Annotated in this window: 50 protein-coding genes and 1 pseudogene (1 of these 51 running past the window's edge); 22 read left to right on the top strand and 29 right to left on the bottom strand. The window is 52.9% G+C overall.

Annotated elements, in window-relative coordinates; translation table 11 throughout:
- On the top strand, positions 1-381 hold the 3' portion of the coding sequence (locus tag BLS94_RS08200; protein WP_218124768.1) for a cupredoxin domain-containing protein. It extends 54 nt beyond the left edge of the window; only the last 381 of its 435 coding nucleotides appear in the window; the start codon falls outside the window, past its left edge; the stop codon is at positions 379-381.
- A 154-nt stretch (positions 382-535) separates the two neighbouring features.
- Here the strand turns inward: BLS94_RS08200 and BLS94_RS08195 are convergent, their stop codons facing one another.
- The 8 genes from BLS94_RS08195 to BLS94_RS08160 form a co-directional block, all read right to left on the bottom strand.
- Complete coding sequence (locus tag BLS94_RS08195; RefSeq protein WP_072766559.1) at positions 536-1,615, bottom strand: sulfate/molybdate ABC transporter ATP-binding protein; 1,080 nt, start codon at positions 1,613-1,615, stop codon at positions 536-538.
- A complete protein-coding gene (gene cysW / locus BLS94_RS08190) occupies positions 1,596-2,480 on the bottom strand; it encodes a sulfate ABC transporter permease subunit CysW (RefSeq protein ID WP_072766558.1) in 885 nt (294 codons plus the stop codon). The genes BLS94_RS08195 and cysW overlap by 20 nt, the downstream gene beginning before the upstream one ends.
- Before the next feature lie 10 nt (positions 2,481-2,490).
- On the bottom strand, positions 2,491-3,318 hold the full coding sequence (gene cysT, locus BLS94_RS08185) for a sulfate ABC transporter permease subunit CysT (protein ID WP_072766557.1): 828 nt from the start codon (positions 3,316-3,318) through the stop codon (positions 2,491-2,493).
- 27 nt (positions 3,319-3,345) lie between these two features.
- The gene (locus tag BLS94_RS08180) at positions 3,346-4,200 is read right to left on the bottom strand and encodes an EAL domain-containing protein (RefSeq protein ID WP_090959500.1); all 855 of its coding nucleotides are present in this window, start codon (positions 4,198-4,200) and stop codon (positions 3,346-3,348) included.
- Between the two features lie 20 nt (positions 4,201-4,220).
- Positions 4,221-4,607, bottom strand: coding sequence for a DUF2325 domain-containing protein (locus BLS94_RS08175; protein WP_090959497.1), 387 nt, complete (start codon positions 4,605-4,607; stop codon positions 4,221-4,223).
- Between the two features lie 42 nt (positions 4,608-4,649).
- A complete protein-coding gene (locus BLS94_RS08170; RefSeq protein ID WP_090959494.1) occupies positions 4,650-5,651 on the bottom strand; it encodes a sulfate ABC transporter substrate-binding protein in 1,002 nt (333 codons plus the stop codon).
- 49 nt (positions 5,652-5,700) lie between these two features.
- Complete coding sequence (locus BLS94_RS08165) at positions 5,701-7,305, bottom strand: alginate export family protein (RefSeq protein ID WP_090959491.1); 1,605 nt, start codon at positions 7,303-7,305, stop codon at positions 5,701-5,703.
- Positions 7,306-7,522: 217 nt separating this feature from the next.
- Positions 7,523-7,720: a YezD family protein gene (locus BLS94_RS08160; protein ID WP_090959488.1), complete on the bottom strand. Its 198-nt coding sequence runs from the start codon at positions 7,718-7,720 to the stop codon at positions 7,523-7,525.
- Positions 7,721-8,090: 370 nt separating this feature from the next.
- Here BLS94_RS08160 and ttcA point away from each other — a divergent pair, with 370 nt between their 5' ends.
- The 8 genes from ttcA to BLS94_RS08120 all read left to right on the top strand — a co-directional run bounded on the left by ttcA (position 8,091) and on the right by BLS94_RS08120 (position 18,654).
- Positions 8,091-8,975, top strand: coding sequence for a tRNA 2-thiocytidine(32) synthetase TtcA (ttcA, locus tag BLS94_RS08155; protein ID WP_218124769.1), 885 nt, complete (start codon positions 8,091-8,093; stop codon positions 8,973-8,975).
- Positions 8,976-9,014: 39 nt separating this feature from the next.
- Entirely contained in the window at positions 9,015-10,385 is a 1,371-nt protein-coding gene (locus BLS94_RS08150; RefSeq protein ID WP_072766552.1) for a Do family serine endopeptidase, read from the top strand.
- Positions 10,386-10,629: 244 nt separating this feature from the next.
- The gene (gene leuS / locus BLS94_RS08145; RefSeq protein ID WP_090959481.1) at positions 10,630-13,227 is read left to right on the top strand and encodes a leucine--tRNA ligase; all 2,598 of its coding nucleotides are present in this window, start codon (positions 10,630-10,632) and stop codon (positions 13,225-13,227) included.
- A gap of 87 nt (positions 13,228-13,314) precedes the next feature.
- Positions 13,315-13,803 (top strand): LPS-assembly lipoprotein LptE, encoded by a 489-nt coding sequence (gene lptE / locus BLS94_RS08140; protein WP_072766550.1) that lies wholly within the window; start codon positions 13,315-13,317, stop codon positions 13,801-13,803.
- 41 nt (positions 13,804-13,844) lie between these two features.
- The gene (holA, locus tag BLS94_RS08135; protein WP_090959477.1) at positions 13,845-14,855 is read left to right on the top strand and encodes a DNA polymerase III subunit delta; all 1,011 of its coding nucleotides are present in this window, start codon (positions 13,845-13,847) and stop codon (positions 14,853-14,855) included.
- 75 nt (positions 14,856-14,930) lie between these two features.
- The gene (locus tag BLS94_RS08130) at positions 14,931-16,196 is read left to right on the top strand and encodes a glutamate-5-semialdehyde dehydrogenase (RefSeq protein ID WP_090959475.1); all 1,266 of its coding nucleotides are present in this window, start codon (positions 14,931-14,933) and stop codon (positions 16,194-16,196) included.
- A 57-nt stretch (positions 16,197-16,253) separates the two neighbouring features.
- Entirely contained in the window at positions 16,254-18,071 is a 1,818-nt protein-coding gene (lpdA, locus tag BLS94_RS08125) for a dihydrolipoyl dehydrogenase (RefSeq protein ID WP_090959472.1), read from the top strand.
- A gap of 163 nt (positions 18,072-18,234) precedes the next feature.
- The gene (locus BLS94_RS08120) at positions 18,235-18,654 is read left to right on the top strand and encodes a DCC1-like thiol-disulfide oxidoreductase family protein (protein WP_090959469.1); all 420 of its coding nucleotides are present in this window, start codon (positions 18,235-18,237) and stop codon (positions 18,652-18,654) included.
- A gap of 55 nt (positions 18,655-18,709) precedes the next feature.
- On the opposite strand, the gene rsmA is transcribed toward BLS94_RS08120, so the two are convergent.
- The 4 genes from rsmA to BLS94_RS08100 form a co-directional block, all read right to left on the bottom strand.
- Positions 18,710-19,477, bottom strand: coding sequence for a 16S rRNA (adenine(1518)-N(6)/adenine(1519)-N(6))-dimethyltransferase RsmA (gene rsmA / locus BLS94_RS08115; protein ID WP_371130251.1), 768 nt, complete (start codon positions 19,475-19,477; stop codon positions 18,710-18,712).
- Positions 19,478-19,533: 56 nt separating this feature from the next.
- Positions 19,534-20,514 carry a 4-hydroxythreonine-4-phosphate dehydrogenase PdxA gene (pdxA, locus tag BLS94_RS08110; RefSeq protein ID WP_090959461.1) on the bottom strand — a complete coding sequence of 327 codons (981 nt, stop codon included), beginning with the start codon at positions 20,512-20,514 and terminating at the stop codon, positions 19,534-19,536.
- A 19-nt stretch (positions 20,515-20,533) separates the two neighbouring features.
- The gene (locus tag BLS94_RS08105) at positions 20,534-21,874 is read right to left on the bottom strand and encodes a peptidylprolyl isomerase (protein WP_090959458.1); all 1,341 of its coding nucleotides are present in this window, start codon (positions 21,872-21,874) and stop codon (positions 20,534-20,536) included.
- 75 nt (positions 21,875-21,949) lie between these two features.
- A complete protein-coding gene (locus tag BLS94_RS08100) occupies positions 21,950-24,490 on the bottom strand; it encodes an LPS-assembly protein LptD (protein ID WP_256325341.1) in 2,541 nt (846 codons plus the stop codon).
- A gap of 194 nt (positions 24,491-24,684) precedes the next feature.
- Here BLS94_RS08100 and BLS94_RS14885 point away from each other — a divergent pair, with 194 nt between their 5' ends.
- On the top strand, positions 24,685-24,927 hold the full coding sequence (locus BLS94_RS14885; RefSeq protein WP_176767829.1) for a hypothetical protein: 243 nt from the start codon (positions 24,685-24,687) through the stop codon (positions 24,925-24,927).
- Between the two features lie 218 nt (positions 24,928-25,145).
- Here the strand turns inward: BLS94_RS14885 and BLS94_RS14880 are convergent, their stop codons facing one another.
- Complete coding sequence (locus tag BLS94_RS14880; RefSeq protein WP_176767828.1) at positions 25,146-25,331, bottom strand: hypothetical protein; 186 nt, start codon at positions 25,329-25,331, stop codon at positions 25,146-25,148.
- Between BLS94_RS14880 and mpl the strand changes: the two genes are divergently transcribed.
- Positions 25,257-26,618, top strand: a complete 1,362-nt coding sequence (gene mpl, locus BLS94_RS08095; RefSeq protein WP_090959453.1) for a UDP-N-acetylmuramate:L-alanyl-gamma-D-glutamyl-meso-diaminopimelate ligase — start codon at positions 25,257-25,259, stop codon at positions 26,616-26,618. The genes BLS94_RS14880 and mpl overlap by 75 nt on opposite strands.
- Before the next feature lie 30 nt (positions 26,619-26,648).
- Here the strand turns inward: mpl and BLS94_RS08090 are convergent, their stop codons facing one another.
- A complete protein-coding gene (locus BLS94_RS08090; protein ID WP_090959450.1) occupies positions 26,649-27,170 on the bottom strand; it encodes a DUF3617 domain-containing protein in 522 nt (173 codons plus the stop codon).
- Between the two features lie 386 nt (positions 27,171-27,556).
- On the opposite strand from BLS94_RS08090, the gene BLS94_RS08085 reads away from it, so the two are divergent.
- Entirely contained in the window at positions 27,557-28,225 is a 669-nt protein-coding gene (locus tag BLS94_RS08085) for an ankyrin repeat domain-containing protein (RefSeq protein ID WP_176767831.1), read from the top strand.
- Positions 28,226-28,316: 91 nt separating this feature from the next.
- Here BLS94_RS08085 and BLS94_RS08080 read toward each other — a convergent pair whose 3' ends face one another.
- Together BLS94_RS08080 and BLS94_RS08075 are read right to left on the bottom strand one after the other, a co-directional pair.
- Positions 28,317-29,594 carry a cytochrome P450 gene (locus BLS94_RS08080; RefSeq protein WP_090959444.1) on the bottom strand — a complete coding sequence of 426 codons (1,278 nt, stop codon included), beginning with the start codon at positions 29,592-29,594 and terminating at the stop codon, positions 28,317-28,319.
- 58 nt (positions 29,595-29,652) lie between these two features.
- The gene (locus tag BLS94_RS08075) at positions 29,653-31,845 is read right to left on the bottom strand and encodes a di-heme-cytochrome C peroxidase (RefSeq protein ID WP_305367566.1); all 2,193 of its coding nucleotides are present in this window, start codon (positions 31,843-31,845) and stop codon (positions 29,653-29,655) included.
- 645 nt (positions 31,846-32,490) lie between these two features.
- Between BLS94_RS08075 and BLS94_RS08070 the strand changes: the two genes are divergently transcribed.
- The 5 genes from BLS94_RS08070 (at position 32,491) to mgtE (ending at position 38,774) form a co-directional block, all read left to right on the top strand.
- Positions 32,491-34,344, top strand: a complete 1,854-nt coding sequence (locus tag BLS94_RS08070; protein WP_090959441.1) for a ribonuclease catalytic domain-containing protein — start codon at positions 32,491-32,493, stop codon at positions 34,342-34,344.
- 197 nt (positions 34,345-34,541) lie between these two features.
- A complete protein-coding gene (locus tag BLS94_RS08065; RefSeq protein ID WP_090959438.1) occupies positions 34,542-35,423 on the top strand; it encodes an energy transducer TonB in 882 nt (293 codons plus the stop codon).
- A 64-nt stretch (positions 35,424-35,487) separates the two neighbouring features.
- Complete coding sequence (aroE, locus tag BLS94_RS08060; protein ID WP_090959435.1) at positions 35,488-36,324, top strand: shikimate dehydrogenase; 837 nt, start codon at positions 35,488-35,490, stop codon at positions 36,322-36,324.
- Between the two features lie 24 nt (positions 36,325-36,348).
- Complete coding sequence (mtgA, locus tag BLS94_RS08055) at positions 36,349-37,041, top strand: monofunctional biosynthetic peptidoglycan transglycosylase (RefSeq protein ID WP_072766533.1); 693 nt, start codon at positions 36,349-36,351, stop codon at positions 37,039-37,041.
- A gap of 287 nt (positions 37,042-37,328) precedes the next feature.
- Positions 37,329-38,774, top strand: coding sequence for a magnesium transporter (gene mgtE, locus BLS94_RS08045; RefSeq protein WP_090959428.1), 1,446 nt, complete (start codon positions 37,329-37,331; stop codon positions 38,772-38,774).
- 43 nt (positions 38,775-38,817) lie between these two features.
- On the opposite strand, the gene lysA is transcribed toward mgtE, so the two are convergent.
- Positions 38,818-40,074 carry a diaminopimelate decarboxylase gene (lysA, locus tag BLS94_RS08040; protein ID WP_090959425.1) on the bottom strand — a complete coding sequence of 419 codons (1,257 nt, stop codon included), beginning with the start codon at positions 40,072-40,074 and terminating at the stop codon, positions 38,818-38,820.
- The gene (locus tag BLS94_RS14570; protein ID WP_143021669.1) at positions 40,071-40,241 is read right to left on the bottom strand and encodes an LPS translocon maturation chaperone LptM; all 171 of its coding nucleotides are present in this window, start codon (positions 40,239-40,241) and stop codon (positions 40,071-40,073) included. The genes lysA and BLS94_RS14570 overlap by 4 nt, the downstream gene beginning before the upstream one ends.
- 285 nt (positions 40,242-40,526) lie before the next feature.
- On the opposite strand from BLS94_RS14570, the gene BLS94_RS08035 reads away from it, so the two are divergent.
- A complete protein-coding gene (locus tag BLS94_RS08035) occupies positions 40,527-41,201 on the top strand; it encodes an epoxyqueuosine reductase QueH (protein WP_090959422.1) in 675 nt (224 codons plus the stop codon).
- 282 nt (positions 41,202-41,483) lie between these two features.
- Positions 41,484-42,158: an O-methyltransferase gene (locus BLS94_RS08030; protein WP_090959534.1), complete on the top strand. Its 675-nt coding sequence runs from the start codon at positions 41,484-41,486 to the stop codon at positions 42,156-42,158.
- 112 nt (positions 42,159-42,270) lie between these two features.
- Here the strand turns inward: BLS94_RS08030 and BLS94_RS15440 are convergent, their stop codons facing one another.
- Entirely contained in the window at positions 42,271-42,612 is a 342-nt protein-coding gene (locus BLS94_RS15440; RefSeq protein WP_090959420.1) for a PEGA domain-containing protein, read from the bottom strand.
- Positions 42,613-43,646: 1,034 nt separating this feature from the next.
- Here BLS94_RS15440 and BLS94_RS15435 point away from each other — a divergent pair.
- Positions 43,647-43,766: pseudogene (locus BLS94_RS15435) on the top strand (ATP-binding protein); the annotation flags it as partial.
- 304 nt (positions 43,767-44,070) lie between these two features.
- Here BLS94_RS15435 and BLS94_RS08015 read toward each other — a convergent pair.
- From BLS94_RS08015 to BLS94_RS07975, 9 genes are all read right to left on the bottom strand, one after another.
- Positions 44,071-44,637, bottom strand: coding sequence for a primase 1D-like protein (locus BLS94_RS08015; RefSeq protein ID WP_218124767.1), 567 nt, complete (start codon positions 44,635-44,637; stop codon positions 44,071-44,073).
- Positions 44,634-45,938: a dGTP triphosphohydrolase gene (dgt, locus tag BLS94_RS08010; RefSeq protein WP_090959414.1), complete on the bottom strand. Its 1,305-nt coding sequence runs from the start codon at positions 45,936-45,938 to the stop codon at positions 44,634-44,636. The genes BLS94_RS08015 and dgt overlap by 4 nt, the downstream gene beginning before the upstream one ends.
- Before the next feature lie 83 nt (positions 45,939-46,021).
- A complete protein-coding gene (locus BLS94_RS08005; protein WP_256325340.1) occupies positions 46,022-46,801 on the bottom strand; it encodes a M48 family metallopeptidase in 780 nt (259 codons plus the stop codon).
- A 93-nt stretch (positions 46,802-46,894) separates the two neighbouring features.
- Positions 46,895-47,644 carry a lysophospholipid acyltransferase family protein gene (locus BLS94_RS08000; protein WP_176767830.1) on the bottom strand — a complete coding sequence of 250 codons (750 nt, stop codon included), beginning with the start codon at positions 47,642-47,644 and terminating at the stop codon, positions 46,895-46,897.
- Entirely contained in the window at positions 47,641-48,174 is a 534-nt protein-coding gene (gmhB, locus tag BLS94_RS07995) for a D-glycero-beta-D-manno-heptose 1,7-bisphosphate 7-phosphatase (RefSeq protein WP_072766524.1), read from the bottom strand. Before gmhB ends, BLS94_RS08000 begins: the two co-directional genes overlap by 4 nt.
- A 1-nt stretch (position 48,175) precedes the next feature.
- Positions 48,176-50,311: a glycine--tRNA ligase subunit beta gene (gene glyS, locus BLS94_RS07990; RefSeq protein ID WP_090959411.1), complete on the bottom strand. Its 2,136-nt coding sequence runs from the start codon at positions 50,309-50,311 to the stop codon at positions 48,176-48,178.
- A complete protein-coding gene (glyQ, locus tag BLS94_RS07985) occupies positions 50,308-51,213 on the bottom strand; it encodes a glycine--tRNA ligase subunit alpha (protein ID WP_090959408.1) in 906 nt (301 codons plus the stop codon). The genes glyS and glyQ overlap by 4 nt, the downstream gene beginning before the upstream one ends.
- 175 nt (positions 51,214-51,388) lie before the next feature.
- Complete coding sequence (gene lnt, locus BLS94_RS07980) at positions 51,389-52,876, bottom strand: apolipoprotein N-acyltransferase (protein ID WP_090959525.1); 1,488 nt, start codon at positions 52,874-52,876, stop codon at positions 51,389-51,391.
- Between the two features lie 140 nt (positions 52,877-53,016).
- Positions 53,017-54,174 carry a sensor histidine kinase gene (locus BLS94_RS07975; RefSeq protein ID WP_090959405.1) on the bottom strand — a complete coding sequence of 386 codons (1,158 nt, stop codon included), beginning with the start codon at positions 54,172-54,174 and terminating at the stop codon, positions 53,017-53,019.
- 446 nt (positions 54,175-54,620) lie between these two features.
- On the opposite strand from BLS94_RS07975, the gene BLS94_RS07970 reads away from it, so the two are divergent.
- Together BLS94_RS07970 and BLS94_RS07965 are read left to right on the top strand one after the other, a co-directional pair.
- Entirely contained in the window at positions 54,621-55,937 is a 1,317-nt protein-coding gene (locus tag BLS94_RS07970) for a peptidoglycan DD-metalloendopeptidase family protein (RefSeq protein WP_090959522.1), read from the top strand.
- Positions 55,938-55,986: 49 nt separating this feature from the next.
- A complete protein-coding gene (locus tag BLS94_RS07965) occupies positions 55,987-57,087 on the top strand; it encodes an anhydro-N-acetylmuramic acid kinase (RefSeq protein ID WP_090959402.1) in 1,101 nt (366 codons plus the stop codon).
- Positions 57,088-57,124: 37 nt separating this feature from the next.
- Here BLS94_RS07965 and erpA read toward each other — a convergent pair whose 3' ends face one another.
- The gene (gene erpA / locus BLS94_RS07960; RefSeq protein ID WP_072766519.1) at positions 57,125-57,493 is read right to left on the bottom strand and encodes an iron-sulfur cluster insertion protein ErpA; all 369 of its coding nucleotides are present in this window, start codon (positions 57,491-57,493) and stop codon (positions 57,125-57,127) included.
- Positions 57,494-57,671: the final 178 nt, after the last annotated feature.

Raw genomic sequence — 57,671 nt, 5'->3', positions numbered from 1 at the left:
GTCTTCTGCTTCGCAACGGGACGTGCCGTCGCGCAACCGGGCAATGAACCTTATCGGGCAGTAGTTGGCGTCGATGGGGTGCAACACGTGAATATCCTGGCGGGTGACTATTTTTTCAGGCCCAAGCACATCATCGTCAAAGTTAATATGCCTGTAATGTTCGTGGTTCGCGTGGAACCGGGGATCATTCCTCATGGCTTTGTACTCAGGGCGCCCAGAGCGAATATCTCGATCGATGAAAATCTGAGCCGGGAGTCCAAAATATTCACTTTCACCCCAAGCGCACCTGGCACGTATGCTTTCTATTGCCCCGAAAAGCTGCTCTTTCTCAAAAGCCACAGGGAACACGGGATGGAGGGCGTTCTAGAAGTTGTTGAGTAGCTGGCACTGATTGCGACTTGGCGTTCTTGTTTTGCTTTTTTTGGCCCGGAAGGGTCTAAATGTGGCGATATTCCTTCTCAAAAACTCAGATAGTGTTTCGAACGAACTCTCGTTTTCCTTTTCTGCTACTAAAACATCGATGCTGGCAAACCTCTCAGTGTATCCGAGCCGGGAATAGATCGAAGCGTGAAGGTTTGATGAAAACCTGATCACCCGGGATTAATTGTAATTCGCGAAAGCGCTCCTTGCTGATTTCGACCTGAATCAGTTCCTTGCTATTGTTGCCGTCGCCGTCGCGGATCAGCTCAAGACGCACTACGGGGCCGACCGAGAGAATATGAGATACGCGCGCCTCAAGCGCGCCGCTACCGTTAACCACCCGGTCCACGTGGATATCATGAGGACGCACGTAAGCTATCGCCGCCAGTTCCTCTGCTTCTATGTGCTCGGGCGCGTCGACCTCGATCCCGTCTATCCAGGCTCGCCCCTTATGTAACCGGCCGTGGAACAGATTCACCTTGCCTAGAAATTCGTACACAAACGGACTTGCCGGCTGCTCATACACCTCATCCGGCGTGCCGATCTGCTCGATGCGGCCCTCATTCATAACCACTACCCGGTCAGCCACTTCCAGCGCTTCCTCCTGATCATGGGTAACGAACACGCTGGTGATATGCATTTCGTCGTGTAGCCTTCGCAACCAGGCGCGGAGTTCCTTACGTACCTTGGCGTCGAGCGCCCCAAAAGGCTCATCCAATAACAATACTTTAGGTTCGACGGCCAAAGCCCGCGCAAGGGCGACGCGCTGGCGCTGGCCCCCAGAAAGCTGGTGCGGGTGGCGGTCGGCCAGCCAGTCGAGTTGTACCAGCTTCAGCAAATTATGCACGCGGTCGCTGATCTCTGTATTGGTCGGGCGGACGTTTTTCGCACGGACGCGCAAGCCGAATGCGACATTCTCGAAGATGGTCATATTCCGGAACAGCGCATAGTGCTGAAATACGAAACCTACCCGGCGCTCACGCACATGCTGTCCGGTTGCGTCTTCGCCCTGGAACAGCACATGGCCGGCATCGGCAGCCTCCAGCCCCGCAATTACACGCAGTAATGTTGTCTTTCCGGAGCCCGACGGCCCGAGCAATGCAAGCAATTCACCCGTGCGGACCTCAAGGCTGACGTCTCGTAATGCAGCGAAATTTCCAAATTGCTTAGAAAGATTACGTACTTCGATGCTCATTGGCATTCTCCGTTTGCTGCTTGTTTCTGGATTCAACGAACGCCTTCAGCGCAAGCGTCACCAATGCAAGCAACGCCAGCAGCGACGCGACCGCAAAGGCAGCAGCAAAGTTATATTCGTTGTAGAGGATCTCGACATGAAGCGGCAGGGTATTGGTACTGCCGCGAATGTGGCCCGATACCACGGATACCGCGCCGAATTCGCCCATTGCCCGGGCATTGCAGAGGATGACGCCATACAACAAACCCCATTTGATGTTCGGGAGCGTCACACGGAAGAATATCTGCCAGCCGTTGGCGCCCAGTACCACCGCCGCTTCCTCCTCTTCGGTGCCCTGTGCCTGCATCAATGGGATAAGCTCACGGGCGATAAAGGGGACAGTTACGAAGATAGTGGCGAGGACGATGCCGGGTATCGCAAAAATTATCTTGATGTCGTTTTCCGCCAGCCAGGGTCCCAACCAGCCTTGCAGGCCGAAGATAAGCACATAGATCAGTCCCGCTACCACTGGCGAAACCGAGAAAGGCAAATCGATAAGCGTTATCAGCAGGCTCTTGCCGCGGAACTCGAACTTGGCAATAGCCCAAGCGGCCGCTACGCCGAATATCAAGTTGAGTGGTACGGCGATCGCCGCCGCGGTCAGGGTAAGCTCGATCGCCGCTACTGCATCAGGTTCGGTGATGGCGGCCACGTAGACATCCACGCCTTTTTTCAGGGCTTCGTAGAAGACCAGGATCAGGGGTATGAAGAGGAACAGCGCCAGGAAGGCGAGCGCCAGCCCAATCAAAACCCACCGTACCCAGCCAGGCTCGTCCGTGGCCACCCGACGCTTGCCGGTGGGAATTGGAAGGGCGGTTGCACTCATCGGCGCATCCTCATATGGCGGCGCTCCGGCGTCTGCTCCACCACTGCAGCAGATTGATGATCAGCAGCATCACAAACGAAATTACGAGCATTACCACTGCCAATGCCGTGGCGCCCGCATAATCGTATTGCTCAAGCTTGGTAACGATCAGGAGAGGCGTGATCTCCGATATCATCGGCATATTGCCGGCAATAAAAATTACCGAACCGTATTCACCGATGGCGCGGGCGAAGGCGAGCGCAAAGCCGGTTGTCAGGGCAGGAAAAATCGTGGGAAAAATGACTTTAACGAAAGTTTGCAGCCGGGATGCACCCAGTGTAGCGGCTGCTTCCTCCAATTCCCATTCGATGTCTTCGAGTACCGGCTGTACCGTTCTTACGACGAAAGGCAAACCGATGAAGGTCAGTGCGATAAAAATACCAATTGGCGTAAAAGCAATCTTGATTCCAAGCGGTTCGAAATATTGGCCGATCCAGCCATTTCCGGAATAGAGTGCAGTCAGTACAATGCCCGCCACCGCTGTCGGCAACGCAAACGGAAGGTCTACCAATGCATCCACCAGTTTCTTGCCCCGAAAGCGATAACGTACCAGTATCCACGCCACCAGAAAACCGAATACGGCATTGACCAGCGCCGCTGCAAATGAAGCGCCGAACGTCAATCGGTACGATGCCATTACCCGTGGAGTCGTGACCATGGCCCAGAATTCCGGCCATGTGAGCGCAGACGTACGGATGAATGCAGCCGACAGTGGGATAAGCACGATCAGGCTCAGATAAACCAGGGTAAATCCAAGTGCCAGGTTGAACCCCGGCAGAACGCTATGTCGTTTGAACATACTCAACCTTGCACTCCGGTTTTCCGGTTAGCTGAAATTTATACCCGCATCCGTCGATCGGCCTTCTGCAGGTTGATGCACATTCCCGGCAGCGTCTGGCTCATCCACTTCGAGCATCCGGGCTGGTTCCCCAAGAAAGCGACTTTGCAATAAATCAGCACCCGTGCGAACCGCGGAAATCACCTGCTGCCTGGTTTCGATACCAGTTACCAGGATGGCAGCCCCCAAGCGATGGGCTGTGTCCAGCAGCGTATCTGTTCCATCATGTTGCAGCAGCGTGGAAGCATTCAGCCTTACGATGTCCGGATATAGGCTTCCCAGCTCCGTCATGCTCTCGTCATTTGCGCCGCTGTGATTCGCTGCGACGCGATACCCACGCGAACGATAGTTTCCGATGACGTGCTTGAGCAACCTCAAGTCGCGATTCACCTCGCTCGGAATCTCGATCACCACGCGCGAGGTTCTGATTCCGATGAGATTCAGTATGTTCTCAAACGCTAGTCCGTGATCGTCCTTGACGCTCTCCAGAAGGCGAGGCTGTACGCTGACAAAAAGACTGCCCTGCCCTGAGGCAACCCTGAAATAATTGATCGCATGCAGCGTACGGCAGAGGCGATCCAGGCTGACCAGTAAAGTGTCCTCGGAAGCCAGTGCGAAAACTCCCCAGGGCGACAACACAGCATCGCGGTCCGGCTTGGAACGGATGTAAGCAGAATGCCCCACCACACGGCGTCTAATTGCATCGAATACTGGCTGAAAGACGCTGGATAGCTCATTGTTGAAAAAATAGCCAGCTACCCCGCCATCTTCCGCGCGCTGTAAAAGATGATCGGTAACTGCCTGGATTTGCTCAAATTCATAATGTTTATTTGTCGCTTCCATATTCACGTGCCTCTCCTTCTTCAGGCATGAATCCGGTTCATCCCGGTAAAGTTGCCTGGATGCCAGCGTGTCAATCCGTTCATGAATCTGGACCCGAGTGCGTCGCAGCTGCGACAGGAATTCTCCGCCAAGTCGAGTCTCCTCAGCTTTTCGCGCAGGTCATGCGTCGAGCTGCGGCAGAACACCAGCGGTATGTCTTTTCTATACGCTTGCTGCTTCAAAGCGTTCGACACACCATGGCTGATATAATCATGCAGTATCACCACCAGCCTCGCGCTAACAGGAATCGCGCGTTTGGTAACTCTTGATTGTCGGCCATCCCAGTGTTCGACGCGCCTCAAGCCGTGCGCGAGGAGTTCCCGCTTTAACATTTCAATGTAATCTCCGCCGATGATTAATGCTGTCATGTCAGCCCTTGAAATATGATTTACTCCAGCTAGCCAAAGTTTTCATTGCTGATAAATCTGGTCGAACGTGCCCCCATCGGCAAAATGCAGCTTATGCGCGTTTTTCCAGCCGCCAAACGTGTCATCAATTTTGAACAGCTTGATAGCGGGGAATCGATCTGCATATTTCGCCGCAACCTTCGAATCGGTGGGCCGGTAGAAGTTTCTTGCGGCGATTTCCTGGCCCTGTTCCGAGTAGAGATACTTTAGATAAGCTTCCGCCACATCGCGCGTGCCCTTCCTGTCGATGACCTTGTCTATCACGGTGACGGGCGGCTCAGCCAGGATGCTGATCGACGGCGCGACAATCTCGAATTTACCGACACCGAGCTCCTTGATGGCCAGGAAGGCCTCGTTTTCCCAGGAGATGAAGACATCACCAATGCCCCGCTCCACGAAAGTCGTGGTGGAACCTCGTGCGCCGGAATCCAGCACGGGAACATTCCTGTAAATCCTGGCCACAAACTCCTTTGCCTTGGCGTCATTACCATAGCTCCGCTTTCCATACTCCCAGGCCGCCAGATAATTCCAGCGCGCGCCTCCCGAAGTTTTGGGGTTGGGGGTAATTACGGATATGCCTGGTCTGGCAAGGTCGTTCCAGTCCTTGATATTCTTGGGATTGCCTTTACGTACCAGCAGCACGATGGTCGATGTATAGGGTGTGCTGTTATGTGGCAAACGCTTCTGCCAATCTCCTGGAATCAGCTTTGCCTTCTCTGAAATTTCGTTGATATCATTGGCCAGAGCCAGTGTCACCACATCAGCATCAAGGCCATCGATGACGGACCGTGCCTGCTTGCCGGAGCCACCGTGGGACTGCTTGATGGCGACCTTTTCCCCGGTCTTTGTCTCCCAGTGCTTCACGAATGCCGCGTTGAACTCCTGATAAAGTTCACGCGTTGGATCATAGGAAACATTCAATAGCGTTCTGTCCGCTGACGCGCTTCCGCCAGCCAGGAGGCCTCCAATCAGCAGACCCGTTGTCAGCCATGGTTTGAGTTTCATAATTTCCTTTAATGAGTTAGTGGGGATAGTCAAAAATCTGGTTAAGAAGCTAAAAAGCACTGACTACAACTTCAACATAAAAAAAGTCGGAACTGCCGGGGCTTTTGCCAAGTGCCGCCATCTGCCTGTTACGCGTGAATTCACCGCTTGTAAAATGGGAGTAACCGACTGTGGTATTGATGTGTTCCGTAATCTTGTAGCGGGCACGAATATCAACGGAATGCCCGATAAAGTCGCCGCTCCTTCCAGTAGCATCACGATTAAAACCTGGATTTGGGATGGCGCTGTTATTACCATCAAGAAGATTGTTAAAGCGATCTGTACTGCTGGCAAGCCAAAACCAGCTGTAACCGCCGTCTATACGCAAGTCCGCTGTCGGCTGAAACTCGAGCTTGATCTTGGGCGCCTTGATGTTCTCGAAAACGATGTAATCGTCCGCCGACCAGGGCCGCGCAAAACCAAAGAACCGCTCAAAACGATTGTTTACATCGTCATTGGGATGCCGGTCACCACTTGCATATCCATAAAATGCGCTGATACGCGGTTTCCAGCTCTGCTTGAAGGTATACCCGACTTCAGTGGTATACCCATAGGCCTCATGGCGCTGCGTTCCGTTTTCCCCGAATTGATAAATCAGGTTAAAATCATAGTCCAGGCCGGTATCGCCTATCTTGCCGTAACCCCGCAGGGCCGGCGCATGGATATGTCGATCAATCTGGCCTATCTTGCTGCCGTCCTGTACAAGGCCCATGTAATATGGCTGGAGCGTGATAATGTCCGACCACCGGCGCCAATGTCCGATTGCGCCGTAGAACCACTGATTCTCCATGCGTTGGTCAAACTCGGTCGGTAGCCGTTTGACAGGTTGATAAGCCCATAAATCGATCTCCCAATCGTTGATTTCCTGGCCCAGATTGATGCGGAAGCCTTCAAAAGTATTCGTGGTATTGCGCCATTCATTCCGGCCTATCAGGCGCCGATCCAGCGCTTCATAGGCCATTCGGCCTGCACGAAACCTGATCGGTCGCTGCTGCTTCCGGTCATCCGCTCCCAGGGCGCCTTCGAAATACAGTTCGCCATACGCCTGGATCAGCTCGTAGTCATTGAAATCACGATCATCGTGCGGAAAATTGCCGTTGTAGCGCCGCGAGTCCTGAAACTCGACAGCGCCCCGCAGCGGGTCCAGAATTTCCTTTATTCCAAAATAGGCGCGCGAGCGTAGCAAAAAAGGCTGGTCGAGCCTGAGGTCTGTTCGGCGTATGTCATTACTGCGAAACTCGTAACGTGTTCTATGGTCCAGGCCAACATCCAGCCAGTAGATATCCTTGAATGCCTCGATCCCCGTTTTGCTGAGCGTACGCACGTATCGCGGCGGATCGGATTCCGGTTGGGTGGAATAGCTACTGGAAGGTTTGAAGTAGCTTGTCGATTTCTTTTCCGCTTTCGGCACGGATGGTTTTTCCGCATCCGCCTTATTAATATCGGTAACTTGCGACTTTAAAATTTTGCCGCCTTCATCTTCTCGGCCAATTTTGCCGTCTTCTTTACTCATTCCTGGCGCCTCAAATTTCCCAGCATTCACATCCGTTTGAATCACGCCGATCGGCAATATTGAAATTGCAGATGCAAGCATGATTCGCCTATGAAGTTTCATTCCTCTCTCCTGAATCGGCCTTCCGGTATCCCGGTCAGGGACAGCTTTGGTTTTATCGTTTATCGCCTCCAATCGCTTGGTCGGCAGTTTTTTTTCTTGCAGCGCCTTGGTTTTTATCGGTAGATGACTCGGGTCGTGGAATTACACTACCGCGGCTACACCGGCCTTTTTTCGGATTAACGTATATTGGTGCGCCCTTGATGCGCCCTAACGCGCTTTAGCTTACGCGAGTTTTTTCGCGACACTCAATCTGCACCACTTTGCCGCCATGAATGGTTACCTCTACCGAGCCATACTCAATATTGGTGATCGCGAACAGGACCCGCTGCTTGATATCCACGGGAATCTGTTTGCCGGCCTTTTCAGGTCCCGCCTGTTTTTCTTCCAAACCCGTAATTTTCCCTATCGCTACCATTCGTTTTCCAGAGTGAAGAGTGGACAGAGCGAAAGTTACCAGTCGCGACTTATAATTGAAACTAATAACATTTCACTTGGTTATCTGTTTTTTTCATATTGAAAAAATGGTATGAAGAATCTTCCGAAATCGACTGTTCTAGTGAGGAAGCAGCAATCCGCTTTTCAGGCTTCTGTCAGTGAAGGACTCGGTCTACCAAACATTCTTGATCCATGAGGTTGCCACCGTCCGCAGGGCCACCCTGTCCAAACTGAGCTTAATCTGGGAAAATGCCTGAGGATTAGTTAATAATGCTTAGTCTTCGAGCGCTACGGCGCTACTGCGGGTTTTTCCAATCAGTGTGGTGGGGATGAGGTTGTCGATGGGAATGATGTCCAGAAAAGAACAACACAACGTCAATAAACTGCATAAGCGGTTGAGGCGCCTTGTCGGCACGGCCATTGCGGATTTCAACATGATCGAGAATGGGGACCGCGTGATGGTATGTCTTTCGGGCGGTAAGGATAGCTATGCCTTACTCGATATCCTGCGTAATTTGCAGGCGCATGCGCCGATAGAATTCGAATTGATTGCAGTGAATCTGGACCAGAAACAGCCGGGATTTCCCGAGCACGTATTGCCGGGTTACCTCACCAGTATTGAAATGCCCTTTCAGATTGTCGAGCAGGATACCTACAGCGTGGTGAAACGCGTCATTGCGGAAGGTAAAACCACCTGCAGTCTCTGTTCCCGTTTGCGCCGCGGTGTACTCTACCGTGTTGCCGGCGAACTGGGCGCGACAAAAATCGCACTGGGGCATCATAGGGACGACATCCTCGAGACGCTGTTCCTCAACTTGTTCTATGGCGGCAAGCTGAAGACCATGCCGCCCAAGCTGGTGAGCGATGATGGCCGGCATATCGTGATCCGTCCATTGGCCTACTGTAAGGAGAAAGATCTGGCGGCTTATGCCGAGATAGAAGATTTTCCCATCATTCCTTGCAATCTGTGCGGATCGCAGAAAAATCTCCAGCGCCAGGCGGTGAAGGAAATGCTGCAGCAATGGGATAAAAAATATCCCGGCAGGCTGGAAACCATGTTTACGGCATTGCAGAATATCCAGCCTTCACATCTGGCAGATCCCACGCTCTATAATTTTCACGGGCTCAAGGCTGGAAGCGGGCCTGCTGTGGATGGCGACAAGGCTTTCGACCCGGAAATATTCGAGACTGGCATAGAAGAAATGTTGAGTTTGAGCACTGAGTCGAATGAATAGGTATTTCGCTTGACCCCCCAAAAAATACCCGGTCTATCAATGCAAAAGTCCTTCAGGATTATTTTACTCCATACCAGTTTGATTGCTTTGCTGGCGGTGGCGTTGCCCGGCTACTCCGCTGTGCCATTCACCAACAGCAAAAACGGCTTGCCTACGTTGGCGCCGCTACTTCATGACGTAACCCCGGCGGTCGTGAATATTTCCGTGCTGACGCCTTCCGCCATCGAAGACAATCCCTTGTTTCGCGACCCGTTTTTCCGCCGTTTTTTCGATCTCCCCGATCAGGCGGCGCGCCCCGAGCGTAGTGCCGGGTCCGGCGTTATCGTGGACGCAGCAAACGGGTATGTCGTGACAAATTATCATGTGATAAAGAATGCCCGGCAGGTGATGGTCACGCTCAAGGATCGACGCCAGTTCCAGGCGAAGCTGGTGGGAACGGACCCGGGTACGGATATCGCCGTGCTGCAGATCGATGCAAAGGATCTGCAGGCTTTACGCCTTGGCGATTCCGAGTTGCTCAACGTAGGAGACTTCGTGGTTGCGATCGGCAATCCGTTTGGCCTGGGGCAGACGGTGACCTCGGGTATCGTGAGCGCGCTGGGAAGAAGCGGGCTCGATATCGAAGGTTATGAGGATTTCATACAGACCGATGCTTCCATCAATCCGGGTAATTCCGGCGGTGCGCTGGTCGATCTCAAGGGGGAGCTGATCGGTATCAACACAGCTATTGTAGGGCCATCCGGCGCCAACGTGGGCATCGGCCTCGCCATACCCAGCGTCATGGTAAAGGCCGTGCTCGATCAGATTGTGCGTTTTGGCGAAGTGAGTCGAGGCAGGCTGGGCGCGAGCGGCGAAGACATTACCTACGACTTGGCCGCATCCCTCGGGCTGCGTTCCACCGAAGGTGCGATCATCAGTACAGTCGAGCCTAACTCGACAGCAGAAAAGGCAGGCCTGCGGCCCCGTGACGTGGTGACGGCGGTTAACGGGCGACCCGTAAGAAATTCCGTCGATTTGCGCAACAAGATAGGGATGACGCCAATCGGCGAAACGATAAGCCTAAAGCTCTTGAGGGAAGGTAAAGTTATTAACGCGAAGTTCAAGATCGCGAAGCCGCTTGATGAATCGGGCACCGAGGCGGAAACAGTGCCTCAACTCGCGGGCGCAACGGTGGCTAATCTCAAAAGCGGGTCGCCACGTGGTAAGGTGGAAGGGGTGCTGGTGACCAAGGCCGATGCAAATAGTCCTGCCTGGCTGCATGGTCTGAGGCCTGGCGATATCATTGTCGGGGTCAATCGTAGAAAGATCCGCACGGTACAGGAATTTCTGGCGGTGTTGCAAATGAGCGAAGATGTCATTGTTCTCAATCTGCTGCGTGGTGATTTCCGGCTGACTCTCGTAATCCAGTAAAACGATGGTCCTGGACAAGAGCTGCCGCAGCCGTTGGAGTCGGTTCCGGCTGGCGGCAGCGTTCGCGTCTAATCCCTTGCCCGAATGAATTCTTCAGACAGCACTTGATGAAGCGTGATGGAGAGCGCAGGGCGCATCGCACGCAATCTGCAATTTTTATCTTGATGTAAATCAACATGCGTAACGTGGGGAATTTTGGTTCGCGGTATAATTCCATGTTTTGCGGCAGGAAAGTCGGGATTTTATGCAGGAAAAATATCACCCACAGGAAATCGAAGCGGAAGCCCAGCGGCACTGGAACGATACCGCTGCGTTCAGAGCCGTAGAGATCCCCGGAAAGCAAAAATATTACTGCCTCTCCATGTTTCCCTATCCATCGGGCAAACTGCATATGGGACACGTACGCAATTATACGATTGGCGACGTGCTGTCACGCTATCGCCGCATGCTGGGTTACAACGTTCTGCAACCTATGGGCTGGGATGCTTTCGGTTTGCCTGCGGAGAATGCGGCGATGCAGAACAATGTGCCGCCGGCGAAGTGGACGCACGATAACATCGCTTACATGCGGAAGCAGCTGCAGAGTCTGGGGCTGGCCATCGACTGGAGCCGCGAGCTTGCAACCTGTAGTCCAGAGTACTACCGGTGGAATCAATGGCTGTTTCTCCGAATGCTGGAAAAAGGACTGGCTTACAGAACGACCGGGACGGTCAACTGGGACCCGGTCGATCAGACGGTGCTGGCCAATGAGCAGGTCATCGACGGACGGGGGTGGCGCACCGGTGCGCTGGTGGAAAAGCGCGAAATCCCGATGTATTACATGAAAATTACCGCGTATGCCGATGAACTGCTGGAAACATTGGATACGCTCCCCGGTTGGCCTGAGCGGGTAAAGACCATGCAGGCAAACTGGATCGGCAAGAGCTTCGGGGTCGATGTGACGTTTCCTGCCGACGCCGAGTCCGGCATGCCCCAAGCGCTGAAGGTTTTTACGACACGCGCGGATACGCTGCTGGGCGCAACTTATGTTGCTGTGGCAGCGGAACATCCTGTTGCGCTATATGCGGCGGAAAACAGGTCTGAGCTTGGCGAGTTCATCGAGGCGTGCAAGCATGGCGCCACCATGGAAGCAGAAATTGCGACTCAGGAAAAGAAAGGCATGGACACGGGGCTGTTTGTCATCCATCCGCTGACCGGTGCAAAACTTCCGGTATGGATAGCCAATTACGTACTCATGGGTTACGGCGAAGGCGCGGTAATGGCGGTGCCGGCCCACGACGAACGTGATTTTGAGTTCGCGACCAAATATTTTCTACCGATCAAGCCGGTGATCAAGCCAGTTGATTCCGATCTGGGAATGCCGCTTGCGCAAGCGTACGTAGAGTACGGTCTTACGTTTGATTCAGGCGAATTTTCCGGTCTTGTATTTCAAGCGGCTGTGGATGCAATCGCGGCGGCATTGCAACATAAGGGATTGGGTGAAAAACGTGTGCACTACCGTCTTCGCGATTGGGGCATTTCACGTCAGCGTTACTGGGGCTGCCCTATTCCTCTCATTTATTGTGATGCGTGTGGTGTGGTACCGGTACCCGATGACCAGCTTCCCGTCGTGCTTCCGGACAACCTTGTGCCGGATGGCTCCGGCAACCCGTTAGCGAAGACCCCATCATTTTACGCGTGTCAATGTCCCCGCTGCGGCAAGCCAGCACGGCGGGAAACAGACACCATGGATACTTTCGTCGATTCCTCGTGGTATTACACCCGCTACGCCTGTGCCGACCAGAACAAGAGCATGGTCGATGCGCGTGTGGATTACTGGTTGCCGGTGGACCAATACATCGGCGGCATCGAACACGCCATTTTGCATCTCCTCTACTCTCGCTTCTGGAGCAAGGTCATGCACGATCTCGGGTTGGTCGTGTTCGACGAGCCCTTCGCCAACCTGCTGACCCAGGGCATGGTTTTGAACGAGATCATGTTTCGAAAAACGGAAACCGGGCGCATCGTCTACTTCAATCCGGCGGACGTCGATATTCAAACCGATGAGCAAGGTCGACGCATTGGCGCGTTGCTGCGCACGGATGGTCAACCGGTGGAGTTGGGTGGGATCGGCACCATGTCGAAATCCAGGAATAACGGCGTCGATCCGCAAAAACTGGTCGAACAATATGGAGCCGATACCGCAAGGCTGTTCATGATGTTCGCGAGCCCGCCCGAGCAGACCCTCGAATGGGCAGATGCCGGGATAGATGGCGCATTCCGCTTTCTGAAGCGGTTATGGAAACAGGTTTACGAACATCTGCAGCAAGGTGGGGCGATTGACCGTTCGGCCCAAAATGAAGACCTCGGTTCGGGACTGCAATCCTTGCGTTACCAATTGCATCAAACTATCGCCAAGGTTGGCGACGATCTGGGGAGGCGGCACACCTTCAATACCGCCATCGCAGCCGTGATGGAGTTAATGAACGCGCTTGGAAAACTGCAGGATCCCAGCCCGGCTGCGCGCGGCCTGATGCAGGAGGCGATGGAAAGCATTGTATTACTGTTATCACCCATCATTCCCCACATCTGTCACGCCCTATGGCGTGAACTTAAGCCGGGAACCGAACTCCTAGATCAGTCCTGGCCGGAAGTCGATAGCATGGCGCTTATCCAGGATGAGATTGAACTGATAGTCCAGGTCAACGGCAAACTGCGTGGCAAAATACGCGTTGCCAGAGATACGGAATCCGCGGCCATCGAGCGTTTTGCGCTGGAAAGCGAGCAGGTGCGTAAATTCGTGACTGGTGAGATCAAGAAGATCGTGGTCGTGCCGGGTAGATTGGTGAACATCGTTGTCTGAAGAAATTCCTGAACAAGCCCGACGCGGGCGCAACGGCACTTTGCGGGCCTGTTCAGAGGTTCCTGAAACTGAATGTGAGGATGCTGCATGAAAAAAGTTCTGCTGGTTGTATTCTGTTTCTTTCTGGCTGCCTGTGGTTTTCAGTTGCGCGGCCAGGCTAAACTGCCATTCGAAACGCTCTATATATCATTCCCCGCAGGGCATCCTATCGGTACTGATCTGCGGCGCCTCATCAAGGCCAGTACCACTACCCGCATTATTGACAAGCCGAAAAATGCCCAGGCCATACTGGAAATTGTCAGCGTGACGAATGACAAGCAAATCATGTCGGTATCGGGAGGCGGACGGGTGCGGGAATTTGAACTCTTCTATCGGATTTCATTTCGCCTCATCAATGCCAAGGGAGAAGAACTCATCCCTACGAGCGAGATTGCATTGCGTCGCATTCTCCCTTATACCGATGCGCAAGTAGTGGGTAAAGAGGGCGAGGAGGCGATGCTCGTCAGAGAAATGCAAAGCGATTCCGCAGCGCAGATCGTGCGGCGACTGGAGGCGGTTAAGGTAGCGGAAGGTTAATGGGGCAAGGATGGCAGACTCGCGTGCCATAAAGGAATGCCATGCGTATTACCCCCGATAACCTTTCCCAGCATCTTCGGAAGCAGGTTGCGCCGCTCTACACGGTATTTGGCGACGAGCTGCTGCTGATTATCGAGGCTGCGGATCTGATTCGTGCCAAGGCGTATCAGGCAGGCTATATCGAGCGTGAGATTTTTGCCGTAGACCATCATTTCAACTGGACGGATCTGCAGCAGCGCAGCAGTAGTCTGTCGCTATTTGGTGAAAGACGTATAATGGATATACGCATTCCGTCCGGTAAACCGGGGAATCCGGGCAGTGCGGTAATAGAGGGATATTGCTGTTCGCTGCCCCCCCATACCGTCACGCTCGTCACTTTGCCCAGAATCGACAAGCAGGGTGCGGCAACCAAGTGGTTCAAAGCGCTTGAAGGCGCGGGTGTGATGGTTCCGGTCTATCCAGTGGAACGCACCCGGCTACCCATGTGGATCGGCCAGCGCCTGGACATGCAAGCGCAGAAAGCCGACCCGGAAACCGTGCGGTTTTTGGCTGACAAGGTTGAGGGTAACCTGATCGCAGCTTATCAGGAACTCAAGAAGCTTGCATTGCTTTATCCGCCTGGAGTGTTGTCCTTCGAGCAGGTGAAAGATGCGGTACTGGATGTGGCGCGTTACGACGTTTTCAAGTTATCAGATGCACTGATGGCGGGGGAAACCGTGCGTTATGCCCGCATGCTGGAAGGTTTGCAGGGCGAGGGCGCGGCGTTGCCGCTGATTGTGAACACCCTTGCGGGACAAATACGCTCGTTGATAATGATTCGTAAAGGCTTGGATTCCGGCAGGCCTCTTACGCAATTGATGAGCCAGATAAGAGCCTGGGGGGATCAACAAAAAGCAATGGAAAGCGCTGCCAGGCGCCTTGATCTCAAACCGTTGGTGTCGGCCTTGATGCATGCTGCGAAAATAGACAGGATCAGCAAGGGCGTTGCGAAGGGTGATGCGTGGGATGAATTACTGCAGTTGGGGTTGCGCTTCGCGGTTACCAAGCATTAGCAACATTGGGTCGTTCTAGGCTTATATCGCTAGAATTTCGCACCTATTAATTCATTGTCTAAATGGAACTGTGGCATGGACATCATTGACATCAAGACTTACATGCAATCAATAGGACGTGAGGCTCGCACCGCATCACGTCTGATGGCCAAGGCGGAGCCCGCCGACAAAAACCGCGCGCTCACGCTCATGGCTTTAGCCATCAAGCGTGACGAGCAGCAACTGCTGGCCGCAAATGCCGGGGACGTGGACAACGCGAAAATCCGAGGGTTGGAACCAGCCTTGATCGATCGCTTGACGCTCACTTCCAAAAGCATTGCGAGCATGGCGGAAGGTCTGTTGCAAATTGTGGCGCTGCCCGATCCGGTCGGCGAGATCAGCGATCTGAAGTACCGTCCCGCAGGCATCCAGGTCGGAAAAATGCGCGTGCCGCTTGGCGTGATCGGCATCATTTATGAAGCGCGGCCTAATGTTACGGCGGACGCGGCGGGATTATGCCTCAAGGCAGGCAATGCGGCGATACTGCGCGGCGGATCGGAAGCGATCCGTAGTAATCAGGCTATCGCAGCTTGCGTGAAGGAAGGGTTGAAAGCTGCCGGGCTGCCGGAAACGGCGATACAGATAATCGAAACCACGGATAGGGCGGCCGTGGGCGAGCTCATTACCATGAAAGAATTCGTCGACGTAATCGTGCCGCGCGGGGGCAAGGGGCTGATCGAACGTATCTCCAACGAAGCGCGTATTCCGGTCATCAAGCATTTGCATGGTGTCTGTCACGTTTATATCGATGATGGCGCCGATCTAGCGAAGGCTATTTGTGTTGCAGACAACGCGAAAACACAGCGCTACGGCACTTGCAACACCATGGAAACATTGCTGGTGCATGAGGCCATCGCCGGGGAAGTATTACCACCCCTGTGCCAAATCTATCTGGATAAGGGTGTGGAACTTCGCGGCGATGCCGCTTCCCGCGCCATTATTCCCCAGATGAGCGAAGCGACGGAAGAAGACTGGCACACCGAGTATCTCGCGCCGATTCTCAGCATACGTGTGGTAAGCGGGCTGGATCAGGCTATCGAGCACATTGCCGTTTATGGCTCGCAGCATACCGATTCGATCATTACCGAAGACTATGGCCGCGCCCGCCGTTTCCTGCGCGAGGTGGATTCCAGTTCGGTGATGGTGAATACTTCCACCCGCTTTGCCGATGGGTTCGAGTATGGCCTCGGTGCGGAAATAGGCATCTCGACCGACAAAATACACGCCCGTGGTCCGGTGGGACTTGAAGGGCTGACCAGCCAGAAATTCATTGTGCTGGGTGACGGGCACGTCAGGCAATAGACCCGGTATTAAACTTCCAACAGGGAGCTCAGTTTTTTCCCTCAAATCAAGGTTTTCATGGCTCAACTTATCGAAATCAAAATCCCCGATATCGGTGACTTCAAGGATGTTCCCGTTATCGAAATCCTGGTGAAACCGAGCGAGACGGTGGAAAAGGAAACGCCGCTTATCACGCTCGAAACCGAAAAGGCGGCGATGGAAATTCCTTCGCCTCAAGCCGGCATTGTGAAGGAAATCAACGTCAAGCTCGGCGATAAGGTTTCAGAAGGATCAGTCATATTGATGCTGGAGGCGGCGGCATCAGCGACGGGGACAGCTGAGCTGAACAAAAAAGCTTCTCCGGACTCCACGCTTGCTCTGGAAAAGGACGAAGGAAAGCGTGGTGCACCCGTTGTCGTCCACCCGGAACCTACAGCAGACAATTCCACCACCGCCGTGCCGCGCGGCGACATCCATGCCGATATCGTGGTGCTGGGCGCGGGCCCGGGCGGCTACACCGCTGCGTTTCGCGCCGCCGATCTTGGCAAGAAAGTGGTATTGATCGAGCGTTACCCAACGCTGGGCGGCGTGTGCCTCAATGTCGGCTGTATTCCTTCCAAGGCGCTGCTGCATGTGGCAAAAGTTATTACCGATGCCGAGGAAACGGCTCAGCAGGGCATTGTTTTCGGCAAGCCCGGCATAGAAATAGACAAGCTGCGAAAATGGAAGGATTCCATCACCGGCAAGCTCACAAAAGGATTGTCGGGGCTCGCGCAGAAGCGCAAGGTCGAGGTTGTGCGAGGCATCGGCACGTTCATGTCGCCCAATATGATGCAGGTGGAAACAGCCGACGGTCAGAAAAATGTGTCGTTTGAACATTGCATTATTGCCGCGGGCTCAAGCGCGGCACGCATTCCCGGTTTCCCATATGATGATCCCCGCATCGTCGATTCAACCGGCGCATTGAAGCTGGAGGAAATTCCAAAGCGCATGCTCATCATTGGCGGTGGCATAATCGGCCTGGAAATGGCGACGGTTTATGACGCGCTGGGTTCGAAAGTGAGCGTGGTCGAATTGATGGATCAATTGATTCCTGGCGCGGATTCGGACCTTATCAAACCGCTGCACAAACGCATACAGAAGCGCTATGAAGCCATCTATCTGAAAACCAGGGTTACCGGAATCGAGTCCCAAGAAAATGGACTGAAAGTTACATTTGAGGGACTGAACTCAAGCGCTACGCCAGAGCCGCAAACATACGACCGCATTCTCATGGCGGTAGGTCGCCGTCCCAACGGACGCGATATCGGTGCCGAGCGTGCCGGCGTCAACGTGAGTGAGCGCGGCTTCATTTCGGTGGATAAGCAGTTGCGCACCAATGTGCCGCATATTTTCGCAATCGGCGACATCGTCGGTGAACCCATGCTGGCGCACAAAGCCTCGCACGAAGGCAAGCTTGCCGCGGAAATCATTGTCGGCGGAGAAAAAATGAAAAATGCGGTATTCGACGCACGCGCAATTCCGTCGGTGGCTTACACCGATCCGGAAATTGCCTGGATGGGATTAACCGAAACGGAAGCTAAAAAGCAGGGCGTGGAATACGAAAAGGCGGCGTTCCACTGGGCCGCAAGCGGCCGGGCACTTGCCATGGCGCGTGATGAAGGCTTGACCAAGCTATTGCTGGACAAGAAAACCCGCCGCATTCTCGGCGCTGGCATAGTAGGCGTCAACGCGGGCGAACTGATCTCCGAAACCGTGCTGGGGCTGGAAATGGGCGCAGATATGGAAGATATCGGCCTCACCATTCATCCGCATCCGACCCTATCTGAAACGGTGTTTTTTGCAGCTGAGATTGCAGAAGGGACGATAACTGATCTTTATATGCCGAAGAGGTGATACGACAACCATCCGACGGCGAATGCAAGGGGTGACGTACCGGTGGAGCGTAATCTCGCAAATCAATCGAGTCTTATTTCCCTGATCCATTCTGATCTGCAGAGCGTTGCCATTCGCCGCAATACTTCCATCAATTCTGTCGATGCTGGGCTGAGCAGTGGGAATGAAAACTTTTCACGGCTTGATCGGCATTGATTCGGCCGCCGAGCCAAAGAATATTCGTATCTACTACGATGGTGCGTGCCCGTTTTGCAACAGTTACGTCAGGCTGCTTCGGATACGTGCCTCGTTCAACGTGGAACTGATCGACGCTCGCGAATACCCGCTTGTGGCACGACAATTCGGAGCGGAGGGAATGAACTTGAACACGGGTATGATCGTCGAAATCGGTTCTGCCCGCTATCAGGGGGCTGCTGCAATCCGGTTTCTTGCATTGATCGATACCCCAGGGAATGCCTTCAATTGGATCAACTACCACCTCTTCAGGTACAAGTGGGTAGCGAAATGCCTCTATCCAATCATGCGATGCGCCCGTTCCATGATTCTTGCGGTCACTCGGCGTGGCTTTATTCGAGATGACTGAGCTATCTTCGGTGACGACAAGTAAATCTATGAGGCCGGGGTTTGCATTATGGAAGCTATCGTTCCCCCAGGCGGTCTGCAATCGCTACAAACTGCTCCACCGACAAATTCTCCGCCCGTGAAATGGGATCGATATCCAGCGCCAGATAATCCTCCGGCTTGAGATGGGCGTGCAGCGTATTGCGCAAGGTTTTGCGCCGCTGCGAAAAGGCGGCGGAAACAATACCTGCAAATAACCTTTCCTTGCTGGCTTCAATCAGTGATTCCCCACGTGGGATTATGCGAACAACCGCCGACTCCACCTTTGGGGCGGGGTGGAAACATTCGGGTGGGACGATGAAGAGTTGTTCCATCTGGAAGCGACATTGCAGCATCACCGAAAGTCGTCCGTAATCCGGAGTGGAGGGTGCAGCCACCATGCGTGCGACCACTTCCTTTTGCAGCATGAAATGCATGTCCTGTATATTGCCCGCAAATTTACTTAAATGAAAAAGGATAGGCGTGGAAATATTGTAGGGAAGGTTTCCAACAACCCGCAGATTTTCTCCCAGAGCGGCAAAATCGAATTCCAATGCATCGGCCGAATAAACCGTCAACTTCTTTTCAGAAAACTCCCGGCGCAAACGCTCGACGATATCGCGGTCAATTTCCACGACTTGTAAATGATCGAGCGATTGCAACAAGGGCCGCGTCAATGCGCCCAGTCCCGGTCCGATCTCTACCAGCAGGTCGGCCCTGGAAGGATGGATAGCGCGGACTATATCCATTACGATCTGGGAATCAACCAGAAAATTCTGGCCGAAGCGCTTACGGGGAATGTGCATGATTTATCCGGCAACGCGGATGCGCGCGCGCAGGCCGACGCTATCCTTCGAAGATTCTATTTCCGATTTCCAGCTAACATCGCGGCCATTTCAATTGCCGCGATCAAACTGCCCGGATCGGCGCGGCCGGTTCCTGCCAGGTCAAGTGCAGTGCCATGGTCAACCGAAGTGCGGATGAGGGGCAGTCCCAATGTCACGTTTACAGCGCTGCCAAAGCTCGCGTACTTCAGCACCGGTAGGCCCTGGTCGTGATACATCACGAATATGCAGTCGTAATTCTTCAGCTTTGGTGGATTAAACAGGGTATCAGCTGGCAGCGGACCGATCAAATCCATGCCCTCGGCGCGCAGCTTATCCAGCGCCGGAATAATGGTTTCTATCTCTTCTCTGCCAAGATGACCTGATTCACCCGCATGAGGATTCAGTCCGGCTACGGCGATACGCGGCAGGGGAATTGCAAAGCGTGCGATCAAATCATGCCAAATGATGCGCAGTTTCTGCTCCAGCATTTCGCGCGTGATCGCCGCAGCCACATCCTTAAGGGGCAAATGGGTAGTTGCCAGCGTTACGCGCATGCCGCCGCCAACGAGCATCATTACTACCCGGCTTTTGGTCAGTTGTGCCAGGTACTCCGTGTGGCCCGTGAAGGCGATGCCAGCATCGTTTATGATGCCTTTATGTACCGGGCCGGTTACCATTGCATTGAATTCACCATTGCCGCATCCCTCAACGGCGCGTTCCAGCGTTTTTAGCACGTAGCGCGCATTGGCTGATTCAAGTTTTCCGGGGGTCGGCCGTTTGGCCAGCGGTACGTGCAGTACCTGCAACCGGCCAGTCTTGTGCTTAACCTCAATGTCGGGCGAGTAGTCCATCATCTTCAGCGGGAGCTGTAGCAGCCGGGCGCGCTCCCGCAACAAATGACGATCAGCAATGACAACCAGATTGTATGGCAAATCCAGTTGAGCCATTTGCACACACAGATCGGGACCGATCCCCGCGGGTTCTCCCGCGGTGAGAGCAAGCTTCAGCCCTTCCATCCCGTCAAGGGGCGTGGTTTTATTCAGCGGCGTGCCGATCCTGTCCTTCCTCCAGCCGATATTCGACGTACGCGCGATCACGCAACCGCTGCAGCCAATCCTGAAACGCTTCGTCCGCTTTGCGCGTTCGGATGGACTGGCGTGCCGTTTGCCGCTGTCGCTCCTGGCTGACATCCTGCGAGCGGCGCGCAAGAACCTGGATCAAATGCCAGCCAAACGGGGACTGTACCGGTTCACTAACCTGATTGGGTTCAAGGGCGTTCATGGCCTGTTCGAATTCCGGTACGGTGTCGCCTGGCGAGACCCAGCCCAGATCACCTCCAGAGGAGGATGCGGAATCTTCAGAATGAAGTTTCGCCAGTTCCTCAAAACTGCCGCCATGGTCCAAGCGCTCTTTCAACTCGGATACCCGCCGTCTCGCGTCGGCTTCAGATGTAAGCTCGCTGATTTTTACAAGAATGTGGCGAACATGGGTCTGATCCACCACTGTTACGGCGCCTTGCGGACTGCGGCGGTCGACCAGTTTGAGAATATGAAACCCACCCGGGCTTGGAACGATCGGTGTGATTCCGCCGGGTTTCATCGGGGTCAGCAGCTCGGAAAATTTTTTCGTTAATTGGGCAGCGGGCCGCCAGTCAAGTAACCCGCCCGTCATCGCATCGGGAGCGTCGGAGTATTCTGCGGCGACCTGGGCAAATTCAGTGCCGTTCTTCAAGAGCGCCAGGGCGGCTTCCGCTCGCAGCCGCCGAGCTTCGGTTTGTGAGGGGGTTGCGTTCTCAGATATCGTTACCAGAATATGCGCAATGCGATATTCATCATTATTTCCGGACGAAATTTCCTGGGTTTCCAGATAATTATCTACCTCCCCTTCTGACACGCTTACCCGGTTACTTACCTCGCGTTCTTTCAGTCGCACCAAGATGATCTCATCGCGGATTTCATCCCGAAATCTATTGAAAGAGACGCCATCCTGCTCGAGCGCGCTGGTAAATTCCGTTAATGACATCTTGTTTTCCTGCGCGATGCGGCGCAGCGTTTGATCGAGCTCAGTATCGCTTACTGTCAAGCCGGTTTCTTTCGCGAGTTGTAACTGCACCCGATTGACGATAATACGGTCCAGAATCTGCTTTTCGAGAATGGCGGGTGGAGGAGGCTGCACGCCCTGCTTCTGCAACTGTTTGAGCGTGGCGCTGAGCACCTCGTCCAGTTCGTGGCGCGTAATCACGTTTTCATTCACAACCGCGACAATATGATCGATGGTCTCAACGCTGCCTGAATGGGCGTGCTGCTGGGCAACAATCATTCCAGTGGCCAGCAATGCCATCAGGACAGGGGGACGCAACAAAAATTTCGTACCCATGTGAATAAGCGCTATCAGAGAATATAGAGGGATGAAATGACGCTTACGCGAAGAATAACGGTGCAGGACCCCCGTTTATGGACTTTCCATGAGACTGTTTCCCGGGACACCCGTTTTGGTATACCCCGGAATGCTGCGTTGCAGGACATTTAGCGGGTTCGATCCGATTTGCATCAGCCCGTTCAACTCGAGCTGCAAAAAAGCCGCCGTCGTGGTTTTCTGGGTTGCGGTGATGAGATGCTGGAGTACGAACCGCAACGACCAGCAGCACGCATTATACTCAAGTCCCGCCAGTCCTTCCAGAATTCTCTGATCCTGCAGCGAGTAATTCAGACGCGCGACAGTTTGCCATTTTTCCGACCAACGCCACTGGCTTGAGGCATCAACCTGATGCAGCACGTCACGCGTAAACCGATAACCGACATTGACTACCCTGCCAGGCTCGGGGCGATAGCTCAAGCCTGAGCGTACGACGTCGACCATGAACTGGGTCTGGTCATATTGCACGCTTGAATCGGTACTGATTGTCGGCGTTATAAACCCCGTCACCGCAGCAACAAAATCCGGGCGACGGTTTATCGTTCCTGGCGCCTCCAATACTATCCTGCGATCAATGAAGCTCAGCTGCTGGCCAACGGTGACACGCACCACTTCCCTGCCCGAGCTGGGCGCGATCAGGCGCGATGTGAGCGCCAACGTCACCTGATTCGCATCATTAATGCGGTCGCTGCCGCTAAAGCGGTTTTCGGTCAACATCTGAGCGAAGCTGAAGTCCGTCCTGGCGGAGTCGAAGTTGGGCAGATGGCTCTGGTCGCGAAACGGCACATATACGTAGAACAAGCGTGGCTCGAGCGTTTGAGTGAAGCGCTCGCCCCCCAGCGATATCCCGCGGTCAAACGCAATCCCGCTGTCGACGCTGAACATCGGGATGGTACGATTAGGATTCGAATCCGGCGACGCGGTAGCGTCGAGGTTATATCGGGTATGGTGTACCCCGATCTTCGGGGTGATGTAGCCAAATGAGTTGCGAAGAGGGTAGCTAACGCTGGGAAAGAGCACCAGGCGAGTGCCGTTTATTTGCGTGGGATGCGAAAAATTTGACCAGCTGCCGATAAGATTCAGGTCCATGCCGAAAACATCCGGTTTGTTCGCGGCGACTGTGAACTGGGGCAGGCGCTTGTACGGGACGGCAATAGGCGCGCGAGGATCCTGAATAGTCTGAAAGCTTTGTACCAACGAGCTGAAATTCAGCGTGCCATCGTCTCCCAAGGCGCGGTTGTAGGACACTATGCCCTGCTGCAACAGATTGGTCCGGGAAGTGAGGTTCAGGCTGTTGCCCAGATCGCGGAAATAGGTGTCATCGGAAACCTGGTTATAGTCTATTCGGGTGGAGAAGCCGTAGCCCAGGTTATAGTTATGGAAGAGGGACGTGCGCCAGCGGGTTTGCCCGGTGCTCAGGTCGCGCGGCAATACGTCAGCCAATAAAGTGCCGTTTGAGTTCTCGCCCAGATAGCGTAACTCGTTGTTAAATGCGACGCCACGCTTGGACATCAGGCGTGCCGAGACTGTCGCATCATAGTTGGGGGCAATATTCCAGTAGAAAGGCACAGTGAGTTCAAGGCCGGTTTTGGCATTGACACCGTACAAGGGAGCAAGCAAGCCGGACTTGCGCTGTCCGCTATATGAAAAATCCATCCAGGGCGTATACAATATGGGAACGTCCAGAAATGTGAGTTTAACCGCTCTGGCCGTGCCTTTTTTTGTCTTATCGTCGAGCTTGAGATTGGCCACCTGAAGAAACCAGTCGTCGTCCCCGGCCGGGCATGTGGTATAGGTTGCCTTTTTTAGCCGATATTGGTTCTCGCCCTCAAAGAGCAGCGTCTCGGCATAGCCCCGGCTGCTGGCATCTTTCAAGCGATAGTTGGGCTGGCTCAACTGTCCCGTTTTGCTCAATAGGTTGAACTTGAGCTGCGAGCCCTCCAATATATCGCCGCGTTGTTCGACACGCACGCTGCCTTCGGCCTCCGCATCGTCCGTCTCCTGATTGTATTTCAATCGCTCGGCGGAGATGAGCTGATCACCGTTAGACAGCTCAGCCTTGCCTATCGCCTCGATTTCCTTGCCTGAGTGCCCTTGTACTCGCTCAGCTGCAACGAATACAGGTTTGGTTTTTTTTGCTGCTGTGTCCATTTCGGCCGTCGCCACTTCGACCTCAGCCTCGGGCTCGGCTTGTCCTCCGAGCCGCAGTTTTGCTTCACCCTCCTGTGCCAGGTGTCCATGGATATGTTGAGCCTCGGTAAAAGTCGAAGCGCTTTTATCCGGCCTGGCGCCAGCCGCTACGCTGGCGGAGCCCGGCCGTGTGCTGCCGCGCAGCCTGGCTTCATCTTCTTCCGCCATATGACCTGATGGGCGCCCAGTTCGGGCGCGAGCAGTCTCGTTTTCACCCATTTCCGTTTCTATGGACGAGCCGCCCAAAGCAGACTCATTTTCTTCTGCCGGTGATCGTGTATAGTTCTGCTTCGGCCTGGATTGAGCGCCTTCCGCGGCGCTACCGGGTTGTTCAATGGATGCGTTAGTTCCGAGTGCCTTATCATCGGTTTTTTGACGACCTTTCATTTGTTCGGCTGAGCGCAGACGGTCACGCCGCAGCTCAGCCTCGCCCCTGGCTTCAGCCTCATATTCATGGCGGCCCTGTATGTGTTCTGTGTCGATAAGCGAAGGCTTGTTGTCACTGGTTGTGCGGGCGGGGGGCGCTGTGCTTTCGGACGTGCTTTTGGAGGCAGGCGACGGCGTATCTGCGCGCGCATCATATGCAAGGCAAAATAAAAGAACTGACCAGCAAATGGGGCGGGAAAAACGCGATTTCATTTGAGGATATTCAGCCTGAAGAGGAAATCTTCTTGATACGGATGAATTTCCGTTTTCAGATTTATAAGTCTCGTATTACAGATATCGAAGCGAGAGAGCACGTAGCGTATTTGAACCAGGCTTGTAAAAATCGAGGGATGCCTTGCATTGAGCCTGCGACTCAGCTGGCCTTGATGATGAGTTAACGGGGGACAAAGCTGTAAGTGTAACAAAAAACAGAAGATAAGCTATGCCGGCTAAGAGTAACAATATCCAAGCCCCGAGTCATCGGTTTGCAACGGAACCGCGAATGCAGCGTCATCGCACTTCGGGTATACGCCCCAAGCTCTTGTTAATGCATATGTCTGCATGAGAATATTTGCAGCATTGATTGGCTTGCCAGATTACTACGATACATTCCCATTCACTTTTTTTCACGAGGAGCGGTTGATTGCGCTTCAATTTTACGCTGCAAAGCACTGGTTGGCGCGTGTTCCTTTTCATTTTCATATTCACGAAATTCAGGGGCTAAGCTTTGCATATTCATATTCTCGGCATTTGCGGCACATTCATGGGCGGTATAGCGACGATCGCGCGAGCAGCCGGCCATAGAGTAACCGGCTGCGACGCGGGCGTGTATCCACCCATGAGTAGCCAACTCATTTCTCAAGGAATTGAGTTGATTGAAGGGTTTTCGCCGGAACAAATCCAACTGAATCCCGACCTGTTCGTAATTGGTAACGTAGTGACGCGCGGCAACCCGCTCATGGAGGAAATCCTCAACCGTGGCCTTCCCTATGTTTCGGGTCCCCAGTGGCTTTCGGATAATGTCTTGCGCGACAAATGGGTTCTGGCTGTTGCCGGCACGCACGGCAAGACGACCACGAGCGCAATGCTGGCATGGATCCTTGAATACGCGGGATTGGCGCCGGGGTTCCTCATTGGTGGCATACCGGAAAACTTCGGGTCATCCGCCAGACTGGGTAGTTCAAGCTTTTTTGTCATCGAGGCGGACGAATATGACACCGCTTTTTTCGATAAGCGCTCCAAGTTTGTCCACTTTCACCCAAGAACTGTAATACTCAATAATCTGGAGTTTGATCATGCGGACATCTTTGCTGATCTTGCCGCGATCGAGCAGCAGTTTCACCATCTAGTACGGATAGTTCCCGGCAACGGCCTTATCATCGCCAATGGCCGGGAAGAGAGCCTGGAGCGTGTGTTGAACCGGGGGTGCTGGACACCCGTGGAAAGGGTAGGGGTAGCAAGCGGTTGGCAGGCTGATATTCTCGCCGACGGCCAGGTCGCTATTTCTTTGATGGGCGAACCTCAGGGAACGCTGCATTGGCAATTGCTGGGCGAACACAACCGGATGAATGCGCTTGCTGCGTTGGCCGCTGCCCGCCACGCCGGTATCCCCGTAAATATTTCCATCAGTGCGCTACTGGAATTCAAGAACGTCAAGCGCCGGATGGAGGTCCGAGGTATGGTCGAGGGCATCGTCGTCTACGACGATTTTGCCCATCACCCCACAGCCATCCGGACAACGCTCCAGGGCCTGCGCGATAAGACGAGAGATGCTCGCATCATCGCAGTGCTGGAGCCTCGTTCCAACACGATGAAGATGGGTTTATGGAAAGACAGCCTGGCGGATAGCCTTGCGGCTGCGGACCTGGTGTTTAGCTATACGGCCAATCTGGGCTGGGATGTGAAAGAGGCGTTGGTTTCCCTGGGTGAGAAAGCCATATACCACGACGATCTGGGCGCGTTGATCGGAGCCATTACAGCTACCGCCACGCCCGGCGATCACATACTCATCATGAGCAACGGCGGTTTCGGCGGAATCCATGAAAAACTGCTGGTAGCTATGCGCGACCGTTACGGAGTGACGAGCTGACCAAAAAATCAGTGCCAGATAAGTGCGAGATCAATGCGCTGACCTCACCGTTCCACAACTTGCACTGATCCACCGGCCACTGGTATCCGCGTGCTCATTGACGGGATTATCTTGTACCGTACCATTAAATATGGTCCATCCAGAGAAGCGCTCGGGAGTAATAAATGTTCCTTCAGCTCGTCCGTTGCCTTTTAGTTGAGAATGGGTGCAGACGAGATCCATTTTGTAGCTGTTTTCTGCCCGAATCGCATTTTTGATGCTACAACCCGATTCCTGTACGTGAAAATAAGATGGAATTTCTTCATCCGCCATTTGCTGCGTAATGCAGACTCTGGATGTCGCCGCCCCATCCTGGATCTGAGGCATATCCAATCCATATTGCTTGGCCAAGCTGGTCAATTTCTGCATCTGCTCGGGCGGAATCTGGGGCACCAGCGCCAACAGCATTGACGTGGTTGTGACTTCCCATAATCCGGGACGGATATGATTTTCGGCAGCACTTGCAGCTGAGACTATCGACAGCAATGATAGTAATAAAAAGAGTTTTCGCATCAATTCCTTAAAAAAGATAATCCTGAATCTGCCCCGTAGCCAGCTCAGCCAGGAAGGTGAAGCTTAAGAGGTAAAAGGGTAAAAGGGTAAAAAACCTTCGGTTATAGCGCTTGGTTGGTGAATGATCCGAAAAATGAGCGGGCAACTGCCGGATTCGGGATAATATAACTTCGACATTTATTGAGCTGGACAAGTGTAGAGTATTGCCGTCAAAACTAAAAGGATGACTGTATTTTCGGATCAATTTACTTTGTCGGTACAGCAGGAGCCAGCGTTGTCGGTGCGCACGAGCCAGCGGAAAAATGAACGGAATAGGCGTGAACCGGAACGAGGGTAGCGCAACTATCATTCCTGCCGCAACTCGAATCAGGAATATGAGGGCTGGTATGAAAAACGAAATTGGAATAATCGGCAGAAGTTTCTCCATTTTTGGCGCGATGTTTTTATTGTGCACCGCGGCGAGTACGTGGGCGAATATAGATGAGGAAAGGCTTATTGCTGCATCCGGCAACGGTGATCTCTCTCGGGTCAAGACACTGCTCGCTGCAAAAGTCAATGTGAATGCCCGGGCGCCCGACGGTGTCACCGCCTTGATAGCGGCATCGCAGAACGGCTATGAAGAGGTGGTGCAATTGCTGATCGAAACCAGGGCAGATGTAAACGCAAAGACGCTCAACGGCACTACCGCGTTGATGCATGCTTCACAAAAAGGTCACCGGCAAGTAGTGCAGCAGCTGCTTTCCGCCAAGGCCGACGCGAATGCCAGGAGAGCCGATGGCGTTACCGTATTGATGCAGGCCGCACAGGAGGGGCAACGGCAGATCGTGCAAATGCTGCTCGCCGCCGGGGCCGATGTGGATGGTAGATTAGGCAATGGCGCTACCGCACTGATGCTTGCATCGCAGATCGGCCATACTGGGGTGGTGCAAACACTGCTTTCCGCCAAGGCCGATGTGAATGCGACAGCAGGTAACGGCGCAACAGCACTGATGCTGGCATCCAGGTATCGTCACCAGGATGTAGTAAAACTACTCAAGGATGCAGGAGCCCGATAACTACAGGTCTACGCCCGGCGCAGACCTTGTTCAACCTCACCGGCAGTCTTAACCGACAGATCGACCCCCGCTATCTCAGGATGACCATCCTTCATTGCACGGCCCAGGAAAGGTGATACTGTTCGGGGAAAGGGCCATCCTTATAGTCGATGGGGGCTTTAGCCGCAATGTTCCGCCGGATCAGGACCTGGCGTACCATCTCCGGGATCATGACCATGCCGACGTAGCGCCCCAGGCACTCATGGCTGCCGAAGCCGAAATGAAAATAGTTATACCAGTTACGCTTCGGGATAAACTCGTCTGGTGATTCGAACGCTCTCTCATCGAACATTGCCGACAAGGTTACCGGCAGCACATAGGTTCCCGCGCGAAGCAACGTTGCATGTTCCGTGCCCTTGGCTGCGGTATAGTCGCTTTCGCAAGTGCGGAACAAATAAGGCGTGATCGGCACGAAGCGTAGGGCCTCCCAGACGAAGCCATCGAATTCAGCGGTGTTTTCCTGCTGAGCAGCGGTTGTTGCCTTGGCGAGCCATTCCGGGCGGTCCAGCAGATATTGCATCACCTGCGCAACGGCCTGCGAGGTCGTCTCGATGGCGCCGATCAAAAGACCGCCCGCGTTAATCCCCAGGCGTTTGATATCAAAATCCAGTTGTTTTGGATAATCCGTGCGCAACATTCTGGTCACGATATCATCGTCCAGCCGAATGAGAGTCGAGAAGGTGAGTTGTTCAGCCTTTACTTGCAGCAAACGGCGAGCAATAAGTTCGACGATGAACTTGCCCAGTTCTTTGGAAGTTTCATTGTGACGGTCGATGATGTATTGGGATTTTTCCGGCGGCAGCGCGTCAAAAGGATGATTATGAAAGGTATCGCATTGGTTCCAGTAAGACCATTCGATTAAATCGGCCCGCTTTGCTCCGGTAAGCCCAAAATATTCCCGCACCAGGGTGGCAGGCACCATGCGGCAATAATTGCCGACCAACTCGATGTTTCCATGGGCATTGTCGAGTATCTCCCGGGAAACCTTGCCCACCATTTCGCGCACCGCGGGGAGATCATCGCGATTCAACATGCATTGCATCAAGGATTTTTCACGTGTATGCAGGGCATCATCATCGTGCATCATCAGGTAGTTGCCCATTTTTGGTGCGTAAGGCGCAACCGTGAATACCTTGGGCATGTTCAGGACTTCCCTGACATCGTCGAAGCGTGTGATCAATGTGCATTTCGACGTCACGAGAATCGGCCGCTTTTCGCGCAATTCCTTAAAAAACGGCAAGGGTTCCGTATCGATCCAACGGCGGACCAATCCAAATTTATCTGAATCGGCAGCGGCATCATATTGCTCCAGGTAATGACTTGCACTCATCGGTAGCTCCCTTATCGTTTGTATATAGCGAATGTCGAAAAATCAAAGCAGGTCCGGATCATAGCGTCTTCAAATATTCAAGCAGGTCGAGGCGGTCTTCCCTGGACATGGGATACAGGCATTTGCCTTTGATGGACTCATCTTCATCTTTGATCTTGTCGTTCGAACACAGGTCTCTATCCTTCTGGTCTACAGATCCATTAGACTCGTCGGCTACGCGTCTTGCCCCGTACTCATGCCCGGCATTGCTGTTTCCCTTGGTATAGTCTCCTGTCCTGTCGTCCCAGATTCCCTTGGTATTAAATGTAAAGCCTTCGTAACCGCTGCTTTTGAACCCGACCTTGTCGGGCTCGAATTCCCGCGATCCCACTACGAACTCATCAGGCCGGTATTCCCCGCCTTCGGGGTCTCCGGGTCGCTTTTTCGGCAGCAGCAAATCGTAGAGTGTAGGTACGGAACCATTATGCAGGTAAGGCGCAGTTGCCCAGATGCCGTTGAGCGGCCGGGCCTTGTACGATTTCAGCGAGGCAACCGGATTGGCTGTCGTGTCGGGGTCATAATCGCCGTGCTTGATCGAAGGTTTGATCTTATTATCACGAAACCCAGTCGCCAGATTATAGGCCCACTCGCCCCAACGCTGCAGGAACCACTTGTCCGGTTCGGGGTTGGCGACGACCCCTATTGTCGCTTTTGTCAGCAAGGCCGAAACCGGCGCGCGCTGATCGAGCAAAATGTCACCCACCCCACCGGCGCCAACATATAGATTTCGTTGTATGCCTGAGTAACCCTGGTAATTTACGCTGTTCTCAGCCATCTGGAGATCGGTACCGACATCGCGGGCCCTCGACATATGCGCCACAATGCGGCGATCAGGATCGTCGCGTTTGAGGTTGGTATGACAACTTACGCAATGCTGATTGAACAGCGATCTCCCCTTCACGAGACGAGCCTTGTCAATGGGCGGAAGAATATTTTCTGGCCACAGTGGAGATTGCAGGCTTAATAGGCGAGCCTCGATCCGGCGTAAATTCATTACATTAACGGAAGAGTCGTAGCTAATGTGCTTGCTGAACAAGCCTTGGCCGGTAATGAATGCCGGCAATGAAAATCCCTCTCTTTCGGTCCAATCCAAAGTGCCGAATACGCCAATCGCCTCTCCCGCGTTGCGAGCGATAGCCTTCAAGCCAGCATTTTCCGTTAGCCCATTCCATTGAACATAATCATGCTGAGGGGTGTCCCAAAGGAAAGGATAGCTGACGGGGGCATTAGGCATATTGAACAGCTTTGTCCTTAGCTTCCAGAGCGATTCGAGCGCATCCCGCCCTTTCTTCTCGTTCAAGGCTTTCATGAGATTTTCAACTATTCGATCACGCTGCTCTCCGCTTAGAACACGCACATTGTCAACATCGCGGAATAACGCGTCCAGTTCTTCTTCACTTAGCACCCCTTTTCTCATCACCATGGGGTCGCGCAATAACTCCCTGAGCGCTTTGACGTTTACGGTATGTTCCAACACCCGGTTATAGATTCGTCCAAATGCATCCAGCCGCGCATAGCCGTAATGTGTCGTACTGTAGTTGATCGTAATGTAATTGGTGAGACGCTGGATGTATTTTCTGAGATCAGCCTCGACTTCCGCCTCTGTTTTATAGTTTCCGCGCGCCAGGACGTTCTCCACGAACCGTTTCCGGGCTTCGCCATTTTCGAGGGTGGCTTTCATTGCGCGGATGATATCCGCCATGAACGTTTCCATATCAGCCCCTGCCGGACCGCCATCGATACGTATTCCCTTGCCCTTGTAGTTTATTTGCCCCGTGTGGCAGGCGGCGCAAGTCAGGCCTATGTAATCATGGCCTTTGTATGTATCCTTGACGAAGCCGACCGGCAGTGCATCGGGATTGCTGGAAGTTGTCTTCTGCGGCAGATAGCGGTAGCCATTCATGTTCTCATTGGATCGAAACGGTTCCGAGGTGCCTTTCTTTTCCAGTACCATGAAGAAATCATAGGGCATCATGTTCGATCCCTGCGTCACGCTGTAAAACCATAAGCTGTCGGCAGGCAGCCAGTTCTGGCTGGGAAGGTACTCCACTGTATTGAACTGATCGCCGAAAACGTCCTGCTTCACTGTGGTTGCGCCCCGGTCCGGGTCTTTGTCGAATGCTGCACAGGCAGGCAAAAGCGCGATCACGAGGATCAGCGCGGGAATGAAAAATGCGCGCCGTTTTTCTAACGCAGCAGAAGATTGGTTCACAATAGTCCCTTTACCGAGAATGAGAGGATGAGAATAAGAGTAACGCTCTAAGATAATTATAGTTTATATCCGCAAAATATCTGGCGCCAGGCGGTGGACTGCGCTGTTTAGCATAGCTCTAATCGCACAATCCGTAGAGTATGAAAATAATCAAGCTTGAAACCAGCTCAACAGGCGTCAGCGCATCTCGAATGATTGGGCGGATGAGTTCCAGCCGGATTTGATGGGCTTGAGCAAAGGAGGGGACGAGGCAACGGGTAGACTCCTCTCGTTTTTCCGTAACAGATGTGCCGACAGACGAACCGTTCCGGTACTGCCCCATCCGGGTCGAAGTAGAAGGAGATGCTCACTGTGCTAATATCCCTGACAATTTTCGTCATATAACGGATGCTTGAAAGAAAACTTTTGCCCCGAATTGCAGTCTAAGACTTGGGTATTTTATGTTTTCTCGGCACCCTGAATTGGCAGGCACCAAAAAGCGGCTGCCGCGCATTGGTATCATCGCCTATATTCTACCCAGGCGGAAGGTTCTTCCGAACCTCAAGAGGTGTTACGTTCCGGCTATAATTTGCCGGCGTTACAGAGCTGAACCGGTGCATTTGCGCTTCCTATAATTTTTAACGGCGTTGCTCCGCAAACTATTTCATGAATGTTTTTTACGAAGAGGAAGGCACTTTCAAGGTGGGTTCAATCCTTGCCGACAACACGACCTCGCTTCAAGTGGAGGCGCCTCACGGCAAGCGTGCAAAAATAAAAGCGGCTTCGGTGCTGCTTCGGTTTGACGCGCCCTCGCTGTCCGAATTCATGGATCTTGCCCAAAAGAAGGCGGAAGATCTGGACCCTGATTTTCTTTGGGAATGTTGCGAGATCGAGGCGGAGTTTGCCAGCGACGCGCTGGCTGCAGATTATTTCGGTCATGTCGCCACTCCCGAGGAAGCGGCGGCGGTGTTGATACGGCTGCACAGTGCGCCGATGTATTTTTACAAGAAGGGTCGCGGGCGCTACAAGGCTGCGCCACCAAAAGCGCTTGAGGCGGCGCTTGCAGGCCAGGAAAAAAGACGTCGCCAGGCGGAACAGCAGGCGCGCTATACGCAATTACTGAGCGAGTTCACATTACCGGAAGAATTCAAGCCGTTGCTATCCAGCCTGCTTTATCGTCCCGACAAGAATACAGTCGAGTGGAAAGCGCTTGAAGCCGCTTGTACTGCAAGCAAATTGAGCGTTTCCCAGTTGCTGGAGAAATGCGGTGCAATCCCCTCCACGCATGACTATCATCTCAACCGTTTTCTGCTGGAGCATTTTCCTGAAGGTACCGAGTTCGGGGCATTCGATTGCGGGGATCTGCACGTCCCGACGGATTTGCCCATTGCGGATGTGGCTGCCTTCAGTATAGATGACGTCACCACTACCGAAATTGACGACGCTTTTTCAGTTACCCCGCTGACGCTGGGGAGCGTCCGCATCGGTATCCACATCGCTGTCCCGACTTTGGGCATCGCGCCAGGTTCGCCGATGGATACCTTGGCGGCAGAGCGCCTTTCAACCGTATATATCCCAGGCCAGAAGATCACGATGTTTCCGGACGCCGTGATACAGCACTATACATTATGCGAAAAACGGTTGTGCCCGGTGGTTTCGATGTATCTCGACGTCGCCGATGACTTCACCGTTTTTGCCACAAGCAGCCGTATCGAACAAGTGAGGATTGCCGCTAACCTGAGACATGACACGCTGGAAGAACATTTTAACGAATCTACCCTGGCGGGGGGAAAGCTGGATTATCCTTTCGGAAAAGAGCTGCTGTCGCTCTGGAACTTCGCCCGCAAGGCGGAGGCGCTCCGGGGCAAGGCCAACGACAGCAATAATGAGCGAATCGATTACTGCTTCAGCGTCAAGGATGATCGTATCGATATCAGTCAGCGCCGGCGGGGCTCCCCGATTGACAAGGTGGTATCGGAATTGATGATTTACGTTAATTCCGAATGGGGCAAGCTGCTCGCAGACAATAGCGTTGCCGGCATTTATCGTAGCCAGGGTGGCGGCAAGGTTAAAATAAGTACCTCTCCCGCACCGCATCAGGCACTGGGCGTTTCGCAGTATGCCTGGATCAGTTCGCCTATGCGCCGCTATGTCGATTTCATTAATCAGCGTCAACTGGTTGCGCTATTGCGCGGAGAGACACCGCCTTACACAAGAGAGGGCGAGAGTCTGCAGACGTTCATGCGGGATTTCGAAGCGACTTATGAGGTTTACGGAGATTTTCAGCGCGCCATGGAGCGCTATTGGTGTCTGCGTTGGTTGTTGCAGGAAAATATCAGTACAACGGGGGCGCAGGTATTGAAAGAAAATCTGGTGAAGTTGGACCGTCTTCCACTGGTGGTACGGGTTGCTTCGTTACCGGAAGTGCCGCCTGAAACGAATATTGAAGTTGAGATTTCCAATATTGATTTGCTGGAACTCACTTTCAGCGCAAAATTCCTGAATAAACAAGAAGCATGAAGTTATTCTTGCATTCCATGTGACGAATGGGGTTTTATTGTTTAAAATGACGCCGGAAACGCCGAACTAGTCCATTTTTACCGTCGTGCCTTTCAGCTCGGGAATTATCCTGATGTTCCATAAAATCCGTTCCTCAACCTAGCGTCCGCACGGTTCCGAGATTGAGCGCCATTCCGAATATATCTGGTTTCGACACAATGGCAACTCACGGCTGGTTGCTGAATGGGTCCTCACGTCTGAAGCTGGCGCTATTGATATCCGTGGTCTGCCATGCAGCTGTTTTGTTCGGCATCAACTTCAAGTCTCCCCTTCCCAAGGATAGCAAAGCCGGTAACCCGCTGGAAGTGGTATTGGTGAACAGCAAGTCCGCGTCCAAGCCGAGCAAGGCAGATGCGTGGGCGCAGGCCAATCTGGAGGGTGGAGGCAATACCCGCAGCGATCGCGGGGCGAAAGCTCCATTTCCGCTTCCGCTAAAAAATAATCAAGCAGTGGAGACTGACACAGGCAGGCAAGAAACAGAGCAGCTTGAACAGGAAACGCAGCGGCTAATGACAGAGGCTGATAGCGATCAACTCATGTATCAGGCTGAGCCCCTTTTGGTGCAATCCGAACAGAGTCAGAACGCGGTTGACACCGCTGGGTTGGTTCAGCGAAGCCTTGAGATTGCACGGCTCGAAGCGCAGACCCCGGTGAATTATGAGGCTTATCAGCACCGCCTAAAGCGCAAATTCATCGGTGCCCGTACACAGGAATTCCGCTTCGCTCGTTATGCCGAAGATTGGCGCCTCAAAGTGGAACGGATCGGCAACCTTAACTACCCTGAAGCTGCCAGACGGGAGGGGCTTTATGGAAAACTGCAACTCACTGTTGGGATAAAGTCCGATGGCAGCCTTGAATCAATCGAAATAAACCGCTCATCGGGGAGAAAGGTTCTGGATGAAGCAGCGATACGCATCGTTAATCTGGCCGGGCAAAATGGGTTCGCTCCTTTCCCCCCCGATATCAGTCGAGATACCGACATCCTCCACATTACGCGTACCTGGGTATTTACCCGTTCGGACGAGTTGGCCAGCGAATGAACGGCGCGGGCCTCCATGCCTGCCGCTGTCCGTATATCTTTTTACCCTTTCAAGTGGTTGGCTAATGACCGATTTCTATGCCGTCATCGGCAACCCTGTTGCCCACAGCAAGTCACCGCTGATTCATGCCGAGTTTGCGCGGCAAACAGGTCAAGATATACATTACGAGGCCATTCTGGCGCCGACGGATGCGTTCGCCGCAACGATAGCGGGTTTCAGGGCGCGTGGAGGCAAAGGCGTGAACGTCACTGTTCCGTTCAAGCTTGAAGCCTGCGGTATTTCCACCCGCCTGACCGAGCGGGCAGAAGCGGCGGGGGCGGCGAACACGCTTGCGTTTGATGACAGCGGAATTTTCGGCGATAACACCGATGGTGCCGGATTATTACGTGACATCGTAACCAATCTGAAATTTTCACTTGCAGGCAGGCAGGTTCTGCTCATGGGCGCCGGGGGCGCGGCCCGCGGCGTAGTGTTGCCCCTATTGGAGCACAAGCCTTATCTGTTGACTGTCGCAAATCGTACCAGACAAAAAGCCGATACGTTGCAGCAGCTGTTTACGCGCCACGGAAATATCGTGTCTGCCGACTACGATGATCTGAACGAAACGAAATTTGATCTCGTCATTAACGCCACCTCCGCCAGCCTGGATGGTAAACTTCCAGCGCTGCCATCCGGCATTTTTTCCAGCGAATCGTTGGCTTACGACATGATGTACGGCAACGGGTATACCCCTTTTCTGCAATTTGCAAAGCAACAGGGCGCGGGTCATTTGGCTGATGGTATCGGCATGCTGGTGGAGCAGGCGGCGGAATCGTTCTTCCTGTGGCGTGGACTAAGACCACGAACGGAACCGGTAATTGAAATGCTCAGATCGCATGGGCGCGACAAGTTGAAAATATAAGGTTGCGGCAGCAAACGCATGAGAATGTTCTTCAAGCGCTGGTTCTGGCGCCTCTTTTTGCTGCTTGTCGGCATCGTCTTCACCTATCAATTCTGGATTTTCGGCCATGTCGTCTATTGGAATTCTTACAACCCTTCTTCCAGCGCTTTCATGGAAGATCGTTTGGCAGTATTACGGCAAGGAAATAGAACGGCGGTATTGCGTACACAATGGGTTCCTTACGAGCGAATTTCTCCCAATCTCAAGCGGGCGATCGTCGCTGCGGAGGACAGCAAATTCCTGGCGCATGAGGGGTTCGATTTCGATGCTATTCAGAACGCGTATCAGAAAAACGTGAAAAAGGGCAAGCTTGTTGCGGGAGGCTCCACCATCAGTCAGCAACTGGCAAAGAATTTATTTCTTTCCAGTGAAAAAACCCCGGGGCGCAAGATTCAAGAGGCCATCATCACCTTGATGCTGGAAAACGTGATGTCCAAACGCCGTATTCTGGAAATTTATCTGAACGTGATTGAATGGGGAAACGGAGTGTTCGGGGCGGGCGCTGCCATCCCCTACTATTACGGCGTTTCCGCTTCTTCGATTACTGCGGAACAAGCTGCTCGCCTCGCGGCCATGATTACCAACCCTCGCTTTTACGATAAGCACCGTAATACACCCTGGTTATCGAAGAAAACCGGGATCATCCTTAGCCGAATGGCATCGGCACAAATTCCCTGAAAATCTGAACAGGTTGGAAAGCTGGGGGCCTGTCGGATTTGAAGAATCGCAGCGAAAAAGTGACTGGGTGAGGACACACCTTGCGGATTTTGAAGGCCAATAGTTATTCTATTAGCCGAAAAAGCGGCGAAATATGAACCGGCCGCACGCTTTTGCAGCCGGTTTCTTCAAGTCCGGCAGGTTGCTGGGGGCCGGTAATGCTTATTTTGCGTTCTGCGTCCTCGCTGTCATAATATCCGACCCAATTTTCCCTACAATCAGGCCATCCTGTTCCAGGGCGACCCGTCATGACAAAAGCAAACAACCTCAGGGAAACAGAAAATCTGCAAGAGCATCTGCAACGGGTAACCTACTTGTTGCACGAGCACAGGCGGGCCGAAAGTCTTGCGCATGCCCAGGCAGCACCGTCAGACCGGGAATTCGAGGAAGAATGGCCGGATAAGCAAAATCTGGCTGAGCTGCAAAAGCTCCTGGACAAGCTACACCCCGCCGACATTGCGCACATTCTGGAGGCGATGCGGCTCGAAGACCGCCTTTTGATCTGGGACCTGGTCAACGCGGAGCGTGACGGCGAAATTCTTCTGGAAGTTTCGGACGCGGTACGTGAGACGCTGATCGCCACGATGGACAGGCGCGAGATGCGCGCCGCGGCAGAGCAGCTTGACGCTGACGAAATTGCCGACATCGCCTCCGATTTTCCACGTTATATTCTCGATGATGTATTCCAGTCGCTGCCGATGGAGGAGCGCGAGAAATTGCGCTCCGCCATGTCTTATTCAGAGGATTCGGTCGGCGCACTGATGGATTTTGACGTTGTGACTATTCGTGAGGATGTCACGCTGGAAGTGGTGCTGCGCTATTTGCGGCGGCTGGATGAATTGCCGGACCACACTGATCAATTATTCGTGGTGGATCGGGAAGAGTATCTCAAGGGCGTGCTACCGCTGAACCGCCTGTTGGTCAGCGATCCCGGCGCGCAGGTCGTTTCGGTGATGACCACCGAAATGACAGTGTTTCATCCCGATGAGAAGGCGCATCGGGCGGCGCAGGCGTTCGAGCGCTACGATCTGGTTTCGGCCCCCGTGGTAAATGCGGAAGATAAGCTTGTCGGGCGCGTGACTGTTAACGCGGTAATGGACTTTATCCGCGAGGAATCAGAAAGCGAGGCGCTGAGCCTGGCTGGCCTGCGACAGGAAGAGGATCTGTTTGCGCCGGTATGGAAAAGCTTGAAGAACCGCTGGACATGGCTAGCCATTAATCTGGTGACCGCTTTTATTGCCTCGCGCGTAATAGGCATATTTGAAGATTCGATTGAAAAACTGGTAGCGCTGGCGGCGCTGATGCCGATTATTGCCGGGGTCGGTGGCAATTCCGGCAATCAGACAATTACCATGATTGTGAGGGCGCTTGCCTTGGGGCAACTTGACCCAAGGAATGCCCGGATGCTGCTTGGCAAGGAAATCAGTTTGAGCGCAGTGAATGGCCTGATGTGGGGTAGCGTGGTAGGGATATTCGCTTTTCTTATTTACCGCAGCATTCCCCTCAGTCTGGTAATGATGTTGGCAATGATATTGAATTTACTGCTGGCAGCAACAGTGGGTGTGCTGATACCGCTGACCCTTCATAAATTTGGCCGCGACCCGGCGGCAGGCTCCAGCGTGATGATTACCGCCGTTACCGATAGTGGAGGTTTTTTTATTTTTCTGGGGCTGGCTACAATCTTTCTGGTGTAACAAATCCAGGAGCGAGATCACATAATTGAAGCTGCTAGTTAAGCTACGGCAGAATTTTCTCACCGGCGGTCAATTGCTCTATGGATTCTCGCTCTCGAATAAGATGAACATCGTCGCCATCGATCATCACTTCGGCGGCGCGGGGACGAGTATTGTAATTTGAGCTCATGCTCATGCCATATGCCCCAGCGGACATGATGGCAAGCAAATCTCCCTGGCGTAATGCCAGCTTCCGATCATGCCCGAGAAAGTCGCCCGTTTCGCAAACAGGGCCGACCACCTGATAAGTTTTAGCGCTCAAGTCATCCTCGGAAATAACGGGAAGAATCTCATGATAAGCATCGTATAGCGCCGGGCGCATCAGATCATTCATCGCCGCATCCACAATGGCGAAGTCGCGATGGGGCGTATGCTTGAGATACTCAACCCGCGTGAGCAATATACCGGCGTTTCCCACCAGCGCGCGACCAGGCTCGATCAGGATACGCTGCTTACGCTGGCCGATACCGGTGCGCAACACATCGATATATTCCCGGACGAGAGGCGGGTTTTCCCCGGAATAACGAATTCCCAGCCCTCCGCCCAAATCCAGATGATCGATTTGCAAGCCCTGCACTTCGAGACGATCCAGCAGCCTCAGCATTTTTTCGCAGCTTTCGACGAAAGGGGCGAGCTCGGTCAACTGCGAACCTATGTGGCAATCGAGTCCAGTAATGCGTACGTTGGAAAATGCATGGGAGGAGACATAAAGCGATTCCGCTTCGTCGAAGGGAATACCGAATTTATTCTCCTTGAGGCCGGTAGAAATATACGGGTGGGTTCTGGCATCGACGTCGGGGTTGACCCGCAGGCTCACGGGTGCGATTTTATTCATCTGCCCAGCGACCTGATTCAATACTCTCAACTCCGCTTCCGACTCCACATTGAAGCAAAGTATCCCTGCGTCAAGCGCCGCCCGCATTTCTTCAGGCTGCTTGCCGACTCCCGAAAAAACGATTTTTTTCGGATCGCCTCCGGCTTTCAGCACCCTCTGCAGTTCACCGCCCGAGACAATGTCGAAGCCGCTGCCGAGGCGGGCGAACAAATTGAGAATAGCCAGATTGGAATTGGCCTTGACCGCGTAGCACACCAGATGGTCGCGCGCACCGAAAGCGGCATCGAATTCTCGGTAAGCGGCAGTTAGCGCGGCGCGCGAATAAATATAGCAAGGCGTGCCGAATTGCTGGGCGATGCGATCCAGCTCAACCGATTCACCGCATAGCCTGCCATTGCGATAACTGAATGAAGGGAAGCCGCTCACTCCCTTTTCTCTTCATCTGAAGGCTGTTGAGGTTGGGGCGCAGGTGACTTCTGCGGGGTGGACGATTTCTGTGGCGGAGGCGCTTTCTGCGGAAGATAGAGAGGCGCTTTAAGGCCGCAAGCACTGAGCAGCAAAACTATCACAACGACGGAAGAAAGCGTACGCATGGGCTGGTACAAGAAAGATGAGGTGGAAATACTAACACAAAGATCAGTAACCACTGACTACGTCCCGAGGTTTTCCAGTAATGCTCCTCAGAGCAATGCCTTCAGCGTTTTCCAAGCCCGATTTATCGAGGCAGCCAGGGTGCCGTGCTTACGTCAGCAACGCTGTGCGAATCATTTCCACAAGCGCGGCAGACGCGGAGCTTGAACCAAAGAAAAGCCTTTCCCGGCAACCGGAAAAGGCGGCTACCGGTGGAAAAATATAGGCAAGTCTGTTAGCCTAATGCCATGGACGAAACGAAAAGGCCGAGTCTCATCCCACCCGGCGGCGAAAAAAAGGTATTGCTGCATTCTTGTTGCGCGCCCTGCTCGGGGGAAGTCATGGAGGCCATGCTGGTCTCCGGGATCAACTACACCATTTTTTTCTACAACCCCAACATTCATCCCGAGCGCGAATACCTTCTGCGCAAGGATGAAAACATCCGGTTTGCGGACAAGCACGGCATCGAATTCATAGATGCCGATTACGACACGGAAAACTGGTTTGCGCGCGCCAAAGGCATGGAGTGGGAGCCCGAACGCGGAATCCGGTGCACCATGTGCTTCGACATGCGCTTCGAACGCACTGCGCTGTATGCATTCGAGAACGGCTTTCCGGTGATAACGAGCTCTCTCGGCATTTCGCGCTGGAAGAACATGGAGCAGATCAACGATTGCGGCCGCCGCGCGGCAGGACGCTATGAGGGGCTGGTCTACTGGGATTACAACTGGCGAAAGGGTGGCGGTTCGGCGCGCATGATCGAAATCAGCAAGCGCGAGGAGTTTTATCAGCAGGAGTATTGTGGTTGCGTCTACTCGCTGCGCGATACCAACCGGCACCGGAGAAGCCAGGGCCGATCCCTGATCGAGCTCGGCTCCCAGTTTTATGGTTTCCCGGCGGAGAAGGACGAGCCGTCGAGCTAACGGCCTGCAGAATTTGTTCGCACCCGCTCAGCCGCTGCCATGTCTCAATGAGACAGCCAATCCCTATCGAAAAGCAAAGACTGGTTTCGAGCGCTTTGTTCAAGCTGCTGAATGATCCCGGTTAGGCAAGGTCGCAAAGCGTCATGGACGATGTTTTGCATGAAGAATAAGATGGACATTGATTAACTGGAGTGCGCCCATGCGAGGTGAGTTCGGGCGCGCAGTAAAGCCGGCGACATGGCCGTGCTCTTTTACGATAAAAATAATAAGGAGTCATTCAGCATGAGTCTGGAACAATGGTCCGCCGTCGATTCATATTTTTCGGAGATGCTGATACCCGCAGATCCCGTTCTGGAGGCAGCGCTGAAGCATTGTACCGACGCAGGGTTGCCGTCGATAAATGTCGCGCCCAACCAGGGGAAGCTGCTGCACATGCTGGCGCAAATCCGGGGCGCCAGTCGCATTCTGGAAATCGGCACGCTGGGCGGATACAGCACCATCTGGCTTGCACGGGCGCTCCCGCCCGGCGGCTCGCTCGTTTCGCTGGAGGTGAGTCACGTCCATGCGGATGTTGCACGAAAAAATATCGAATTGGCTGGTTTGTCGGATGTTGTCACCATCATTGTCGGCAGGGCTGCCGATACCCTGGAAAAGCTCGCGGCCGATCATGTAGAGCCGTTCGATCTCGTATTCATCGATGCGGACAAGGAAAACAATCCGACGTACCTAAAGGGCGCGCTGAAGCTGTCGCAGCAGGGGACGCTGATCATTTGCGACAATGTCGTTCGCAAGGGCCGGGTGATGGATGCGGACAGCAGCGACCCGGATGTTCAGGGAACACGCCGCTTCTTTGAACTTCTGGCCGCCGAACCACGATTGACTTCGACCGCGATTCAGACAGTGGGAATAAAGGGATGGGATGGTTTGTCGATCTCGATTTTTACGGGTCCCCGCTGATCGGAATGTGGTTTGAAATCGCCTCCAGGCTAGGCGGGAAGTCTCTAGGTGTCAGCTATTGCATTGAAAACGAGGAAATCTCATGAATGAGCAGGGATCAGATATTAGCTCATTAGTTTGTCTTCTTTAGCTCCTCCAATTCGTATGAGTACGTGGGTTTATAGTTCATCACCCACAAGAACGGGACGAAAAGAAAGAGGCCGCCGATAAGCGCTCCAACGTTTACATTATCATTACGGCTGAACGAAGCAACGAAATCTTGATATCCATCCTTTTTTAATAATACGGTGTTAGTGGAGCCTATTATTTTTGTATCGCTATAGGCGTAGGGAGTTGTCCCAGCTTTTTCTCCGTTGACATAAACTTGCGCGCCATTTGGAGTGGAGTTGATTACGGTGTTACTGGCGCATGCTGTAACGGATATTGCAAGAATGAGGCAAAGAAGTCTTTTCATTTTATGGGCTTTTTTTTGCGCCTAGCTTTATTGGGGGCTACGGCTACCCCTTTTTTTACCATCAGCTGTTGAGCTTTTTAAGCCGCGAGTGTAATCATATTCTTGAGCTTGAGCAATGCAATTCTATGCCGTTTTTTTATGCTAGCAGCCTGTCGGCCTTCCCAACAATTCCGCCTGCGACTCTTGGTCGCGCGGAGCCAGTTTTCGTCGCCTATATTTCCCTGCCGCCTTGCTTTGGTGACACTTATCACAAGCAATAAAAAACCCGCGGATGCGGGTTGTCAGGGAAGCCGTAGCGGGGCCGCCTTCCTTTTGCCAGTTGGGGGCTGGCAGTGGAGACCATTTACGTTTGGCCTCTTGTCATTCGGGTAATTCCAACCCTCAGGAAGCCAGTCCCATCAATCCGGCCAACACCACGAGCAGGAAAAGTTCAAGAACGTTATCATTTTCGACGCTTTCATCCTTACTGTTTTCCGGTTTCATGTTTTCAGTTTTCATCTTACCGCTCCATTTTCGATTAATTGCAAAGCTTGCGCTATTTCCAAAAAGGACTTGTGAAGTTTCTGTGAAGTTTTTGTGAGGCAGGTGTGAAGAATATGTGAAGACCACATCTTTGTCAAGGGGATGGAGGAGGCCTTTTGCACCGCTAAAATGACAGCCAATGGAGCGACCTTCCGGTGGCTCACCCACCGAAACCGAAGTCAATATGATGCACGAGTCCGCTGACCAATTCTGTTGGAGTGGAAGCATATGTAGGGGCGGAGGGATCGATACGACGCGACCCGTTCGGGCAAGAACGAGGGGTAAATGCAGGACGCCGGGTTGCTGGAACGGTGGCAATAGCCAGGCTGGACAAGGTCACCCGGCAGCAAAGGCTGAGGGTGGGCTGGTAGGGGCTGAACGAGCGCTTGACAACGACATCGCCGTGGGCAGCGACCCAGGATATTGACTATGGGGATTTTCTGGAGAAGATCCTAAACATTGAGAACAATGCTCGCCTTGTGCACCTAGTACTGAGCCGCCTACGATCCAACCTTGACGACACCATGCTGGATCGGTTGCGGCATCACGCACACATCATGCAGATCTGCAGGGAAAGCTACCGGCTCAAGGATAAACGCAAAGCCGGCCAAGTGAAGGTGAAGGCTTGGTAAATTGGATGTCTGAGCGGGTCAGTTTTATTCCGGCCTAAAAGTGAAAAAGTGGGTCAGTTTTAAACCTGCGTTGACAGCTAGCTCAGCCTGTCCCCAATGCTGTTCACTTACCGCTAACGTCTGACTTCACGAGGGCTGCCGAAGGCTGCCGCATGGAAAGAAAAAATACAATCGAGTCTGACCCTATAGATTTTCTATAGATTTTATGTATGAATACCTTTGGCGGCGCATAACACGATGAGTAAGCAGGCGCTTGAATCGGAGTGGACAAACGGGTTAAGAGGGTTGAAGAAAGTTGTGCTTCTCAAGGAAATGTTATTCTTGATGGCAAACTTAAGTATTGACGTGAATTGTTCGACCATCTTAACGATCCGAAACCCCCGATTAGTCGATGACCTATCCAGCGAGTATCCACGATCTCGGGTTCGCGACAAGGATTGACTAGCAACAGTCTTCCCATGAAGTTTAGCCACTCTTTGGGACTGAGTAACGTAGTCGAGTATGCGTGGAAAGACCTTCCGCTGGCATAGACCCCCATGTTTAACATAAGTGATTTGGGAAGATAGCGACTCATCCTGTCGAAAACGCTGCTACCAACCGACTCCTCAGTCGAAAAATCAATCATGGGAATGTGGAACGTTTTACCCCTAATTCTTACATTGGAATGCAATGCTAACTCTTGATCAGAACGTAGCGAAGCGATTTCCAGATTAATACGGGTTTCGGAAAAATCTTGGCCGGAAATTGAGAAATACTCGCGCTCGTCAAATAGAGAATCAGGGATGTAGACGTATTTGCTTAGAGAAAAAACAATATCTTCTTTTTGAAACAATGGCAGCAAAAAATAGAAAGGGTGACGCTCCGTGATCATTTGATTCGAATCCCCTCCAATATTTGGTACGTTTCCAAAGCAAAGTCGTCAGTCATACCCGCTATAAAATCCACGATTAAATGAGCTCGTCGATATTTCTCTTCTCCTCGATTCGCAGACTTGTATTTCTCCCAGTAGCCTGTGGGGAGCCGACGGAAAAGGCGGATTTGGAAGTCGAGTCGTTTCTTTTTAATAGTTTTAATGTCATTGCTGATAAGTGCTGAGAAGTCGTCCTCGGGCATTTTGATCAACTCCCCAAAATGCTTTAGCAGACCCTGTATAACACTACGTCCAGCAAGCTCGACCTGTTCAGCTGCTTGATCCGAGTAAATGCGTGCTCGGGCAAAATGACTGACTTTTTCCAAAAGCGCTCCAACTTCGCTGTTTTTGTCGATGACTTCGTGATCTTCACCTGTAAGAAATGCCTCCAGTCTTTGTTTAAAGACTCCGGCAGCAACGTTTACTGCTTGATTGATCACTTTTATCTTAAAAGCCAAAAATGGTTTAAGCACCCCTTTCGGGAAATAATCTCTGCCGAATTCTGTTTTTAGATCATCTTCGGAAATAATACCCTTCTCCAGTCCATCCTCAAGGTCACTCATAGAGTAGGCAATTTCATCTGCTGTATCCATCAGTCGAACGAATGGAAACTTCTGTCCAGGTATCCATTTTAAATATTCGCATGCCTTTTCGTAATTAGCGAAATCCGCTGAGAAAATCCCAATTTTTTTGTCGGCGGGTTTGTTCTGATCATTCCAGGGATGCTTTATTGTGGAAAGTAAGAGCGTGCAGGTGAGATTAAAGCCATAGTCATCAGCTCCGCCTAGAAAGGACATCAGGCGAAAACCCTGAGGGTTTCCATCAAAATCTGCCAAGTCCGGTATAGGAGATTCATTATTGGGATCAGTAAACCATTCCTTGATCGCAGACTCCCCAAGATGTCCAAAAGGCGGATTGCCTATGTCGTGCAGAAGGCAGGCTGTCTCGATAGTGTTTACGAAGGCAGCAAGCTTATCGTAGCTGTCAGTGTTGCTGCCGAAGTTTTCGATGGTTTTTTGTGCCAAATGTCTCCCTATCTGGGAAACCTCAATCGAGTGAGTTAACCTAGTTCTAACGGCTGCATTAGGTTCAAGGGGGAATACTTGTGCTTTCTGTTGAAGTCTACGGAATGAGCTAGAGTTTATTACGCGGGCTTTGTCGCTTTCCGATGCAATCAGAAGCCCTCGTGCCCCCTGTGTTGAATCTCTCAGTCGCTTTTCGCTGATTAAAGAGAGAAGTATTTCGAATCCTGCATTATCCATTAATCAAGTTCCTTCAAATTGCTTATGTCGAAATGACAGTTACATTCTTCCGTTGAGGTTATGCAGCATACCGGACCTCACCATCACCCAACCCCTTTCAATTTCTTCCTGGCCGCCGCATAACCCGGATATACACTCCCCACCGTTTGCCAAAACGCCTTGGAGTGGTTCATTTCAATGAGATGCGATAACTCGTGCGCGACGACATAATCCACCAAGTCGAGCGACTTCTGGATCAGCCGCCAGTTGAGATGGACTATGCCGCGCGAGTTGCAACTACCCCATAGGGTTCTTGCGCGCGATAATCGTAGTTGTGGCAACGCCACGCCGAGCTTATGCGCATACAGTACGATGCGTTCGCTGAAACATGTCATGGCGTGATGGCGATACCAGTCCATCACCGCTTTTTCGATTTGGTTGGCGGTCAGCATGGATGGGAGCGGCAATTTCAACTGGTTTTCCTCTTCCACCCCTGCATTCACCATGGCCGGAACCATTTGGACAATCCCGTCGGTAGTAATCGTCACCTGCCAAGGCTCGCCCAGCAATGGAAAAATCGCGCCTTCGGCCCACTCAGGCTTGCTCGATTTTTTATTCTTCCATTCGTCGAGTTTTTTTACGATCCAATCGGCTCGTTTTTGTAATACTGATTCGACCCAGCACAATGGTTCTCTCGGCGGAATACGAACCGTTAACCCCTCGCTATTGATTTTCATGCCGATGGTTTTGCGCAGGCAGCGCATGAGGACATACGCTACATCCTTGCCATTCAGATTAATACGGCGCTGTTCGCTTGCTGCAAGTTTGCTTGTTTTTGGACGCTGGTTTAAACGTCGAGGCAGTGGTTTCTTTTCGTCATGCATTATCCTAAATCCGGAAATAGGAACCTCACCAAGTGAAGGTCAAGTTGAAAAAAACTTTAACAGTCATAAGTGCGGAACTGAAACGCGATGGAATTAACGGCCGGATTCGCGATTGCCTGAAGTGGGATCATCGATGCGTGCCACCTCTGCTTCAATCCATGATTCCACCCGGGCGTTGAGGTCGCCAGGCTCCATCCCCGTGGGATCGATGGGCGCGCCGATACTTACGGTGATGGTGCCGGGCAATTTGATGAGCGCATTCTTGCCCCAGAACCGTCCCGCGTTGTGCGCCACCGGTACGACCGGCGCGCCGGTATGTGTTGCGAGCCATGCGCCGCCAATGCCGTATCTGCCTTTTTCGCCAGGCGCAATGCGCGTGCCTTCCGGGAAAACCACGATCCAGAAACCTCGCTTGAGCCGGTCTTTCCCTTGGCTGACGATCTGTTTCAGTGCCGCTTTTTTCGAGCTGCGATCAATCGCGATGGGGCTGGTCATGGCCAATCCCCAACCAAAAAACGGAACCAGCAACAACTCTTTTTTCAGGACCCACACCTGCGGCGGGAATATCTCCTGAAACGCGAGTGTCTCCCAAGCCGATTGATGCTTGGAGAGCACAATGCCAGGCGTTTGAGGAATATGTTCCGCGCCGATCACGCGATACCGGATGCCACAGATAACACGGAGCAAAAACAGCATCAGGTGCGCCCAGCCGGAAGTGATGCGATAGCGGCTGAGCGGGGAGAGCGGAAACGAAGCAAGTATGATTACAAAATAAAGCGGTGTAATGATGATTTGCAATAGACCGTATAGCGTCGAGCGGAGCACTACCAAAATCGAGTTCATTGTGTCAGCGCATCAACGGCCGCTGAGAGATTCGAAAAAATCCGCGTGTTCTCCGGCAACCCTCCCTTCGCCCTGGTCTTTTTACCTTTGCCTGAAAGTACCAGAATCGGTATGGCGCCGACTTCGGCTGCCGCTTGTAAATCACGAAGCGAATCGCCTATCGCCGGCACGCCGTTCAGCTCCAGGCCAAAGCGATCGGAGATCTCCTTGAACATCCCGGTCGCCGGCTTGCGGCAATTGCATTTGTCCGTATTGGAGTGAGGACAAAAAAACATGGCATCGATGCGTCCGCCTACCTGATTGACCGCCTTGCACATCTTGTCGTTGATGGCGTTGAGGGTCACCATGTCCAGCAATCCCCGGCTGATGCCCGACTGATTGGTTGCAATAACGACGCGATAACCTGCCTGGGTGAGATGGGCGATAGCTTCCAAACTGCCGGGAATGGGTTTCCACTCGTCAGGCGTTTTGATGAAAGCGTCACTGTCATAATTGATGACGCCGTCGCGGTCGAGGATGATCAGTTTCACTTCAAGCCACCAGCCTTGAAATATCGGCGACCCGGTTCATGGCCTGTTGTAGCTGGGCTAATAACGCGAGGCGATTGGCGCGCAGCACGGGGTCCTCGGTGTTAACCAGCACATTGTCAAAAAATGCATCAACAGGTGCTTTCAGCACGGCGAGTTCCTGTAACGCCAAACTGAATTCTCCTCGATCGAAAGCAACATCTGCTTTAGGCATCACACTGTTGAGTGCGATATGCAGCGCCCGCTCGGCGGGTTCCTGTAGCAGTTCGGCATTCACCGCGCCGCTGACTGAACCCTCAACCTTTTTCAGAATATTGCTCACCCGTTTATTTGCAATTGCCAGGCTTTCAGCTTCGGGCAAGGCGGAGAAAGCGCGTACCGCAGCAAGACGTTGCGGAATCTCCATCAATAATTGAGGCCTTTTCGCAATAACTGCCTCGATCTGCTGTGGTGAGTAACCTTGTTCGCGCAATTGGCTGGACATTCGTTCGTAGATGAAATCAAGCAACTGGCGAGATTCAGTGTCGCCAAATTTAATCTTGTTATTGAAGACCCCGCTCGAAATCTTGATCATTTCTTCCAGGGCGATATGGAGCTTTTTTTCGATCAGGATGCGAGTCACACCTAACGCATGACGGCGCAACGCAAACGGGTCCTTGTCACCGGTTGGAATTTGCCCAATACCGAACATGCCAATCAGCATTTCCAGCTTATCCGCCAATGCCACGCAAGTGCCGGTCATGTTACGCGGCAATTCATCGCCCGCAAACCGTGGCTTGTAGTGATCCTCGATGGCAAACGCAACGTCATCCGGCAACCCGTCGTGCTTGGCATAATAACGTCCCATGATACCTTGCAGTTCGGGAAATTCACCCACCATGTCGGTGAGCAAATCCGCCTTGCATAGCATTGCCGCTTCTCCTGCCTGCGCCGCAAGCTCATTACCGCCCAGGCGCAAGCCTATCGCCTGCGCAATCGCCCATATCCGTTCCACCCTTTCCGCCTGGCTGCCGAGCTTGTTGTGGTAAACGACCTTATCCAAACCCGCCACACGTGAATAAAGCTTTTTTTTGCGATCCCGGTCGAAAAAGAATTTCGCATCCGCCAGGCGTGAGCGCAGCACTCGCTCATTTCCATCGATGACATGGCTGGGATCCGCCGGCCGGATGTTCGAAACCAACAGGAATTTAGGAGAGAGCTTGCCGTTTGCGTCCAGCAGGGGGAAATACTTTTGATGGGTTTTCATGGTCAGAATCAAGCATTCCTGCGGCACATCCAGGAATTCGGATTCAAATTTGCCCACCAGCACGTTAGGGCGTTCAACCAGCGCGGTCACTTCATCCAGCAAGGCTTCGTCCTCTACCGGTTTCAGACCCTCCGCCGCGGCAGCCACGTTAAGCTGCCGCACTATCTCATTGCGCCGCGCAGCAAAACCGGGAATGACCGCGCCTTCACTTTCAAGCTGTTGCGCATAACAGTCCGCATCTCGCAGCACGACCGCCTTGGTCCCGGCTTCAAAGCGATGTCCTTGTGTCTCGCGTCCGGCAGTCAAGCCCAGCACGCCGATCGGTATGGTCTCATCGCCATGCAGCGCTACCAGACCGTGTGCGGGACGCACAAAACTTATCGTCGTCCAGCCATCGGCCAATTGATAGGTCATCAGTTTGGCGATCGGAAGTCTAGTGATCAAAGTACTCAGAACTTGTTGCACGTTTACGGCTACAGGTACCCCGACAGCCACATCAGTGTGGAACAGAAATTCTGTCTTTCCCTCAAATTCGCGTGAAATTCGTTCCTCAAGAACGCTTTGGTGTACATCATCACCGTATCCGCAGCTTTGCCGCAGCTTTTTATGAAATGCCGGGGTGTATTCGCCATCCGCACCCAGTCCGACGGATACCGGCATGAGTTTTACTCTCTGCGGGGGTTGCAAAGCAATGTCCAGAACGTTGGTGATATGGGCGGCAAGACGTCTTGGAGACGCAAATGTTGTCAGTTGCGAGCCGTCTCCAAGATTATGCAGTTTTTGTAATCCCTGGAACAATAATATTCCAAATGACTGGCCCAACTGTTTCAGCGACTTCGGTGGCAGTTCCTCGACCAGCAATTCTATTAGCACGCTTCTGGCTGTGTTACTCAAGCGACATTCTCCGTCAACTGCTCGACCCACTCGCGTGGCGCCATGGGGAAACCCAGGCGTTCCCGGCTTTCATAATAGGCTTCCGCCACGCTGCGGGCGAGGTCGCGAATTCGCGCCATGTATGCAGCCCGCTCCGTAACGGAAATCGCACCGCGTGCATCCAGCAGATTGAAAGCATGCGCTGTTTTCAGCACCTGCTCGTAAGCCGGCAATGCCAGCCTATGTTCCATCAGATATCTGGCTTGTTTTTCGTGACTTGAAAAGGCAGCCAACAAGAAATCAACATCGCTGTGCTCGAAATTGTAGGCGGATTGCTCGACCTCGTTCTGATGATATACATCGCGGTAGGAGAGCCCTTCTGTCCAGATGAGATCGAACACATTCTCCACGCCTTGCAAATACATCGCGAGGCGCTCCAGGCCGTAAGTGATCTCGCCCGTGATCGGCCTGCAATTTATGCCGCCGACTTGCTGAAAATACGTAAACTGCGTCACTTCCATGCCATTCAGCCACACTTCCCACCCCAGGCCCCAGGCGCCCAGGGTGGGATTTTCCCAGTCATCCTCGACGAATCGAATATCGTTTTGTTTCAGGTCAAAGCCGAGCTCTTCCAGCGAACCGAGGTACAGTTCCAGGATATTGCCGGGCGCCGGTTTCAGAACAACCTGAAACTGATAATAGTGCTGCAAGCGGTTAGGATTTTCCCCATAGCGGCCATCCTTGGGCCTCCGGGTAGGCTGCACGTAAGCCGCTTTCCAGGGCTCGGGGCCGAGGGCACGAAGAAAGGTCGCAGTGTGCGAAGTGCCCGCGCCCACTTCCATATCATAGGGCTGGAGCAGCGCGCAGCCCTGCCTGTCCCAATAATGCTGCAGGGTGAGAATAATTTCCTGGAATGTACGCATGAAACGCCTGAGAAATTGTGATGGTGGATTTAATCTAAATCCGGTAGTCCCGTAGCGCCCTCATCCGGAAGATAAGCGTCAACTAATAAGAAATATTGTTATTAATCATAACGCTGATCTATCGAATGAGCGGTCAACCACCGGATTTAGGTTTAATAACCACAACAGTGGGATTTTACAGGTTTTTACGCCTGCCGCGAAAAACCGGCAACAGGGCGATCAAAAGTATTATTCCGGCAAGTCCCCATAGCAGACTATTGCCGAACCGGACATAGGGTGTTGCACCGGTATAGCCCTGCGCCAGGCCGTGCAGCGCGGTTGTGGTAAAAATTTCGGCTTCCTGTAACACGATACCACGCTCGTTGATAATGGCGGTCACCCCTGTGTTGGTGGCACGCAGCATATAACGGCCGGTTTCCAGCGCGCGCATTTGTGAAATCTGCAAGTGCTGACGCGGACCGATGGATCGGCCGAACCAGGCATCATTGCTGACGTTGGCAAGCAGTGTGGCTTCCGGTAGTTGCTGAATTATTTCCTCACCGAATACATCTTCATAACAGATGTTCACTGCCACCCTTTGCCCGGCAATATTCATGGGTTTCTGGTCAAGGCCGCCGCGTGAGAAGTCTGACAATGGAAATACATTGACGACCCAGCCGAACAGAAATTTCAATGGAATAAACTCACCGAACGGGACCAGATGGTGTTTTCGGTAACTCTGATCTGGCGAAGTGCCAAAGCTGAACATGGAATTATAGAATCCGTGGCTACCATCCGGTACTTCGACCATCCCCACCAGGATGTCTCCGTCGTTCCGCCGCGCATGGGCCGCGAGTTGTTCGAGGTAACTCGCCGGCACCTCCTTACGATAAAGCGGTATGGAAATTTCCGGCGTGACAATCAGGCGACTGTTGCTCTCAAGCGTAAGCGCGGCATACCTTTCCAGGGAATTCACGAGTTGATCCGCGCGCCACTTCAGGTCTTGGGAGATATTCCCTTGCAGGAGGCTAACCGTTACCGGCTCGCCTTGTGGTTCAGTCCACCGGACTTGCTGTAAGCCGAAGCCGGCAATCCAGATAGCGAACAGCGTGAGCACGTAACTTTTTTTGCGGAATTCTCTTTCAAAAAGCAGGCACAAGAGCGCCGAACTGCAGACCAGTATCATTGACACGCCATAGACGCCTATTACTGGCGCGAAACCGCCCAATGGGCTCTGCGGAGCTTGCGAATACCCCAATGTCAGCCACGGAAAACCGGTGAACAGTACGCTGCGCAGCCAGTCGGAGAGTCCCCACAGCGCGCCGGCAACCAAAAACCATACATAGGCCGAAGCGATTGGAAGTTTTTTCAGTATCCAGCCTGTCAGCGCCGGGAACAGCGCCAGATAAGCGCACAAGACAAACAGCGCGAGCACCGCGGCCGCCATCGGCATACCGCCAAAATCATGCAGGCTTACGTAAATCCAGGTCACCCCCGCGCTGAACATGCCCATGCCAAAAGAAAAGCCCAGCATTGCCGCATTGAAGGGCGTCGCACTTCTGCGCCAAAAACGGCATAGCAGCGCGAGCGTGAAAAGCGGGATCGGGAAAAGATAAAACGGCGCAAAACCGAGAACGGTAAGTGCGCCGACCAGAAAGGAAATACTAAATTCCGTGCGGATTATTTTCAATTGCTTCAATAACTCATCCCGTCGGCCTTATGTCTGGAGCGGCCGACTCGCTGGCCGGGCGCATCGGGTACGTCAAAAATAATTGCGATAACGAGCGAACCCGTAAACGGGGAAAGTATAAGAGGGGCGAGTGGTCATCGCTGAGGCAATACTAATCGGAAGGTCGATCCGTCATTGACTTGCGACTCGACTTCCAAAATGCCGCCCAGTAGTTTGGTAGCGTGGGATGCAATGGATAATCCCAGTCCTACTCCAGGGGTGCCGTACGTATTGCCGCGCCTGAAGGCCTCGAACAGATGCCGCAAATTTTCCGGAGCGATGCCGGGCCCTTGATCACTGATGCTGATCACCCACCCCCGTTCTTCGCCGTTTGATTTGTTGACGGCTGTTATTTTTACTTTTCCCTTTGCGCTGTATTTTATTGCATTGCAAAGCAGGTTATGCAAAACAAGAGTCAGCAGGCCTTCATCGCTCCCTATCCCGGCATCTTCGGGCACGTCCACGTCCAACTCCAGCCCTTTGGATTTTGCTCCAGGATACAACTGCTTTGCGACATCCTTTAGCACGAAATTCAAATCCACAGGCTGGATATCGGGCTCCATCGACCCTTGCCGGAGCTGTTCTGCCTGTAGTATTCGATCCATCCCCGATATTGTCTGCAAAATGGATCGATTGACTGATCGGATATCCTCTACGCTCTCGGAATATTCCGGAGACTGGGCAAGCTTTGCGGCGAGAAGCTGCAGATGAAGTGTTGCCCGGTTGAGATGATTCCGAAGATCATGCGACAAGAAGGAGAGATATTTGGACTGGGCCTCGGCAGAGGCTTTAATCTGCTGTTGCAGGTCTTCGGTAAACGTAACCACACCGCTTTGGAGCGCTGTATCTATCGCCATGTTCAAGGCCACGGTGCTTCTGGTGTCCAGCACCTCGTTCAGGTCCTCTGAAATTTGTTCTATGATTATTCTACGCAGTAGCTGGTATTCGATAATCAGCTCTCTTATGCTGTAGCTTTCGTGAAAGCGCGTAGAGCCATGGCTTTTGCTGCCTTCTATGAGTTCGCGGGTTTCATGCGGCTTGTTTGACTCAAATACATCGATGATTTCTTGCAGAATCGCGGGCAGCGAATTTCGAAGCTGTAGGAGAGTGAGTTCGTCGGCGGCAGGCAGCATGGCACGCACGGCGGTTTCCCACTTTTGTATGATGACATCGGAGCGTGACCGCAGCGCCGAAGCAAGACGGGGAAATGCATGGTACGTCAGTAAATCAAGCGTAAGGTCTTCTGTAGACATACTATGCTCGTCTGAAAATGCGCAGAGGGGCTAAATGCCCATGCAACGGATTGGAAGTGGCGGTTCAGATCGGCGCGATTCGAAGAACAACTACGCTAAAGATGTCTCTTGAATTCGAGAAAAAGGCGGATCGCCCGCTGAAGTTTTCGAGCTTCAGGTAGCGATTTACTCAGTGATTCTTGAATCAATGGAATTATACAATAGCTGTCGTTGAACCGAAAAGTAAACATTGAGTCCCGATACTGGGGAGCCGTTTTCCAGAGATATGCTTGTTATTGCGTTGCATCGGGTGACGTCGCAAAACCTTGGCAAGGTTGATTAGGGATCAACCGATATCAAGGGTATGTCTCGACTCCACTTAGACTCCCGGTTAATTGGGTCTGCATTTCCCGTGCAGGACAAATTTTATGTTAGACTCTATGCCCTCAATGGTCGTGGGGGAAAGCATGCAGGGCGACAAAAATAGTGTTCTAGCGCAAAAGCCGCCGATGTTGACAAAAAAAAGGCTGCGCTGGCTCATTCTGTTATCCAGTTTTCCCTTGTTCGGCATGATGGCCGCTTTTGGTATCGCACCAGATACCTCCGTAGAAGAATTACCCATCGAGCAGGTCGTTCTCAGCCTCGAGCTTCCTGAAACTCACCTGGCTTCCGACGTCGATATGACATTCTGGCGCCAGGAACGCATCCAGCGTGGGGACACGATTGCAACCCTACTTTCACGCCTTAACGTGAATACTCAGGACGCAACCGGTTTTCTACGGGATACAAGAGATATCAAGGCAGTGCATCAATTGGTAGCCGGCAAAACGATGCATGCGCAAACCACGGCAGCGGGCGAGCTGCTTTTACTCCGCTATTTTCCGGGCGGCAGCGAGCAGCTTGTGATGGAAAAAGCTGCTGGCACCTTCAAATTAAGCGAACAACCAGCAAAGCTGGAGACGCATATCCAGATGAAATCCGGCGTAATAAACAGCTCGCTGTTTGCTGCCGTCGACAGCGCGGGTGTGCCTGACAGTATCGCTACCCAGATTGTCGATATTTTAGCCACAGAGATTGACTTCCATCGGGATTTACGCAAGGGCGACCGTTTTACGGTGGTATATGATTCTCTCTATGGCAATGGCGAACCCGCAAGGGCAGGTCGAGTACTGGCGGTGGAGTTCGTTAACCAGGGAACGCCTTACAGGGCATTGTATTTCCAGGTGGAGAACGGGGAAAGCGGTTATTACACGCCCGACGGCAAGAGCCTGCGAAAAGCATTCTTGCGTTCGCCGCTGGAGTTTTCCCGCATCAGTTCCGGTTTTTCCAGCGGTCGTTTCCATCCGATCCTGAAAACATGGCGTGCTCATAAAGGGATCGACTATGCCGCCCCAACGGGCACCGGAGTCAAGGCTGCTGCCGATGGGATCGTGGCAGTCGCGGGCTGGCAGGATGGGTACGGTAATGTCATCTTCCTGGAGCATCAGGGGTCTTATTCCACCGTTTACGGCCACTTGTCGTCTTTCGCGAAGGGTTTGAAAAAAGGGCAGCACGTCCGCCAGGGCGACATTATCGGCCATGTCGGCTCAACCGGAATGGCGACGGGACCACATCTTCACTATGAATTCCGGTTCAAGGGCGTCCAGCGTGACCCTTTGAAGGTGGCGATGCCGACCGCCAATCCCGTTTCACCCCGGCAAATGTCCGCGTTTTACGAATATACAAAGTCGTCGATGGCCAGGCTGGATGCGCTGCGTGGCACCAGCCTCGCATTCCTGGACTAGTCTTGAGCTAGTTCTTAGGTAGATACCAGAGGCGTCCAGGCGGAAGAATTTGAAAGCCGCTTACTATATTGGACTCATGTCCGGCACCAGTCTGGACGGGATAGATGCGGTGCTGGCCGACTTGAGTCCGTCTCCCCCGTTGCTGTCGCACACCTTTTATCTGCCATACGACGCAGCCCTTCGCGGTCAACTGCTTGACCTGCATTATCCTGGTCATGATGAACTGCATACTGCCGCCATGCTTGGCAATGAGCTTGCACGACGCTATGCAGAGGCGGTAGCGGGCTTACTTAGCGAAAGCGACGTAGGGCCAGAGGAGGTTACCGCAATCGGTTGTCACGGCCAGACGGTGCGTCATTGCCCGGAATCCGGAAGAGGTTACACTATCCAGTTGTGCAACGCCGCATTGCTGGCTGAACTCAGCGGCATCACTGTGGTGGCGGACTTTCGAAGTCGTGATATAGCCGCGGGAGGCCAGGGCGCGCCCCTGGTCCCGGCGTTTCATCATATCTTGTTCACCCATCCTCAAATTCACCGTCTCGTTGTCAACATCGGTGGGATTTGTAATCTTACCAGCCTGCCGCCCAATGGAGAAGTCATCGGGTTCGACTGCGGACCTGGCAATATGATGATGGACGCCTGGTGCCTGCAACATACCGGCAAGATATATGACGAAAATGGCTCATGGGCCGGGTCTGGAAGAATAATACACAGCCTGCTCGAAAAACTTCTGGCGCTTCCATTTTTTTCTCTTCCGCCCCCCAAAAGTGCGGGAAGAGAAACATTCAACCTCGCTTGGCTGGAGAGTTGCTTATCTGGAAAAGAGGCGCCGGCGGACGTACAGGCCACCTTGCTGCAGTTAACCGTATTGGGGATTGCCAGGCCGGTATTCGATTATTTCCCAGATGCGGCAGAAATTTACTTGTGCGGAGGTGGAGCGCGTAACGGGTTATTGGTTGACGCGCTGCGAACAGCACTGCCTGGCAGGAAAGTGGAATTGACAGACAGCCTTGGCATCGATGCGGATTGGTTGGAAGCGTTTGCTTTTGCCTGGCTGGCCAAACAAGTCATCCAGGGAATTCCCGGCAATCTGCCTGCGGTAACCGGCGCCAAGGGCGCGAGGTTGCTTGGTGCAATTTACCCGGCTTAGGTTTTACCCGGCCTAAATTTTCCTGTCTTATCTATACCTAAACAGAAAATGAAGACCCGCAACCGCAAGTGCTGGCAGCGCCTGGGTTTCGGATAACAAACTGCGCACCTTCGGCATTTTCCTGATAATCGATCTCCGCTCCCGCCAGGTACTGAAAGCTCATCGGATCTACCAGAAGTTTCACGCCGTTCTTTTCGATTACCGTGTCATCTTCGCTCGTCAGTTCATCAAACGTGAAGCCGTACTTGAAACCGGAGCATCCTCCACCTGCTACAAATACTCTCAGTTTGAGCTCATTGTTCCCTTCTTCTTCAATCAATTGTCTGACTTTGCTTGCCGCATTATCGGTAAAGTTCAAGGGAACTTGCATTTCTGCGGCTAAATTTGAGTCTGCTGGCGCGTTCATATTGAGTCGCAAATAAAATTAATCAAGAAAAATTATCCCCTGCTATCAAACAACGGTCAATCACTGTGGGAAGCCGGCGAATTGCGCCGAATTAAATGTAACCGAAAGGTATTCTGAGAAATAACGTTGCGCCATATTGAAGGTTACCGAAAAGGAGACCTTGATATGGTAAAGAGTG

Origin of the sequence: Nitrosospira sp. Nsp18 (genome assembly GCF_900103145.1) — a bacterium.
GTDB lineage: Bacteria > Pseudomonadota > Gammaproteobacteria > Burkholderiales > Nitrosomonadaceae > Nitrosospira.
This window is presented reverse-complemented; position numbering and strand designations above follow the sequence as displayed.

Bases quoted from the DNA above. Each gene is read 5' to 3' on its own strand.
- BLS94_RS08195 (WP_072766559.1), bottom strand. From the start codon at position 1,615: ATGAGCATCGAAGTACGTAATCTTTCTAAGCAATTTGGAAATTTCGCT.
- erpA (WP_072766519.1), bottom strand. From the start codon at position 57,493: ATGAACGCGCCAGCAGACTCAAATTTAGCCGCAGAAATGCAAGTTCCC.
- rsmA (WP_371130251.1), bottom strand. From the start codon at position 19,477: ATGCACATTCCCCGTAAGCGCTTCGGCCAGAATTTTCTGGTTGATTCC.
- ttcA (WP_218124769.1), top strand. From the start codon at position 8,091: ATGTCCAGAAAAGAACAACACAACGTCAATAAACTGCATAAGCGGTTG.
- cysT (WP_072766557.1), bottom strand. From the start codon at position 3,318: ATGTTCAAACGACATAGCGTTCTGCCGGGGTTCAACCTGGCACTTGGA.
- BLS94_RS14885 (WP_176767829.1), top strand. From the start codon at position 24,685: ATGCAAGGCAAAATAAAAGAACTGACCAGCAAATGGGGCGGGAAAAAC.
- BLS94_RS08015 (WP_218124767.1), bottom strand. From the start codon at position 44,637: ATGATCACGGAGCGTCACCCTTTCTATTTTTTGCTGCCATTGTTTCAA.
- dgt (WP_090959414.1), bottom strand. From the start codon at position 45,938: ATGGATAATGCAGGATTCGAAATACTTCTCTCTTTAATCAGCGAAAAG.
- BLS94_RS08150 (WP_072766552.1), top strand. From the start codon at position 9,015: ATGCAAAAGTCCTTCAGGATTATTTTACTCCATACCAGTTTGATTGCT.
- glyQ (WP_090959408.1), bottom strand. From the start codon at position 51,213: ATGCGTACATTCCAGGAAATTATTCTCACCCTGCAGCATTATTGGGAC.
- BLS94_RS15440 (WP_090959420.1), bottom strand. From the start codon at position 42,612: ATGAAAAGACTTCTTTGCCTCATTCTTGCAATATCCGTTACAGCATGC.
- BLS94_RS08105 (WP_090959458.1), bottom strand. From the start codon at position 21,874: ATGGGTACGAAATTTTTGTTGCGTCCCCCTGTCCTGATGGCATTGCTG.
- cysW (WP_072766558.1), bottom strand. From the start codon at position 2,480: ATGAGTGCAACCGCCCTTCCAATTCCCACCGGCAAGCGTCGGGTGGCC.
- aroE (WP_090959435.1), top strand. From the start codon at position 35,488: ATGACCGATTTCTATGCCGTCATCGGCAACCCTGTTGCCCACAGCAAG.
- BLS94_RS08170 (WP_090959494.1), bottom strand. From the start codon at position 5,651: ATGAAACTCAAACCATGGCTGACAACGGGTCTGCTGATTGGAGGCCTC.
- BLS94_RS08035 (WP_090959422.1), top strand. From the start codon at position 40,527: ATGGACGAAACGAAAAGGCCGAGTCTCATCCCACCCGGCGGCGAAAAA.
- BLS94_RS14570 (WP_143021669.1), bottom strand. From the start codon at position 40,241: ATGCGTACGCTTTCTTCCGTCGTTGTGATAGTTTTGCTGCTCAGTGCT.
- BLS94_RS14880 (WP_176767828.1), bottom strand. From the start codon at position 25,331: ATGGCCGGCTGCTCGCGCGATCGTCGCTATACCGCCCATGAATGTGCC.
- BLS94_RS07970 (WP_090959522.1), top strand. From the start codon at position 54,621: ATGCAGGGCGACAAAAATAGTGTTCTAGCGCAAAAGCCGCCGATGTTG.
- BLS94_RS08180 (WP_090959500.1), bottom strand. From the start codon at position 4,200: ATGGAAGCGACAAATAAACATTATGAATTTGAGCAAATCCAGGCAGTT.
- BLS94_RS08030 (WP_090959534.1), top strand. From the start codon at position 41,484: ATGAGTCTGGAACAATGGTCCGCCGTCGATTCATATTTTTCGGAGATG.
- BLS94_RS08005 (WP_256325340.1), bottom strand. From the start codon at position 46,801: ATGCATGACGAAAAGAAACCACTGCCTCGACGTTTAAACCAGCGTCCA.
- leuS (WP_090959481.1), top strand. From the start codon at position 10,630: ATGCAGGAAAAATATCACCCACAGGAAATCGAAGCGGAAGCCCAGCGG.
- lpdA (WP_090959472.1), top strand. From the start codon at position 16,254: ATGGCTCAACTTATCGAAATCAAAATCCCCGATATCGGTGACTTCAAG.
- BLS94_RS08100 (WP_256325341.1), bottom strand. From the start codon at position 24,490: ATGAAAGGTCGTCAAAAAACCGATGATAAGGCACTCGGAACTAACGCA.
- BLS94_RS08130 (WP_090959475.1), top strand. From the start codon at position 14,931: ATGGACATCATTGACATCAAGACTTACATGCAATCAATAGGACGTGAG.
- lptE (WP_072766550.1), top strand. From the start codon at position 13,315: ATGAAAAAAGTTCTGCTGGTTGTATTCTGTTTCTTTCTGGCTGCCTGT.
- pdxA (WP_090959461.1), bottom strand. From the start codon at position 20,514: ATGGAAGGGCTGAAGCTTGCTCTCACCGCGGGAGAACCCGCGGGGATC.
- mtgA (WP_072766533.1), top strand. From the start codon at position 36,349: ATGTTCTTCAAGCGCTGGTTCTGGCGCCTCTTTTTGCTGCTTGTCGGC.
- BLS94_RS08065 (WP_090959438.1), top strand. From the start codon at position 34,542: ATGGCAACTCACGGCTGGTTGCTGAATGGGTCCTCACGTCTGAAGCTG.
- BLS94_RS08175 (WP_090959497.1), bottom strand. From the start codon at position 4,607: ATGACAGCATTAATCATCGGCGGAGATTACATTGAAATGTTAAAGCGG.
- BLS94_RS08085 (WP_176767831.1), top strand. From the start codon at position 27,557: ATGAAAAACGAAATTGGAATAATCGGCAGAAGTTTCTCCATTTTTGGC.
- BLS94_RS08000 (WP_176767830.1), bottom strand. From the start codon at position 47,644: ATGAACTCGATTTTGGTAGTGCTCCGCTCGACGCTATACGGTCTATTG.
- BLS94_RS08090 (WP_090959450.1), bottom strand. From the start codon at position 27,170: ATGCGAAAACTCTTTTTATTACTATCATTGCTGTCGATAGTCTCAGCT.
- holA (WP_090959477.1), top strand. From the start codon at position 13,845: ATGCGTATTACCCCCGATAACCTTTCCCAGCATCTTCGGAAGCAGGTT.
- mgtE (WP_090959428.1), top strand. From the start codon at position 37,329: ATGACAAAAGCAAACAACCTCAGGGAAACAGAAAATCTGCAAGAGCAT.
- BLS94_RS08160 (WP_090959488.1), bottom strand. From the start codon at position 7,720: ATGGTAGCGATAGGGAAAATTACGGGTTTGGAAGAAAAACAGGCGGGA.
- BLS94_RS08165 (WP_090959491.1), bottom strand. From the start codon at position 7,305: ATGAAACTTCATAGGCGAATCATGCTTGCATCTGCAATTTCAATATTG.
- BLS94_RS08120 (WP_090959469.1), top strand. From the start codon at position 18,235: ATGAAAACTTTTCACGGCTTGATCGGCATTGATTCGGCCGCCGAGCCA.
- BLS94_RS08070 (WP_090959441.1), top strand. From the start codon at position 32,491: ATGAATGTTTTTTACGAAGAGGAAGGCACTTTCAAGGTGGGTTCAATC.
- BLS94_RS07975 (WP_090959405.1), bottom strand. From the start codon at position 54,174: ATGTCTACAGAAGACCTTACGCTTGATTTACTGACGTACCATGCATTT.
- BLS94_RS08080 (WP_090959444.1), bottom strand. From the start codon at position 29,594: ATGAGTGCAAGTCATTACCTGGAGCAATATGATGCCGCTGCCGATTCA.